At 40.2% G+C, this 57671-nt stretch carries 57 protein-coding genes (1 of these 57 running past the window's edge); 28 read left to right on the top strand and 29 right to left on the bottom strand.

Annotated features, from left to right (window positions below):
- The 4 genes from sstT to plsB form a co-directional block, all read right to left on the bottom strand.
- Positions 1-359: the 5' end (the start) of a serine/threonine transporter SstT gene (sstT, locus tag HHA41_RS07070; protein WP_168461141.1), read on the bottom strand. Its footprint begins 838 nt before the window's first position; only the first 359 of its 1197 coding nucleotides appear in the window; the start codon lies at positions 357-359; the stop codon falls past the left edge of the window.
- A gap of 175 nt (positions 360-534) precedes the next feature.
- Positions 535-2277: a sulfate permease gene (gene sulP, locus HHA41_RS07065; protein WP_168461139.1), complete on the bottom strand. Its 1743-nt coding sequence runs from the start codon at positions 2275-2277 to the stop codon at positions 535-537.
- 132 nt (positions 2278-2409) lie between these two features.
- The gene (locus HHA41_RS07060; RefSeq protein WP_168461138.1) at positions 2410-2718 is read right to left on the bottom strand and encodes a metalloregulator ArsR/SmtB family transcription factor; all 309 of its coding nucleotides are present in this window, start codon (positions 2716-2718) and stop codon (positions 2410-2412) included.
- A 191-nt stretch (positions 2719-2909) separates the two neighbouring features.
- Positions 2910-5420, bottom strand: coding sequence for a glycerol-3-phosphate 1-O-acyltransferase PlsB (gene plsB, locus HHA41_RS07055; RefSeq protein ID WP_168461137.1), 2511 nt, complete (start codon positions 5418-5420; stop codon positions 2910-2912).
- 298 nt (positions 5421-5718) lie between these two features.
- On the opposite strand from plsB, the gene cysK reads away from it, so the two are divergent.
- Positions 5719-6717, top strand: a complete 999-nt coding sequence (gene cysK / locus HHA41_RS07050; protein WP_168461135.1) for a cysteine synthase A — start codon at positions 5719-5721, stop codon at positions 6715-6717.
- A gap of 79 nt (positions 6718-6796) precedes the next feature.
- On the opposite strand, the gene HHA41_RS07045 is transcribed toward cysK, so the two are convergent.
- On the bottom strand, positions 6797-7405 hold the full coding sequence (locus tag HHA41_RS07045; protein ID WP_168418267.1) for a TetR/AcrR family transcriptional regulator: 609 nt from the start codon (positions 7403-7405) through the stop codon (positions 6797-6799).
- A gap of 434 nt (positions 7406-7839) precedes the next feature.
- Here HHA41_RS07045 and HHA41_RS07040 point away from each other — a divergent pair, with 434 nt between their 5' ends.
- On the top strand, positions 7840-9009 hold the full coding sequence (locus tag HHA41_RS07040; RefSeq protein ID WP_168461134.1) for a thiolase family protein: 1170 nt from the start codon (positions 7840-7842) through the stop codon (positions 9007-9009).
- A 93-nt stretch (positions 9010-9102) separates the two neighbouring features.
- On the opposite strand, the gene pcaD is transcribed toward HHA41_RS07040, so the two are convergent.
- The 12 genes from pcaD to HHA41_RS06980 form a co-directional block, all read right to left on the bottom strand.
- Entirely contained in the window at positions 9103-9879 is a 777-nt protein-coding gene (gene pcaD / locus HHA41_RS07035) for a 3-oxoadipate enol-lactonase (protein WP_168418269.1), read from the bottom strand.
- Positions 9880-9955: 76 nt separating this feature from the next.
- Positions 9956-11161, bottom strand: coding sequence for a 3-oxoadipyl-CoA thiolase (gene pcaF, locus HHA41_RS07030; RefSeq protein ID WP_168461133.1), 1206 nt, complete (start codon positions 11159-11161; stop codon positions 9956-9958).
- A 176-nt stretch (positions 11162-11337) separates the two neighbouring features.
- Entirely contained in the window at positions 11338-11988 is a 651-nt protein-coding gene (locus tag HHA41_RS07025) for a 3-oxoacid CoA-transferase subunit B (protein ID WP_168418271.1), read from the bottom strand.
- A 22-nt stretch (positions 11989-12010) separates the two neighbouring features.
- Positions 12011-12697 (bottom strand): 3-oxoacid CoA-transferase subunit A, encoded by a 687-nt coding sequence (locus tag HHA41_RS07020; protein ID WP_104851986.1) that lies wholly within the window; start codon positions 12695-12697, stop codon positions 12011-12013.
- 27 nt (positions 12698-12724) lie between these two features.
- Positions 12725-13945: a benzoate/H(+) symporter BenE gene (benE, locus tag HHA41_RS07015; protein ID WP_168418272.1), complete on the bottom strand. Its 1221-nt coding sequence runs from the start codon at positions 13943-13945 to the stop codon at positions 12725-12727.
- Between the two features lie 59 nt (positions 13946-14004).
- Entirely contained in the window at positions 14005-14790 is a 786-nt protein-coding gene (gene benD / locus HHA41_RS07010; protein WP_168418273.1) for a benzoate diol dehydrogenase BenD, read from the bottom strand.
- Between the two features lie 38 nt (positions 14791-14828).
- A complete protein-coding gene (gene benC, locus HHA41_RS07005; protein WP_168461132.1) occupies positions 14829-15845 on the bottom strand; it encodes a benzoate 1,2-dioxygenase electron transfer component BenC in 1017 nt (338 codons plus the stop codon).
- A gap of 93 nt (positions 15846-15938) precedes the next feature.
- On the bottom strand, positions 15939-16430 hold the full coding sequence (gene benB / locus HHA41_RS07000; RefSeq protein ID WP_131261937.1) for a benzoate 1,2-dioxygenase small subunit: 492 nt from the start codon (positions 16428-16430) through the stop codon (positions 15939-15941).
- Entirely contained in the window at positions 16427-17815 is a 1389-nt protein-coding gene (benA, locus tag HHA41_RS06995) for a benzoate 1,2-dioxygenase large subunit (protein WP_131261936.1), read from the bottom strand. The genes benB and benA overlap by 4 nt, the downstream gene beginning before the upstream one ends.
- Before the next feature lie 74 nt (positions 17816-17889).
- Positions 17890-18810, bottom strand: coding sequence for a catechol 1,2-dioxygenase (catA, locus tag HHA41_RS06990; protein ID WP_131261935.1), 921 nt, complete (start codon positions 18808-18810; stop codon positions 17890-17892).
- 154 nt (positions 18811-18964) lie between these two features.
- Positions 18965-19255, bottom strand: a complete 291-nt coding sequence (gene catC, locus HHA41_RS06985; RefSeq protein WP_168418274.1) for a muconolactone Delta-isomerase — start codon at positions 19253-19255, stop codon at positions 18965-18967.
- Between the two features lie 13 nt (positions 19256-19268).
- Complete coding sequence (locus tag HHA41_RS06980) at positions 19269-20378, bottom strand: muconate/chloromuconate family cycloisomerase (protein ID WP_168461131.1); 1110 nt, start codon at positions 20376-20378, stop codon at positions 19269-19271.
- A gap of 116 nt (positions 20379-20494) precedes the next feature.
- Here HHA41_RS06980 and HHA41_RS06975 point away from each other — a divergent pair, with 116 nt between their 5' ends.
- The 3 genes from HHA41_RS06975 to HHA41_RS06965 all read left to right on the top strand — a co-directional run bounded on the left by HHA41_RS06975 (position 20495) and on the right by HHA41_RS06965 (position 24533).
- On the top strand, positions 20495-21409 hold the full coding sequence (locus tag HHA41_RS06975; RefSeq protein WP_168461130.1) for a LysR family transcriptional regulator: 915 nt from the start codon (positions 20495-20497) through the stop codon (positions 21407-21409).
- Positions 21410-21701: 292 nt separating this feature from the next.
- Positions 21702-23075, top strand: coding sequence for an MFS transporter (locus tag HHA41_RS06970; protein ID WP_168461129.1), 1374 nt, complete (start codon positions 21702-21704; stop codon positions 23073-23075).
- 108 nt (positions 23076-23183) lie between these two features.
- Positions 23184-24533, top strand: coding sequence for a DcaP family trimeric outer membrane transporter (locus tag HHA41_RS06965; RefSeq protein ID WP_168461128.1), 1350 nt, complete (start codon positions 23184-23186; stop codon positions 24531-24533).
- An 83-nt stretch (positions 24534-24616) separates the two neighbouring features.
- Here the strand turns inward: HHA41_RS06965 and HHA41_RS06960 are convergent, their stop codons facing one another.
- The gene (locus HHA41_RS06960; protein WP_168461127.1) at positions 24617-26047 is read right to left on the bottom strand and encodes a PLP-dependent aminotransferase family protein; all 1431 of its coding nucleotides are present in this window, start codon (positions 26045-26047) and stop codon (positions 24617-24619) included.
- 213 nt (positions 26048-26260) lie between these two features.
- Here HHA41_RS06960 and HHA41_RS06955 point away from each other — a divergent pair, with 213 nt between their 5' ends.
- From HHA41_RS06955 to HHA41_RS06935, 5 genes are all read left to right on the top strand, one after another.
- Positions 26261-26413: a hypothetical protein gene (locus HHA41_RS06955; protein WP_168461126.1), complete on the top strand. Its 153-nt coding sequence runs from the start codon at positions 26261-26263 to the stop codon at positions 26411-26413.
- Between the two features lie 205 nt (positions 26414-26618).
- Entirely contained in the window at positions 26619-27506 is an 888-nt protein-coding gene (locus HHA41_RS06950) for a DMT family transporter (protein WP_168461159.1), read from the top strand.
- A 140-nt stretch (positions 27507-27646) separates the two neighbouring features.
- A complete protein-coding gene (locus HHA41_RS06945; protein WP_168461125.1) occupies positions 27647-28024 on the top strand; it encodes a hypothetical protein in 378 nt (125 codons plus the stop codon).
- Entirely contained in the window at positions 28014-28457 is a 444-nt protein-coding gene (locus tag HHA41_RS06940; protein ID WP_228284167.1) for a hypothetical protein, read from the top strand. The genes HHA41_RS06945 and HHA41_RS06940 overlap by 11 nt, the downstream gene beginning before the upstream one ends.
- Positions 28458-28715: 258 nt before the next feature.
- Positions 28716-29213, top strand: coding sequence for a helix-turn-helix domain-containing protein (locus tag HHA41_RS06935; protein WP_168461123.1), 498 nt, complete (start codon positions 28716-28718; stop codon positions 29211-29213).
- A gap of 54 nt (positions 29214-29267) precedes the next feature.
- Here HHA41_RS06935 and HHA41_RS06930 read toward each other — a convergent pair whose 3' ends face one another.
- Genes HHA41_RS06930 through tusD form a run of 4 tightly spaced genes read right to left on the bottom strand, consistent with a single transcriptional unit; the run spans position 29268 to position 30729 of the window.
- Positions 29268-29591 carry a TusE/DsrC/DsvC family sulfur relay protein gene (locus HHA41_RS06930; protein ID WP_168418282.1) on the bottom strand — a complete coding sequence of 108 codons (324 nt, stop codon included), beginning with the start codon at positions 29589-29591 and terminating at the stop codon, positions 29268-29270.
- A gap of 57 nt (positions 29592-29648) precedes the next feature.
- Entirely contained in the window at positions 29649-29933 is a 285-nt protein-coding gene (locus tag HHA41_RS06925) for a hypothetical protein (protein ID WP_168461122.1), read from the bottom strand.
- Between the two features lie 32 nt (positions 29934-29965).
- Positions 29966-30316, bottom strand: a complete 351-nt coding sequence (locus HHA41_RS06920; RefSeq protein ID WP_168418284.1) for a hypothetical protein — start codon at positions 30314-30316, stop codon at positions 29966-29968.
- Positions 30317-30360: 44 nt separating this feature from the next.
- Complete coding sequence (gene tusD, locus HHA41_RS06915) at positions 30361-30729, bottom strand: sulfurtransferase complex subunit TusD (protein ID WP_168461121.1); 369 nt, start codon at positions 30727-30729, stop codon at positions 30361-30363.
- 63 nt (positions 30730-30792) lie between these two features.
- Here tusD and HHA41_RS06910 point away from each other — a divergent pair, with 63 nt between their 5' ends.
- From HHA41_RS06910 to HHA41_RS06895, 4 genes are all read left to right on the top strand, one after another.
- Positions 30793-31797, top strand: a complete 1005-nt coding sequence (locus tag HHA41_RS06910) for an SDR family NAD(P)-dependent oxidoreductase (protein WP_168461119.1) — start codon at positions 30793-30795, stop codon at positions 31795-31797.
- A 162-nt stretch (positions 31798-31959) separates the two neighbouring features.
- Positions 31960-33354, top strand: a complete 1395-nt coding sequence (gene fumC, locus HHA41_RS06905; protein WP_168461118.1) for a class II fumarate hydratase — start codon at positions 31960-31962, stop codon at positions 33352-33354.
- A gap of 183 nt (positions 33355-33537) precedes the next feature.
- Complete coding sequence (locus tag HHA41_RS06900; RefSeq protein ID WP_168461117.1) at positions 33538-33684, top strand: hypothetical protein; 147 nt, start codon at positions 33538-33540, stop codon at positions 33682-33684.
- Positions 33685-33930: 246 nt separating this feature from the next.
- On the top strand, positions 33931-34422 hold the full coding sequence (locus HHA41_RS06895; protein ID WP_168461116.1) for a hypothetical protein: 492 nt from the start codon (positions 33931-33933) through the stop codon (positions 34420-34422).
- A gap of 83 nt (positions 34423-34505) precedes the next feature.
- On the opposite strand, the gene HHA41_RS06890 is transcribed toward HHA41_RS06895, so the two are convergent.
- Complete coding sequence (locus HHA41_RS06890; RefSeq protein WP_168461114.1) at positions 34506-36293, bottom strand: acyl-CoA dehydrogenase; 1788 nt, start codon at positions 36291-36293, stop codon at positions 34506-34508.
- Between the two features lie 111 nt (positions 36294-36404).
- On the opposite strand from HHA41_RS06890, the gene HHA41_RS06885 reads away from it, so the two are divergent.
- Entirely contained in the window at positions 36405-37385 is a 981-nt protein-coding gene (locus HHA41_RS06885; protein WP_168461113.1) for a helix-turn-helix domain-containing protein, read from the top strand.
- A 51-nt stretch (positions 37386-37436) separates the two neighbouring features.
- On the opposite strand, the gene HHA41_RS06880 is transcribed toward HHA41_RS06885, so the two are convergent.
- Positions 37437-38354, bottom strand: coding sequence for a LysR family transcriptional regulator (locus HHA41_RS06880; RefSeq protein WP_168418292.1), 918 nt, complete (start codon positions 38352-38354; stop codon positions 37437-37439).
- A 93-nt stretch (positions 38355-38447) separates the two neighbouring features.
- Between HHA41_RS06880 and HHA41_RS06875 the strand changes: the two genes are divergently transcribed.
- The 8 genes from HHA41_RS06875 to HHA41_RS06840 all read left to right on the top strand — a co-directional run bounded on the left by HHA41_RS06875 (position 38448) and on the right by HHA41_RS06840 (position 44641).
- On the top strand, positions 38448-39689 hold the full coding sequence (locus HHA41_RS06875; protein WP_168418293.1) for an acyl-CoA dehydrogenase family protein: 1242 nt from the start codon (positions 38448-38450) through the stop codon (positions 39687-39689).
- Between the two features lie 131 nt (positions 39690-39820).
- Positions 39821-40942: a phosphotransferase family protein gene (locus HHA41_RS06870; protein ID WP_168461112.1), complete on the top strand. Its 1122-nt coding sequence runs from the start codon at positions 39821-39823 to the stop codon at positions 40940-40942.
- The gene (locus tag HHA41_RS06865; RefSeq protein WP_168418295.1) at positions 40939-41637 is read left to right on the top strand and encodes a histidine phosphatase family protein; all 699 of its coding nucleotides are present in this window, start codon (positions 40939-40941) and stop codon (positions 41635-41637) included. The genes HHA41_RS06870 and HHA41_RS06865 overlap by 4 nt, the downstream gene beginning before the upstream one ends.
- 13 nt (positions 41638-41650) lie before the next feature.
- Positions 41651-42394 (top strand): SDR family oxidoreductase, encoded by a 744-nt coding sequence (locus HHA41_RS06860; protein WP_168461111.1) that lies wholly within the window; start codon positions 41651-41653, stop codon positions 42392-42394.
- A gap of 148 nt (positions 42395-42542) precedes the next feature.
- The gene (locus tag HHA41_RS06855) at positions 42543-43253 is read left to right on the top strand and encodes an SGNH/GDSL hydrolase family protein (protein WP_168418297.1); all 711 of its coding nucleotides are present in this window, start codon (positions 42543-42545) and stop codon (positions 43251-43253) included.
- A gap of 104 nt (positions 43254-43357) precedes the next feature.
- The gene (locus tag HHA41_RS06850; RefSeq protein WP_168461110.1) at positions 43358-43567 is read left to right on the top strand and encodes a hypothetical protein; all 210 of its coding nucleotides are present in this window, start codon (positions 43358-43360) and stop codon (positions 43565-43567) included.
- Complete coding sequence (locus HHA41_RS06845) at positions 43564-44016, top strand: XRE family transcriptional regulator (RefSeq protein ID WP_168418298.1); 453 nt, start codon at positions 43564-43566, stop codon at positions 44014-44016. The genes HHA41_RS06850 and HHA41_RS06845 overlap by 4 nt, the downstream gene beginning before the upstream one ends.
- Positions 44017-44050: 34 nt before the next feature.
- Complete coding sequence (locus HHA41_RS06840) at positions 44051-44641, top strand: uracil-DNA glycosylase family protein (RefSeq protein ID WP_168418299.1); 591 nt, start codon at positions 44051-44053, stop codon at positions 44639-44641.
- A gap of 93 nt (positions 44642-44734) precedes the next feature.
- On the opposite strand, the gene HHA41_RS06835 is transcribed toward HHA41_RS06840, so the two are convergent.
- The gene (locus tag HHA41_RS06835; RefSeq protein WP_168461109.1) at positions 44735-46213 is read right to left on the bottom strand and encodes a phospholipase D family protein; all 1479 of its coding nucleotides are present in this window, start codon (positions 46211-46213) and stop codon (positions 44735-44737) included.
- 206 nt (positions 46214-46419) lie between these two features.
- Here HHA41_RS06835 and HHA41_RS06830 point away from each other — a divergent pair, with 206 nt between their 5' ends.
- The 4 genes from HHA41_RS06830 to HHA41_RS06815 all read left to right on the top strand — a co-directional run bounded on the left by HHA41_RS06830 (position 46420) and on the right by HHA41_RS06815 (position 51537).
- Positions 46420-47535, top strand: a complete 1116-nt coding sequence (locus tag HHA41_RS06830; RefSeq protein ID WP_168461108.1) for an S-(hydroxymethyl)glutathione dehydrogenase/class III alcohol dehydrogenase — start codon at positions 46420-46422, stop codon at positions 47533-47535.
- A 243-nt stretch (positions 47536-47778) separates the two neighbouring features.
- Positions 47779-48804: an FAD-binding oxidoreductase gene (locus HHA41_RS06825; protein WP_227592003.1), complete on the top strand. Its 1026-nt coding sequence runs from the start codon at positions 47779-47781 to the stop codon at positions 48802-48804.
- A 17-nt stretch (positions 48805-48821) separates the two neighbouring features.
- Positions 48822-49997: an acyl-CoA desaturase gene (locus tag HHA41_RS06820; RefSeq protein ID WP_168461106.1), complete on the top strand. Its 1176-nt coding sequence runs from the start codon at positions 48822-48824 to the stop codon at positions 49995-49997.
- A gap of 481 nt (positions 49998-50478) precedes the next feature.
- Positions 50479-51537: a 3-deoxy-7-phosphoheptulonate synthase gene (locus tag HHA41_RS06815; protein WP_168418304.1), complete on the top strand. Its 1059-nt coding sequence runs from the start codon at positions 50479-50481 to the stop codon at positions 51535-51537.
- Between the two features lie 118 nt (positions 51538-51655).
- Here HHA41_RS06815 and HHA41_RS06810 read toward each other — a convergent pair whose 3' ends face one another.
- The 4 genes from HHA41_RS06810 to HHA41_RS06795 form a co-directional block, all read right to left on the bottom strand.
- Positions 51656-52849 carry an MFS transporter gene (locus tag HHA41_RS06810; RefSeq protein WP_168461104.1) on the bottom strand — a complete coding sequence of 398 codons (1194 nt, stop codon included), beginning with the start codon at positions 52847-52849 and terminating at the stop codon, positions 51656-51658.
- Positions 52850-53141: 292 nt separating this feature from the next.
- Positions 53142-53516 carry a glycine cleavage system protein GcvH gene (gene gcvH / locus HHA41_RS06805; protein ID WP_168418306.1) on the bottom strand — a complete coding sequence of 125 codons (375 nt, stop codon included), beginning with the start codon at positions 53514-53516 and terminating at the stop codon, positions 53142-53144.
- Between the two features lie 71 nt (positions 53517-53587).
- A complete protein-coding gene (locus HHA41_RS06800) occupies positions 53588-54616 on the bottom strand; it encodes an AraC family transcriptional regulator (protein ID WP_168461103.1) in 1029 nt (342 codons plus the stop codon).
- Between the two features lie 232 nt (positions 54617-54848).
- Positions 54849-56708 carry an ABC transporter ATP-binding protein gene (locus HHA41_RS06795; protein WP_168418308.1) on the bottom strand — a complete coding sequence of 620 codons (1860 nt, stop codon included), beginning with the start codon at positions 56706-56708 and terminating at the stop codon, positions 54849-54851.
- Between the two features lie 413 nt (positions 56709-57121).
- On the opposite strand from HHA41_RS06795, the gene HHA41_RS06790 reads away from it, so the two are divergent.
- Complete coding sequence (locus HHA41_RS06790; protein WP_228284166.1) at positions 57122-57583, top strand: DUF2147 domain-containing protein; 462 nt, start codon at positions 57122-57124, stop codon at positions 57581-57583.
- Positions 57584-57671: the final 88 nt, after the last annotated feature.

Genomic DNA, 57671 nt, shown 5'->3' with positions numbered 1-57671 from the left:
GCAAGACTACCAGGAGGAGTGAGGTCAGCTTGAGTGGCTACATCTAAAAATAAAGTGCTTGGAAATAAAACACTGGCTATTACTGCGCTGAGGGCGGCTAAAAACATGCCAATCGCATACATCAACATAATCGGTTTAATGTAGGCATTGCTGCTACCAATTTTAAAATTGGCAATAGATGCCATGACCAAAATAAACACTAAAATTGGTGCAACAGATTTAAGGGCTTTAATAAATAAGTCCCCTAACAGGCTTAAATAAGCGGCAGATTCAGGAAATATAATTGCAACGGCCACACCCAGCACAATAGCAATCATAATTCGGGAGACTAAGCTCAAACGCAGAAAAGCTGAAAACATAAGAACGCAAAGTAAAAGAAAAACGGCTATTTTATACTGAAACAATCACTCGCTTAAAAATAATTTTGATATAAAAATTAAGTACCTATTTTTGAAAATGATATTTAAGAAACCATTTTTTTTAATAGATGTTAAAGTTCATATAACAGTTAAATAAGCCCCAAAATTTGGCTTATCAACTTGATGATACGCTTTGTGTCAGCTCAGGTGCTAATTCCTGCATAGCCAAATAATGCGATAAATAAACTTTGCCACTGAGCTGTTGTAATAGTTTGGAATGCTGTAACTTGTCCATTACAGGGCCTTTGATTTCTGAAAAATGCAGACAGATATTTAATTTTTTCAGTTCTGCATTTAAATCTTCAAGCATCTCTAAAGCACTTAAATCAATGCTACTGATACTCGAGCAGTTGACGACCACATGCTTGAGTTGCGGGTTTTGACTGACTTGATTAATAAAAAAGCCTTTTAAGGTATTGGCGTTTAAAAAAGTCAGGTTTTCATCAATGCGCATAGACAATACATGCGCAGCAGTGCGGACTTGATGGCGCTGAATATTGCGAAAATGTTGTGTTCCTTCAAGTAAACCAATTTCTGCAATATGCGGACGGCTAATTCGCCACAACATTAAAATAAAAGTAGAGACTATCCCAATAATTAGGCCTGTAGAAATATCAATGAGTACGACGCCAAAGAAGGTGACCCACATAGCCAAACCATCTGCTTTTGAATAACGCCAGCTTTCACGGAAAGACTTAAACTCAACTAATTTCCAAATGGAAACCATAATGGTCGCTGCAAGGACTGCAAGCGGTAAATCACGAAAGAAACCTGTGAAGTACAAGCTTACAATTACAATCACGATGGAAGTAAATACGCCAGCCATTGGCGTTTTTGCGCCGGCATCTGCATTGACAACGGTACGTGACAAACTACCTGTAACCGGGAACGATGAACTAACACCCGCACCAAAATTAGCTAAACCTAAGGCAATTAACTCCTGATTGCTGTTTAAATGACTACGTTGTTGTAAGGCTGTGGCTTGTGCAATAGACAGCGACTCTACAAAGCTAATCATGGCAATCATGGCTGCGCCTGGCAGTAGCTGCATGATCAGATTTAGATTCCACTCAGGCAGTTGAATGGGTGGAAATCCTGAAGGAATTTCCCCAACTGTTTTAATGCCGACCTGTTGCAGATTAAAGGAAAATACCAAAACAATAGAGCCGATAACCAATACCAAAGGCAAGGCTTTTAAAATAAAGCCGCTACCCCGAATGCGTTCACGAATGGCATTGCTGTTGATGATTTTAGGGGCATAAATAAGAAATAAAATTGCTGCAATGCCTGAAATCACACTATATAAATGTGTCTGTCCGATATATTGCCAAAGGCTATATAAAAACTGGGGTAAATTACTGGCTTGTAGTGGAATATTTAATACGAATTTCAGCTGACCAATTGCAATCATAAGGGCAGAAGCAATAATGAAGCTTTTAATCACGGGGTGGCTGATCAGCTGAATTAAAAAACCAAAGCGTAAAACCCCAAGTAACAGAGAGATTAAACCCACCATAACGGCCAATAAACAAGCAGCTTGAATATATTCGGCTGAACCAACTTCAAATAATGGGTTTAAAGTGGCAAAGGTCATCATTGAAATAATGGCGACTGGGCCAATGGAGAGGGTTGGACTACCACCGACTAAGGCATACATCAGCATAGGGATTACACTGGCATATAGCCCCATGACTGGTGGCAAACCTGCCAGCATGGCATAAGCCATACCTTGTGGCACAAGCATCGCAATAACAATAAATGCAGACAGCAAGTCAGATTTCAATGTGTCTGCATTATATTTACGCAACCAGCGCCAAGCAGGCAGTACACGAGCCAAACGTGAATTGAAATCTGACATATTAAAATCTAAATCATAAATTTAGATATATTATGAACAAAAAATGCAAAGAAGTCTTTGTATTCAAATGAAGGAAAAGGTGCTTTTAGATAAATAAATTTGAGAAATATATTTTCAAGTAGGAATTACAAGTTATTGCGGGCAATACAGGGCATACAGTGTGTTGAGCACTGTGACCATTTTTTCATCTTTAATAGAATAAAAAATTTGTTTGCCTTCTCGGCGTGTATTTACCACATCACTTTTACGTAACATCATCAACTGTTGTGAAAGTGTAGGTTGATGAATTTGAGTAATTTCTTCAATTTGAGACACATTTAACTCTTGTTGAGACAAATGGCACAGAATTAAAAGACGGTCGCTATTTGCTAAGGATTTTAAAATTCCAACAACGGTATCCGCAGATTCACGCATTGAGGTGATTTCAAGACCATCGTTCATTGCATTTTTCTCTTAATTGGCTGTAAACCCAATGCGGACATTAGGCGGGAGTGGAAGAAAATTATATAACATTCATTATAACTTATTTTATGAGAACAAATATCATTTGAGATAAAATATCAGCCACCATAAATAAGGGGCTGACATTTTAATCAGAATAAAAGTAAAAAACTTGAGCAGTTACAATAAACTTACTTTTTCAATTGTTCAAAGCTCTTTAATTCTTTTTCGGTAAATTCGCTAGATGCTTCAAGAAGCTGATGCACAGCAGGGTTATACCATGAGAAATAATCTGCCATTTTGGAACCAAAACTCGGATCGAGCGTGATTTGTGTAGCCGTTTGCTGGAGCAGCGCTTGTTGATCCAAACTGCCAATAAAGCTTCTTAATGTCGCATTGTCAAAATAATAGCCCGATTTAAATTGTTGTGTATGTGCTGCACGCTGTAACACAGTTTTAGCCATTTTCTCTAACACTTTCAGGTTTAAAGGTAAATGTGGACTATAACGCTGTAATAAACTTTGAATGAGCACAAAATTATTCAAACTTGGTTTTGCTAGTTCTGCCAAAGCTAAAAGCGCTTGCTGTTTTTCAGGTGATTCAGATGGCATAATCTGTTCATCTAGCATTTGAATCCAATCTTGCTGATTAAAATAAGCCAGAATTTTTTCAACTTCCTGAGTTAATTCTTGTTGTGTCCACGCCAAGAAAAACTCTTGATTTAAATAAGGATAAAGATGCTGCATTTTTTGCATTAAATCTGCAGCAGTCAAATTATGTTTTTGTTCTGCCATTTGCTCAATAATTAATGCCACACATGCAGGCACAATAAAGCAATGCAAAATATTATTACTAAAATAACTCAGTAAGATTTTTTGGCTTTCTGCAACCCGAATTTGCTCTACGCCATCTTGGTTATAGCGCTCAACTTGTTTAAGCTTTAAAGCATATTCAATAATTTCTTGTGAATTAAGATGAGTAATAATCATGCGTGGGTCATAGCATAATTGTTTGAGTAATTGACGGTATGACTCGATACGATGCAGTAAGGCTTGCTCAGTGAGCGCATGTTGATCTGCATTGAGTAAAATGAGAGAAATTAGTGCAATTGGATTAATCACCACCGCTTTATTAATATTTTCTAAAATGGCATGTGCGGTATGATCTACCGTGTGAATTACGGAAGTTGGCAATTCATCATTAATATTTAATTTGAGGTCTTTTGCCTGATTTTCTGCCAGTACATCATCTAAAAATACAGGTTCACCAAAGTTCACATAAACTTGCCCAAAGACTTTTTCAATTTTACGGGCAGAATTTAAAATACCCCATAAAGATTCAGCTTCTTTGGGTTTACCATTCAGCTCATTTAAATATGATGTGCCTTCAAGCAGCTTTTCATAGCCAAAATAGGTCGGAATAAAGGCAATTGGTTTAGTCGCACCACGTAAATGACTTTGGATAGTCATCGACAACATGCCTTTTTTGGGTGGCAATAACAAACCTGTACGTGAACGTCCACCTTCAATGAAGTATTCGAGTGGGGTATTACGTGACAACAAGCTATGCAAATATTCTTTAAATACAGAAGTGTATAGTTCATTGCCGCTAAAGGTACGGCGTATAAAATATGCGCCTGCACCGCGCATCAATTGACCAACAATAGGTAAGTTTAAATTGATACCCGCTGCAATGTGCGGCACCATTAAGCCACGATTAAAAATGACATAAGACAACAACAAATAGTCTATGTGACTACGATGGCAAGGGGTATAGACAATTTCATAATCTTTGGCCAGTTCTCGTACCGTGTCAAAATTATGCACTTCAATACCGTCATAAAGTTGCGTCCATAACTTAGTTAGCGCCAGTTCTGCAAAGCGTAAGGTCGAATAAGAAAAGTCAGATACAATTTCAGTTAAATAGCTTTTGGCTCGGTTTTCAGCCTCAAACATACTTACTTTTTGTTCGATACTTTCTTTACGAATGGCTTGTTGTACCGCTGCACTTTTCATTAAAGCATTAATTAAATTACGGCGGTCAGACAAGTCGGGGCCCAAAATAGCGGCTTTGTGCTGATTAAAATTATGCTCAAGCCGCTGTTCAATAAAGTGTGCTGGTGATAAATGTGGTTGTTCTTGCGTCGCTTGTGCAATTAATTGGCGTAAGGAAATTGCTTTATGAAATTCAATGTAGTTATCACGTGAATACAGTGAAATATTAATGGTTTGTTTAAGTGTGTTGGGCGTAGACCACGCATCGGCAAATAGGGCTTTCAGCCAAGAATCTTCATATTCGGGTGAACGTCCCCAAAGCACGGTGACAGGTACGAACATCACATCTTGTTCAGGATGTTGCTGTAGGGTTTCAATCAATCGAATTAATTTTGCAGAATAACGATAAGCATATTGCTGAGGCTTTTTCTCATTCAGTACCAAAATTGAGTTTTCTTCTTTATGCTCGGCTATTTGTAGAGGCGCATAGACAGAAGGTAAACCACGGGATTGTGCTTGTTGATCTATTAATACGGTATTGCTTAACGAAGCATCTTGTAGGACGTAACAAAACTGGGTTTGATCGGAACGCTGTGCATAGTGATGTTCTAATTCAGCGGTGGAGCCTAATACTTGTGGCGTCACAATCTTATCTAGGATTTTTTGTGTGAAATTACGATAGAAACGACTGTAACTTTTATTAGACATTGCATTCCCTACATTGGCATATATGCGGCTATTGTCAAAAAATAAATAGTGAATTTCAAACAATACTGCCGATAAAATCGGCATTTAGTCAAAGAATCATTCAGACTTGGAATTTTAACTGAAAATTTAACGACTAGACGAACTAACAAGAAACTCTGAGCACATTCTAATTCGCATTATTTTGAAAGCTAATCATTTTTTTGTATAAAACATTTTTGGCTAAACTTCACCAAAAATTTAGATAAAAATGTATGATAAATTGAATCTTATCTTGTATATAACGAATTTAGGGAACAACATGACCACAGATGCAGCTTTTCCAATACCAGAAAATTTAGGCATTGCAGTATATAGCAACAACGCAGAAGCCATTGGTAATACACCATTGGTACGTATTAACCGTTTAATTTCAGGCGGTGCAACAGTTTTGGCGAAAGTTGAAAGCCGTAACCCAGCATTTTCAGTGAAATGCCGTATTGGTGCTGCTTTAATTGCCGATGCAGAAAAACGTGGTGTGTTAAAAGCGGGGATGCATATTGTAGAGCCAACCAGCGGTAATACAGGTATTGCATTGGCTTTTGTGGCAGCAGCTAAAGGTTATGACATTACCCTGACTATGCCTGCAAGTATGAGTATCGAGCGCCGTAAAGTATTGAAAGCTTTGGGGGCAAATTTGGTACTGACAGAACCTGCTAAAGGCATGAAAGGTGCAGTAGAAGAAGCAGAGCGTTTGGCGACTGAACAGCCTGAAACGTATTATTTGCCACAGCAGTTCAATAACCCTGCCAATCCACAAATCCATGAAGAAACCACAGGCCCAGAAATTTGGGCAGCAACAGGCGGTAAGGTCGATATTCTGGTGGCAGGTGTGGGTACAGGTGGAACTATTTCAGGTATTTCTCGCTATTTTGAGAAAGTGAAAGGTCAGGCATTGCATACGGTTGCGGTTGAACCAGCCGAATCTCCAATTATTGGGCAAACGAAACGTGGTGAGGCAATTACACCTGCACCACATAAAATTCAGGGCATTGGTGCAAACTTTATTCCAAAGAACCTAGATTTAGACTTGGTTGATGAAGTCATTGCCATTGAAAGTGCTGAAGCCATTGACTGGGCACGTAAAACAGCAACGCATGAAGGCATTTTAGTGGGTATTTCAAGTGGTGCCGCTATGGCAGCAGCAGCAAAACTGGCAGCACGCCCTGAAAATGCAGGGAAAAATATTGTGGTGATTTTACCTGATAGCGGTGAGCGTTATTTATCTTCAGTTTTATTTGAAGATATTAGTGCAGAATGATGTGTCTTCAGACAGTCAGAATCCTATAAAAAAATCCCAAAGTTTTGACTTTGGGATTTTTTTTGTTCCTAGAGTATGGCTAAGCAATAGAAGATACTTTATCTGGCGTCATTAGCGCTTGATTGATATACAACTTAATTAAACGCTCACGTGAACCGATCGCTTTTTGATAATGCGTAGAATTGAGTAATAACGAAGCACCATAAGTCACTGTCCAAATATAAGACAGATAATCACGAATAGACATGGCACTGTTAAATGATTCCAGATAAGCTTGTGTAATATCTTTAATTTCTAGAATCCGTTGCTCACGTACATCATACAGTTGTTCAAACAACTCATTCAGTTTACGCTCGTTATTGGTCAGTCGCTCTTCAATGGAATGCAGTAAAATCGTGCGATTGGAATTGAGCATGTTATACAGCATGTATTGCGATACATAAGTTTTAAAATGGTCACGATATTTTTTGGAAATTTCCAGCAAGCGCTGTTCATTTAAAATAATCAGTTCCAAATACAGCTGGTTTTTGCTCTTAAAATATTTATAAATTGTGCCTTTGGCGATGTCTAATTCTGCAGCCAGTTCACTTAGCGTAATCTCATTATGATTTTCAAGTAATAAAATTTCAGCCATTGCCAAAATTTTCTCTTTGCGACGTCGGAAATTTTCTTGGCGTAGGGTCGTCATTGAATAGTCCAAATACAACAAATCTAACAAAGTTGCAGTCTAAAACAGTTTTGTATGCTTGCAAATAGCACCAAGGTCTTGAAACCCGATACAAATGATTGGTTAAAAATACCTATGTATTTACGGATGACGGATTACGTGAAAAATAGCACAATCCATAACTGAAATTTGTTGTCAATAAAACTGAACCAAAGAGGTCATTTTGGTGAAATAAAATTGGATTCTATAACGTTTTATTCTATTTTTCTGGGAGTAGCAGTAAAAGCTAAACGCTAATCAAGCTCATAATTCAGCCATTTGCCTGAATATCAGTTGATCTTTTGATTTACATTTAACGTGATTTACTTTGAAACCCACAGGGATGTTATTAAAAGCGAATTAAAGTGTGGCTTTTACGCGAAGAACTTAAAAAGACGGTAATAAGGGAATAAAAAATGATTGTCATTGTAGATGCTGTACGTACCGCAATGGGCGGATTTCAAGGTTCATTGGCCAGTTGTACTGCACCCGATTTAGGCGCTGTCGCGATTCAGCAAGCGGTTGCCCGTTCAGGCTTATGTGCAACAGATATTGATGAAGTAATTTTTGGTTGTGTACTGCCAGCAGGTTTAAAACAAGGGCCTGCGCGTCAGGCGATGCGTCAGGCAGGTTTACCCGACAGCACAGGTGCAACCACCATCAATAAAATTTGTGGTTCTGGGATGAAAGCGGTGATGCAGGCTGCAGATGCAATTCAGGCGGGTTCAGCGCAAATTGTGGTTGCAGGTGGTATGGAGTCTATGTCAAATGCGCCGTATTTGTTAGATAAAGCACGTGCGGGCTTTCGCATGGGGCATGGCAAAGTCACAGACCACATGTTTCAGGAAGGTTTAGAAGATGCTGAAACAGGCTTGTCGATGGGTGTATTGGCGCAAGAAATGGCAGACAAGAAAAATTACACCCGTGAACAACAAGATGAATATGCCATTCGCTCTTTAAATCGTGCGGTAGATGCGATTCAAAACGGTTATTTTAAAAATGAAATTGTACCTGTGACCGTAACAAGCCGTAAGGGTGAGGTAGTAATTGATCAGGATGAGCAGCCTTTAAATGCTAAGGTCGATAAAATTGCCAGTTTACGTCCTGCATTTAAAAAAGATGGCACGATTACAGCCGCCAATGCCAGTTCAATTTCAGACGGTGCATCCGCGTTAGTCATTACCTCAGATACAGTTGCAGCAGAACGTGGATTGCAGCCATTGGCGAAGGTTGTGGCATACGCGACTAATTCACAGCATCCCTCTGAGTTTACCATTGCTCCTGTAGGCGCGATTCAAAAAGTGCTAGATAAAGCAGGTTGGTCTGTTGCAGATGTAGACTTATGGGAAATTAACGAAGCCTTTGCCATGGTGACGATGTTGGCAATAGATGCCTTCGATTTAGACCCTGCTAAAGTGAATATTCAGGGCGGAGCGTGTGCTTTAGGGCATCCTTTGGGTTCTTCAGGCTCACGTATTATTGTGACGCTCATTCATGCACTTAAACGAATTGGTGCGAAAAAAGGCATTGCGTCATTGTGTATTGGTGGCGGTGAAGCAACAGCAATTGCTGTGGAGCTAGTTTAAGCCCAGTCTGTCTAATTTGCGTATTCCTCTATAAAAAAATAGAGCTCTCGAAAGAGCTCTATTTTGAATAATCTATATTTTTTAAAGTGGCAATTATTGGATAAATTGCTTCACCGCTTGGTTAAATTCATTTGGCAATTCCACATTAGAAATGTGCGATGCATTGATTTCAAACAATTGGCTGTTGGTAATACGTTCAACCATAAACTGACCATCTGCAACTGTAGTGACAGGGTCTTGCTGACCAGCAACCACTAAAACAGGCACAGTAATGTCTTTGAGTTGTTCGCGTACATCCGCTTTAGCCAAAGCTTCGCAACAGCTCGCATAACCTTCGGCGCTGCCAGCTGCCAAGTCGTTTTGAAGATTGTTGACCACTGTCGCGTTGCTTTGGATAAAGGGTTCAGTAAACCAGCGTGATGCTGCAGTAGATGCAATCGGTTGCAGACCTTGTTCACGTACCAATGCAGCACGGTCATTCCAAGCCTGTTCCTGACCAATTTTTGCTGCAGTATTACACACCACCACCTGATTAAAGCGCTCTGGACGATGAATCGCTAACCATTGACCTGTCAAACCACCCATGGAAATACCACAGAAAGCCGCTTTTTCAATATTCAAGTGGTCAAGTAGATTTACAACGTCTTGACCCAATTGATCAATGCTATATGGCCCTTGTGGCGCAGATGAAGCACCATGACCACGGGTGTCATAACAAATCACAAAGAAATCTTGCTGGAAAAAATCAATCTGTGCTTGCCACATTTTGAAGTTGGTTCCGAGCGAGTTTGAAAAAATCAGTGCAGGTTTTGCAGCATCACCAAAAGTTTGGTAATTGATTTGTGCATCATTTGATGTAAATGTTGGCATTTTTTATATCCTAGGCTTTTTTAATCCTCTCTCGATCCCTCCTTGAATCAAGGAGGGAGGAAAGAGCATTCAGCGATTAAACACGTTCAATGATCAAAGCAATACCTTGACCGACACCAATACACATTGAACATAGACCGTATTTACCGCCTGTTTGTTCAAGTTGGTTCAGTGCAGTCGTCACCAGACGCGCACCTGATGCACCTAATGGGTGACCTAGAGCAATTGCGCCACCGTTTGGATTGACTTTTTCTGAACCATCTTCAATACCTAAATCACGGGTACAAGCCAACGCCTGAGCAGCAAAGGCTTCGTTCAGTTCAATCACGTCCATCTGTTCAATGGTCAAACCTGTTTGTGCCAATAATTTTTTAATGGCAGGCGCAGGACCAAAGCCCATAATGCGTGGTTCAACACCCACAACAGTCGAACCAATAATTTTGGCACGTGGTTTTAAACCGTGTTGTGCTACCGCTTCTTCAGATGCAATCAGTAGGGCAGCGGCACCATCGTTAATGCCTGAAGCATTACCCGCAGTAACAGTACCTTCAGCTTTTACTACAGGCTTCAATTTTGCCAAAGCTTCTGCTGTGGTTGATGCACGTGGGTGCTCGTCTGCAGACACAACTACAGGTTCACCTTTACGTTGTGGAATTTCCACTGCAATAATTTCTTTATCAAAGAAACCACGTGCTTGTGCAGCTGCTGTACGTTGTTGACTGGTTAAAGCAAACAAGTCTTGATCGGCACGGTTAATATTGAACTGTTCCGCTACATTTTCAGCGGTTTGCGGCATAGTTTCTACGCCGTACATTTCTTTAAGTTTTGGGTTAATGAAACGCCAGCCCATAGTGGTGTCTTCAATTTTTTGACTACGACCATAAGCAGATTCTGATTTGCCCATTACAAATGGTGCACGGCTCATTGATTCAACACCACCTGCAATAATTAAGTTGGCTTCACCTGCTTTAATTGCACGTGCAGCCATCGCAATTGCGTCTAGCGATGAGCCACATAAACGGTTCACTGTGGTTGCAGGCACTTGGTACGGTAAACCTGCCAAAAGTGCAGACATACGACCTACGTTACGGTTATCTTCACCAGCTTGGTTGGCACAGCCGTAAATCACGTCATCAACCAGTTCCCAATTTACAGATGGGTTGCGTTGCATGAGGGCTTTGATTGGGAGAGCGCCTAAGTCATCTGCACGTACAGGTGCTAAACCACCTGCATAACGTCCAAATGGGGTACGGATGGCATCAACGATATATGCGTTTTTCATGGAGTATTCTCTTCTTTATAAAGTTCCCTCTCCTTTGAAGGAGAGGGTTAGGGAGAGGATGTTTGGAAATTCCCTTCATCCTAACCTTCGCCCTGAGCCATATATGGCGCAAGAGAAGGAACGTTCAATCTCTATTCAATGCGTCGTTTAAAATAGCGATGTCTGTCTATTTATACTCATTGAGTCGCATCAATCAGTTTAGCGCCAGTTAAAGATTGCAGCTCTTCAAAGCTTAAGCCTTCAACTTTCTCAATCACTTTCATGCCTTCATCTGTCACGTCAATCACACACAAGTCTGTGTAAATGCGGTCTACACATTTTAAACCTGTAGCAGGATAAGTCAGTTCAGCCACAATTTTAGCTTCGCCTTTTTTGGTCACGTGGTCAGTCGTAATAAAGACTTTTTTCGCACCAACGGCCAAGTCCATTGCACCACCTACGGCAGGAATGGCATCTGGCGCGCCAGTGTGCCAGTTTGCTAAGTCGCCATTTTCAGCGACTTGGAATGCACCTAGTACTGCGATGTCTAAGTGACCACCACGCATCATGGCAAATGAGTCACCATGATGGAAGAATGAACCGCCTGTGAGCATGGTGACGAACTCTTTACCCGCGTTGATCAGTTCAGGGTCTTCTTCGCCTGCAGGTGGTGGTGGACCAAATGCCAATAAACCATTTTCAGAATGTAAGAATACGTCTTTGTCTGAAGGCAGGTAGTTAGAAATTTTAGTTGGTAAGCCAATGCCAAGGTTGACATAAGCACCGTCTGGAATGTCTTGCGCCACACGTTCAGCAATTTGATCACGTGTTAATTTGGTATAGCTCATGATGTTCTCCTTCACGTGACAGTTATGCAGATTGTTCAGGTTGTTTTGCGCCAACGGCAACAACGTGCTGAACAAAAATACCTGGGGTGATAATGTGTTCAGGGTCTAACGCACCCAACTCTACCACTTCAGAAACTTGCGCAATGGTCACATCTGCCGCCATAGCCATGATTGGGCCAAAGTTACGTGCAGATTTGCGGTACACCAAGTTGCCCCAACGGTCGCCTTGCTGTGCTTTAATTAAAGCAAAGTCCGCACGAATTGGGTTTTCAAGAACGTAATCTTTACCTTCATAATTTAGGGTTGGTTTGCCTTCTGCAAGCAACGTACCAAAACCTGTAGGGGTGTAGATTGGCCCTAAGCCCATACCAGCAGCCTGAATACGGCATGCCAAGTTACCTTGTGGCACAAGTTCAAGTTCGATTTTGCCTGCACGATACAACTCATCAAACACCCAAGAGTCAGACTGACGTGGGAATGAACAGATGATTTTACGTACTGCACCCGCTTTCAGTAATTTAGCTAAACCGTAGTCGCCATTACCTGCGTTGTTGTTCACAATAATTAAATCTTTGATGCCAAGTTCAATCAAACCATCAATGAGTTCCGCTGGTTGACCTGCGGTACCAAAACCACCAATCATGATGGTTGAACCATCTTTAATTTGCGAAAGAACTTCTGTTAAAGAAGTTTGACTTTTATCAATCATAATGTGTCCTAGACAATTGCCTGTCCATTAACTTTTGGAACTTTGAGTTGAAGGTAGGGGCGCTGCTGAGTTGTCACGTTTGGTTAAAACCAAATGAGCGATCAAACCAATACAGATCCCCCAAAATACAGAACTTAGCCCTAAAAACTGCATGCCAGAGGCGGTTGCTAAAAAGGTGATGAGGGCTGCATCACGTTGTGATTCCTGACCCATTGCAACGGAAATATTGGTGGCAATAGCACCTAACAGTGCCAGACCCGCCAAAGCTGCAATCAGTTCTTTGGGCAATAAGCTGAATAGCATGACGATGCTGCCTGCAAATAACCCACCTAAAATATAGAAAATACCGTTTGCCACACCTGCGATATAGCGCTTTTCTTTCAGTTCATGTGCATCTTTACCTAAGCATAATGCTGCAGTAATTGAGGCAAGTACAATGGTAATTCCTCCCACACACGCCACCGCAAGCGAAGCAATACTGGTCGCGCTGATGATCGGTTTGGCTGGCATGTCATAACCGCTGATTTTCATAATTGCCATACCTGGTAAAAACTGTCCAGACAGGCTGACTAAAATCAAAGGTAATGCAAGGTTAAGCGTAGAATTCCATGTCCATTCAGGCGCAATAAACTGTGGAATTGCCAAACTAAAATTGGTATTGACTGGGTTGATTTGACCAAACATTAAGCTCAGTACAATTCCTGCTGCCAATACCCAAATCATTGCATAGCGAGGACTGAAACGTTTCGCCAGTAAAAATACTGCCAACATGCCAAATACAATATAGGGCATGCTGTCGCTTGCAGTAAATAAACCTAAACCAAACTGCACCAAAATTCCCGCCATCATGCCTGCGGCAACTTCTTTGGGAATCCATGACAAAAGTTTGTCAAAATAACCTGTAATTCCAATCAAAAAAATCACCACGGCAGAGGTGATGTAAGCAGCAACGGCTTCATTTAAAGAAATATCTGGAAACAGCGTTACCAGTAAGGCTGTACCCGGTGCAGACCAAGCGGTCACCACAGGTACTTTATACTTAATTGATAAAAAGATACCTGCGACTGCAGCACCAATAGAAATTCCCCAAATCCATGAGATCATCATGTCTGGGGAAACTTGGGCTTGCTGTGCTGCCTGAAAAAAGATGATCAATGGCCCCGAATAGGAGATCAGCACTGCTAAGAATCCTGCAACAGTGGCTGAAATTGACCAGTCATTTTTTAAAGTTTGGAACAGGTGACTCATTGAATATTTGCCTCCTTGCATCAAGCAATGATCCTGTTAAAGTTGGTCATGATCTTGGCTTAACCCTGATCACCACCACCTACAGGTACAACCGTACCTGTCATGTACGATGATTCATCAGAAGCAAGGAATAAAATAGCATTCACTTGTTCCTGAATAGTGCCGTAACGACCCAAGAAAGTACGATCAATTGTTTGATCTACCACTTCTTGCATCCACGCTTGTTCTGATTCAGAAAGCGGGTTGGCATTACGTGGTACTTTGCGTGGTGGTGCTTCAGTGCCGCCTGTGGCAATTGCATTGACGCGAATACCGTCTTTGGCGTGTTCAAAGGCAAGAGAAGCTGTTAAGCCATTCACACCACCTTTTGAAGCCGAATACGGCACACGGTTAATACCACGTGTTGCAATAGAAGATACGTTTACAATCGTACCTTTTTGACTCTTAATCATTTCTGGCAACACGGCACGGCAGCACCATAGGGTTGGGAACAATGAACGATTCACTTCCTTGATAATTTCTTCTTCAGAAAATTCTTGGAAAGGTTTCATCCAGATTGCACCACCGACGTTGTTGATGAGTACATCGACACGGCCATAGGTATCGAGTGCTTTTGCAACAACAGATTCTGCGCCTGCAAAAGTTTCAAGATTGGCTTTTACAGTAACAGCATCGCCACCAAGCTCTTCAATTTCAGCCAACACTTCTTCTACATAAGGAGAAAGGTCAGCCATGACTACTTGTGCGCCTTCGCTAGCCACTTGTAAAGCCACACCGCGACCAATGCCTTGAGCGGCACCAGTCACGATTACAACTTTGTTTTCAAATCTTTTTGAGCGATTCATTGTATTCTCCGACTATGTTTCTAGACTGTCTAACAAACTTAGTTGGCAGAGAATTTTTCAAATAGGAAGCTTGCAGGTTTAACACCTTCTGCATCTAACCAGCCACGTACCGCTTCTACCATTGGCACTGGACCACATAGGTAGATGTCTACATTACCACCGTTGAGCCATTCGTTTTCGATATGGCCAGTCACGTAACCTTTACGCTCATGTGCAGATTCTGGATTTGCCACTACAGTGCGATACTCGAACCAAGAGAATTTTTCTTGTAGTTCGTTTAATTTTTCAATTGCGACTAAGTCAAAGTCATTGGTCACACCAAAGACTAAACGTACAGGGTGCTCAGAACCTTTTTCTTCAAGCACTTGCAGCATAGACATAAATGGCGCAATACCTGTACCACCCGCTAACATCACCACAGGGCGTGCTACATTACGTAGGTAGAAGCTACCAAATGGACCAGTAAAGGTCATTTTGTCGCCAGCTTTAGCGTTTTGGCTTAAGAATTCGCTCATTTTTCCGTTTGGTACGTTACGTACCACAAAGCCAGTTAAGCGGTTACCAGGCTTAGAGCTGAAAGAATACGAACGAGTTTCTGTTGTACCAGGAATACCCACATTCACATATTGACCTGCAAGGAAGTGAATGTCTGGTTGACCTTCATCTAACTGAATATCAAAGGTAATAGTCGAGTCAGATAAGTTTTCAACACGTGCCAATGTACCTTCAAATGCATGAATTTCAGTTTTACATACATCAGAAGTGGCTTGAATTTGGAATACTGCGTCTGAAGTTGGTTTACATTGGCATGCAAGAATATAGCCTTGTTCAGCTTCTTCTGGTGTCAATGCATCTTCAATATAAGTTTCTTCAGGCATGTCATACGAACCTGATTCACAAAACGCACGGCACGTTCCACATGCACCGTCACGGCAGTCCAAAGGAATATTGATCTTTTGACGGTAAGCTGCGTCTGACAGTGTTTCACCATCTGTAACAGAAATAAAACGTGTAACGCCATCTTCAAATTGAAGTGCAACATTGTGGTTTGACATGGCTGAATATCCTATAGAAATCTTTAAAACTTGACCTTTCAGCCAAAATTCCATCTGGCTGAAAGGTTTACCTAGCTGTAAATCAATACAGTCTTAGAGGTGATAAATGTCGATTACTTGGTTGATGTAATCGTTTTTCAGCACCACGTACTTGCTTAAAATTTGTGGTTTGTCGCCAGAAAAGTCGATTTCGTAGCGTGACATACCAAAGTAGCTGTAGTTTGTTTTGTAACGGAAACTCAAGGTGTTCCAGTTAAAACGTACAGTCACTTTATCGCCATCACGTTCAACAATTTCAATGTTGTTGATGTTGTGGCTCGTACGTGTGTCTGGCATGGTTGCAGACGAACGTTCAGTTTTGATACGGAACACACGGTCTTCCAAACCTTGACGGTCTGGGTAGTAAATCAAAGAGATTTCAGACTGTGGATCTGTAGTTAATTGGTCATCGTCATCCCAAGCTGGCATCCAGAAAGAAGCAGTAGGAGCGTAGCACTGTAACCACTCATCCCATTGCTCATCATCTAAAAAGCGAGCTTCTTGATAAAGGAACTGTGCAACTTTTTCTAAAGTGATGTCGCTCATGCGTTTTCTCCTTCAGTAGATGCCGCAATTTCTTTTTCAGTTGCGATGCCTTGTTTGATGAGTTCTAACCAGTGTTGGTGCTGAGCAAGGTATAAACCTTCGTCTTCAGTTTTAATACCAGAAAGTTTTGGTTTTAAACCAATTTCGTTGGCTGCATCGTCTGGACCTTGGATCCAGTGCTTAGAGCCACGGCACATATCGTTCCACTCAAGTGCGATACCTGCGTAACCTGCTTGACATGCACGGAATTCTTCAAGATCGTCTGGGGTTGCCATACCTGATGCGTTAAAGAAATCTTCGTATTGACGGATACGGCGTGCGCGTGCTTCTGGCTCTTCACCCACAGGTGCGATACAGTAAATAGTCACTTCAGTCTTATCTACAGACAGCGGACGTAACACACGAATTTGTGAACCGAACTGATCCATGAAGTACACGTTTGGATATAGACACAAGTTACGTGAACGTTCGATCATCCATTTCGCCATCGCTTCACCGTATTGCTCGGTGTATTCATCTTTCTTGGCAAAGTTAGGACGGTCTTCTGGGTTAGCCCATTGTGTCCAAAGTAGCATGTGACCATTTTCAAAGCCGTAAGAACCACCGCCTTGTTTGCCCCATGAACCTGCGCTCATAGCACGAATGTTGTCACCAGCTTCTTTTTCTTTACGTTGCTGAGTTGTTGCAGCGTAGTTCCAGTGTACTGCTGACACGTGGTAACCATCGGCACCGTTTTCAGCAGTTAACTTCCAGTTACCTTCATAGGTGTAAGTTGAAGAACCACGTAAAACTTCAAGACCTTGTTGTGATTGACCTACAATCATGTCAATGATTTTAGTTGCTTCACCTAGGTATTCTTCTAAAGAAGGAACATCTGGGTTTAAGCTACCAAACAAGAAACCTTTATAGCTTTCAAAACGGGCAACTTTTTTCAAGTCGTGTGAACCGTCTTTGTTGAAGCAATCTGAATAACCCGCATCGGCAGGGTCTTTCACTTTTAACAACTTACCAGAGTTGTTGAAAGTCCAACCGTGGAATGGGCAAGTATAAGTTGCTTTGTTACCACGCTTGTAACGACATAACTGTGCACCACGGTGTGAACACGCATTGATCATGGCATTTAATTCGCCATTGCGGTTACGTGCAATGATGATTGGCTGACGGCCAATGTAAGTGGTGTAGTAGTCATTGTTGTTTGGAATTTGGCTTTCGTGTGCCAAATAAACCCAGTTGCCTTCAAAAATGTATTTCATTTCTAGGTCAAACAGGGCTTGGTCTGTGAATACTGAACGGTGTAGTTTAAATTCACCAGATTCAAAATCATCAACCAATAGCTCATCAATGCGGTCTAAGTGGCTGGTGTTAATTACAGGAATACGAGGCATGTCCTTTCTCCGACTTTCCAAGGAGGGGAAGTCATCGGGATGAATCTAATGATTGCATCCCGATTCCATTCAAATTATGCGCTTGCGCGGCGACGTTCAACTTCAGTAGAAGGAGCGCCTTCTTTATCTTTCTGAAGAACAACGTTGAATTGGATGTATTTGAAAGGACCTTTCAAACCACGACGTGCGATTTCAGCTTCGTCAGTTACGTCTACAGCTTCAGCAACTAGACCTTCACGAGTACCGAATGCGAAGTCGTCCCAAAGGTATTTATCACCTTCGATGTTGAACTGAGTCGTAAGCTTACGGTAGCCAGGTGCAGAGATGAAGTAGTGCACGTGTGCTGGACGTTGACCGTGACGAGAGATTTGGTTCAATACACCTTGAAGTGGACCTTCAGGGTTTAAGCCATAACCTACAGGCATAGTTGTTTGAGCAACATATTGACCTTTTTCATCAGCTAAGATTGAGCGACGTAGGTTGAAGTGGCTTTGTGACTTATCAAAGAATGAATAGTTACCGTGGCTGTTTGCATGCCATACTTCAACTTTAGCACCAGGAATGATGTTGCCGTCAGTGTCAGTTACTGTACCGTCAATGATTAAAGTAGGGATTTTGCCTTCTTCAGAACCATCGTCCATACGAGCAAAACCAGTAGATTCAGGCGCACCAGCAACATACAGTGGACCTTCAATTGTACGTGGCGTACCACCAGTCAAGCCTGCTTTCGCGTCAGCTTCGTCAGCACGTAAGTCTAGGAAGTGTTCAAGACCTACAGCAGAACCCATCAATGCAAACTCATCAGCTTTTGCAATATCAATGATAGTTTCAATACCTTTCCAAACTTCTGATTGGCTTAAATCTAAGTCTTCAATCGCTTGGAATAAATCTGTAACTAAACGAACAAGTACCTGTTGTACACGTGCATTTACTGGACCTTCTGAAGTGTCCACGTTACAAGCTTTAACTACATTTTCAATGGTTTGACGATCCATTTTGTTACTCCTTAGAGGTGTGCGCTGTGGTGGCGAATATCTCTGGACTTAAATAAAGAGATATTTAGCTGCCACATTCCTTGTTTACTTGGTGTTAAATATGTGTATTTCTTTGGTGCTGGAATAAATGACTTATTCCAGTACTTGTGTTGTATCAGGTGTCATCTTCACGAATTGAAGATGGGTGGCGGTTCAATGCCATCACTTCAATATTCATGTAAGGGTAGAGTGGAAGACCTTGTAAAATGTTGTGCAGTTCTTCGTTGCTCTCTACATCAAAAATACTGATGTTTGAATATTGGCCAGTAATACGCCAAATATGACGCCACTTGCCTTGATGCTGTAATTCCTGTGAATAGGCTTTTTCAACGGCTTTGATTTCGTTGGCTGTTTCAGCTGGCATATCCAATGGAATGTTTACATCCATACGTACGTGGAAAAGCATGGGTTTCTCCTAATTACTGACGACGCAAGTTGTCAATTTTGTCTTCATCCAGTTCAATGCCTAGACCTGCACCTGTTGGAAGGTGTAATTCAAAGTCTTGGTACTGAAGCGGAGTTTTTAAAATTTCTTCTGTTAGCAGCAATGGGCCAAATAATTCAGTGCCATAAGCTAAATTTTGGAAGGTAGAGAACACGTGTGCAGATGCAATTGTGCCTACAGGGCCTTCAAGCATGGTGCCGCCATATAGGTCGATACCTGCCAACTGTGCAATCGTTGCCACTTCACAGCCTTCAATCAGACCAGCAGACTGTGCAACTTTTACTGCAAAAACAGATGCCGCATTGCGTTTCGCTAATTGATAAGCACTTTGTGGGCCCATCAATGATTCGTCTGCCATGATGGCAATATCAAATTTGCGAGTTAAACGCTCCATGGCATCAATGTTGTCAATTGCACATGGCTGTTCAATCAGGTCTACACCACCATCTTGTAGAAGTTGGATACCTTTAATGGCTTCAAGTTCTGACCAAGCACGGTTAACGTCTACACGAATAGAAACGTCTTTACCTAAAGCTTGTTTAATGGCTAATACGTGTTCAACGTCTTGCTCTACAGGGCGTGAACCGATTTTGAGTTTGAAAGTGTTGTGGCGTTTTGCCGAAATCATTTTTTGCGCTTCAGCAATGTCTTTTTCTGTATCGCCAGATGCAAGCACCCATAACACAGGAACAGAGTTGCGTAGACGACCACCTAAAATTTCACTTAAAGGTTGGTTTAAGCGTTGTGCTTGAATATCTAATAAAGCAGTTTGAATGGCACATTTCGCAAAACGGTTACCATTGATATTCTTTTTAATGATCTGTAAAGTTTGCGCAACGTTCAAGCCAGCTAAAGTTTTTAGCAATGGTGCGAAATATGTTTCAATATTGGTTTTCACACTTTCTGGGCTTTCTTCACCATAGCCCAAGCCACCGATTGTGGTCGCTTCGCCCCAGCCAACAAAACCATCTTCAGTGGTGATTTTGACTAATACCAGGGTTTGGGTTTGCATGGTTGCAACCGCCATCTTATGTGGACGGATGGTTGGTATTTCCACCAGCAAAGTTTCTACTGACTTATACATGGTTTGCCCTTCATATCATTGCTTTATTACAGTTATGTGATATACCTTAAAAGAATAAATTGCATTGGTCGAAGATCAAATTTGCATTTTTTTATACTTAAAAGGTATTTTGAGCTATGGAACTCAGACATTTACGTTATTTTGTTGCAGTTGTAGAAGAGCAAAGTTTCACCAAGGCAGCAGAAAAACTCTTTATTGCTCAACCACCTTTGAGCAGACAGATCCAAAATTTAGAACAAGAGCTTGGAATTCAACTATTTGAGCGCGGTAGCAGACCGCTTAAGACCACGGAAGCAGGCCAATTTTTTTACCAGCATGCTGTTAAACTTTTGTCTAATGCTGAAGAAATTAAGTCGATGACTAAACGGGTAGGTATTGCTGATCGTACCGTGACTATTGGCTTTGTTGGTTCTTTATTGTTCGGTTTATTGTCAAGAATTGTATATTTGTTTAAACAGCAGCATCCGCATTTAAAAATAGAAATGGTGGAAATGACCACCAATGACCAAATTCAGGCACTGAAAGAAGGGCGTATAGATGTTGGGTTTGGACGTTTAAGAATTTCTGATCCTGCAGTTAAACGTATCTTGTTACGTGAAGAACGCTTGATGGTTGCAGTGCATTCTAGCCACCCATTTTCGGCACAAAAAGAAGGTGTATATTTGGCGGATGTTGTTGATCAACAACTATTTTTATATCCAAACCACAATAAACCAAACTTCTCTACCCAAATTCGTGGCGTGTTTTCTGAGTATGGTTTAGAGCCTCGAAAAATTCGTGAAGTGCGTGAATTACAATTAGCATTGGGTTTTGTCGCTGCAGGTGAGGGCGTGTGTATCGTGCCAGAAAGCGCACAAAATATTCATTTGGCACATTTGCACTTTATACCTTTATTAGATGACTCGGCTGTAAGTCCTGTATTTATGGCAATTCGTAATATGGATGAAAGTGAAGATATTCGTTCTTTATTTGACTGCATCTATCAAGTCTATGACTTGGAAGCTGTGACCTATGACCGTAGTGTATTCTAATAAATTTAATTTAAATCAATGGATTGAGAATTAAATCACACATTAATTTATTGTGCTTTTTATTTGTATTTGCCGTCATCTGAATTAGAGAGAAAAACTTTTTCACTATTTCTGATGACGGCATTTTTTATACACTTTCTATTTTATTCTTATAAATATCAATATCTTATATTTTCTTAGACTTTTTAGGTATGCATCCATGCCTATTCAGTTTTGGACAAATTTTAACTTCTTATTCATTGTGTGCATCTGAGTTGGAGTAACGGACTTCACAATTAGGAGGTGAAGCAAGATGCAAAGCAATAAAATTAATATCAATACCTTGATTGATGATGCCAAGTTCACGCCATTCCATTGGGGCGTATTGTTTTGGTGTCTGATGATCATTATTTTTGACGGTTATGATTTAGTCATTTATGGGGTTGCATTGCCGCTGCTCATGCAAGAGTGGGCTTTAAGTGCAGTTCAAGCTGGCTTACTGGCCAGTACCGCATTATTTGGCATGATGTTTGGTGCCATGACCTTCGGTACGCTTTCTGACAAATTGGGGCGTAAAAAAACCATCATGATTTGTGTGGCTATTTTCAGTGGCTTTACATTCTTAGGTGCGTTTGCAAGCAATCCAGTCGAATTTGGTATTTTACGTTTCCTTGCTGGGCTTGGTATTGGCGGGGTAATGCCAAACGTTGTGGCCCTTATGACAGAATATGCGCCTAAGCGTATTCGTAGTACTTTGGTTGCGCTGATGTTTAGTGGTTATGCCATTGGCGGTATGACTTCAGCATTGTTGGGTGCATGGTTAGTGCCAGAGTTTGGCTGGAAAATCATGTTCTACATCGCAATTATTCCATTGGTGGCTTTACCGTTAATTTGGAAATTCTTGCCTGAGTCACTTATGTATTTGACCAACAAGAAAGAAATTGAGCAAACCCGCAGTATTGTGCAAAAAATTTCGCCAAGCCAACAATTAAATGGTGACACTGAGTTTGTACTGAATGAAGTGACTAAAGGCGATGAAGCACCTGTAAAAGCATTGTTCCAGCAAGGTCGTATGTTCAGTACCTTCATGTTCTGGATCGCATTCTTCATGTGCTTGTTAATGGTTTATGCTTTGGGCAGCTGGTTACCAAAATTAATGATCCAAGCGGGTTATTCATTGGGCGCAAGTATGATCTTCCTATTCGCACTGAATATTGGTGGCATGATTGGCGCAATTGGTGGTGGTGCATTGGCTGACCGCTTCCATATCAAAAAAGTACTGACCATTATGTTTATCTGTGGTGCAGCAGCATTAATTCTACTTGGCTTTAACAGTCCACAAATTGTGTTGTACACCTTGATTGCAGTTGCTGGGGCAGCAACCATTGGTTCACAAATCTTGCTTTATACTTTCGTCGCACAATATTACCCATCTACTGTACGTTCTACAGGTATGGGCTGGGCATCAGGTATTGGTCGTATCGGTGCGATCGTTGGACCAGTCTTAACTGGTGCATTATTGACCATGAATTTACCGCACCAAATGAACTTCTTTGCTATTGCGATTCCAGGTGTAATTGCTGCTTTAGCGATCTTCATGGTGAATTTAAAAGCTTCAGTAGATGCCAAAGCCCTTGCAGAGCCTGCGGTAGAAAGCAATCCAATTGCACAAAAAGCAACCCAATAATTTCTATACCTTTCAATTAATCTTTCGTCATCAATGATATAGATCGCCATCGTAAGCGATGGTGATCTGTTGCTAGAATTTGATGGCACAATAACAAGCGAGTTTAGGATGAACGCGAAAACATTAACCCAATCTTTTAATTTTCAATCTACAACGGTTCGACCAACAATGCAGCGCACGCTCATGATGAGCATGATTGCATTGAGTATGGGCGGTATGAGTGTTGCAGCTCAGGCGCAGACCCAACAGCAAACGGAAATTGAGCAACTTAGACAGGAAGTTCAAGCTTTACGTGGTCTGATAGAACAGCAAAAAGTACAAAATACGCAAACAGCAAATGCAATTGCCAATGTACAACGCAGTTCAGCAAGCCCAAGTCCGATTCTGAAAACAGCCAAAGGTGCTGAGTTTAACTTATATGGTAATGTGCGTTTAGATGCGTCTTATCAGGTTGAGGGCAGTAGCCGAGATTTGCCATATAACCACATTAATGCAGTGGCGTTAGAAGGCAATAATGAAAGTAGTGATCGTTTAAGATCAACGCTTTCTGCTACACGTTTAGGTTTGGATTTCAAAAGCCCTGTAGGTGATCAAGACGTAAACGGTAAAATTGAAGTCGACTTCTTGGGCGGTTCTAATTTTGATAATTTACGTATTCGTCATGCTTACTTAAATTATGGCAACTGGTTAATTGGTCAAACTTGGTCAAACTTTGCCATTCCTGACTATATGCCAGAAACCATTGATGCATTGGCATTTGTAGGTGGTGCGGTAAAACGTACACCTCAGGTTCGTCATACTACAAAATTTAGTCCACAAACTAATTTGGTTGTAGCAGCTGAAGACCCTAAAGATGCCACAATTAGCCAGCGTTTACCTGCATTGACAGCACGTTTAAATCATCAATTTGCAGATAATTTAAATGTTAGTGTTCGTGCTATGGGCCATGAAAAACGTGTTAATTCTGAAGAAGAAATGGCATGGGGTGTGGGCGTAGGTGCAAAATATGAAGTTGTCCCTGGCACAACCCTTAAAGCAGATTATTACCATGTTAAAGGTGATAGCAGCTTTGTATCATTTGCCAATAAAGGCGTTGCTGTAACCGCTTTAAATGATAAAGGTGCCATTACTGCAGATAGTCGTATAGCTGCACAAAGCGAATTTGATTCAATTATGGTGGGTATTACCCAAAAATTTACAGATCAAATTCACGGTACACTCGGCTATGGCTATATGAGTTTTGATAAAGACCCTAACTATATAGCTGCAACATCAGATAAAACAAGCATTAACAAAGATTTATGGCAAGGGTGGGCAAATATTTTCTATAGCCCGCGTAAACCATTAAGCTTTGGTCTTGAGTATGTCTATGGTGAACGTACTGCTTTAGAAGCTGTTAATGGCAGTAAAACAGGTGAAGACAACCGAATTAATGCAGTTGCCATTTATAACTTCTAAGTTTGAACTAAATACAAACTTTCAAAAGAGCTGAGTGAAAAACTCGGCTCTTTTTTGTTGCGAAATATGGCATATAGATCACGTTATATTTCTAGTTGTTCGTGTGCCGTAATATGTTGCTGAATCACCTCTGCAAGTACAGTAACCGCATGTTCAATTTCTGCTGTCCAAGCAAAAGAGCAATTTAAACGGATAAAGTTTTGTTTAACGTGCTCAGAACGAAATAACTGACTTGGTGCAATACCAATCTGTTGTTGAATTAAGGCTTGATAAACTGCGTAACCATCTAAATTTATGGGCAACTCAACCCATAAAAAATAACCACTAGAATAGTAGTGAATCTTGCATGCAGGATTTAAACGTTGTTTCAGTTGTTGATAAAACACTTTTTTATGCTTTTCCAACTGACTACGTAACAGACGTACATGCTTTTCATAGTGGTGATGCGATAGAAAATCGACCAAACTATTTTGTAGTAAAGGACTTGCTGAAACTGTACTCATTAATTGCAAATGTTGAATTGCATTGGAAAATTGCCCTGCATAGACCCAGCCCACGCGTACCGCAGCACCGAGCGTTTTAGAAAAAGAAGAGCAGTGCAATACACGCTGTGTTTTATCAAAATATTTCATAGGTAGAGGTTTTTGCGCACCGTAATACAGCTCTTGATAGACATCATCTTCAATTAAATAGACTTGATATTCTTCTAATAGTTCAGCAATACGCTGTTTAATTTCATGACGCACACTAAAGCCAATCGGGTTATGACTATTTAGCATGAGCCAGCACACTTTAATTGGATATTGCTTCAATGCTTGTTCAAAGGACGCTATATCCAAACCTGAAACAGGATGTTCAGGAATGGTAATCACCTGTAAGCCTAAGCGCTCTGCAGCTTGCCAAGCACCATAAAAAATTGTTTCTTGTAATAAAATAAAATCGCCTGGTTTGGTTAAGGCTTGTAATGACAAATTTAAAGCATCTAAAGCACCTGATGTAATGACAATGTCATCTGCATGTGTGGGTATGCCTTGTAAACAGTACCGATTAGCAATAATCTTTCTTAATTCGTTATGTCCAGGTGGCATGTGGTCATGACTAAAATAGCTACTTTTTCGCTTGGCATGCTGTGCCAAAATTTGTATTAATTTGGCATTAAACAGTAATTCTGCATTGGGAAAAGCAGAACCTAAAGGACATACGGCTTCAGACTGAATGGATTTCAAATAACGAAATACCAAAGAGTTCATTTGAATGTTGGAATTTAGACTTAAGCTACTAGCTGTATGTACCGGCTGAGAGTTAAAACGCTCTGCGACATAAAAACCGGACTTTTGTTTGGCATATACCAGACCTTGTGCTTCAAGTTCCTGATAAGCATTCAAAACCGTCATTAAACTATAGCCACTCATGTGTGACTGTTCTCGCAATGAAGGCAATTTACTATGTGGTTTCCATGCACCATTTTCGATCAGTTGCCTAATATTCAAAGCCAGTTGTTCTGATTTATACATTGCAACATTCCGCATGCTAGGTGTTATTGCTTCAAGTGTATTTTGCTCTAATTTTAATATTAAAGCATGTAATAAATCAGTATTTATATAACAGATGGGCTGGGTAGATCACTTAACTGTTATAGTTTTAAATGAATTATTTGTATCTACAGCAGTGTGCATTAGTTTTAGATAATACAAATATTCCACTTGTCTGGTCAGATCGGAGTCGATATGCAAGAAGATAATTCACCACGCAAACCGCAGAAATATGCCGATAGCAGTATTTCAGACAAAGCTTTTAAACACATGATTATTTGGTTTACCGTATATGTGGCCTTGTTCTGTATTGGGGTGGCTCTAGTGGTCAATGCCGATAAGTTTTAATGACTGCGTATTGAACATTTAATTCAGTCATTATTTCTATTCTAAGCTAAAGACATTCATTGATTGATGAATGTCTTTTTGTTTATTGCTCAAAAAATATCAGAATTAATCCTTGTAATCGGCTATTACAAAGTTAATCCGCCATCGCAAAATGAACTGAATAGGCGTAAATTATAGCGCTGCGGATCTAAGTTAGTGGTAGATGATGATTTCTAGTTGGGTGCTATTTACCTTAATGGCTGCTTTTATGCAGGCATGGCGTAATGCTTTTCAAAAACAACTCAGCACCACGGTTGATGTCTACGGCGTTACGCTCGCACGTTTTATTTTTGCTTTACCTTTTGCTGTGCTTTATTTAAATCTGTTGCAATGGCAACAACCTGCGCAAGTCGAGCTACAGTTCAGTTCAAAGTTTTGGCTATATATAGTTATTGCTGCTATTTGCCAAATATTGGCAACCGCTTTAATGGTCAAACTTTTCCAACAGAAAAATTATGCAGTCGGTGTTGGCCTTGCCAAAAGTGAAGCGGTACTGGCCGCAATCGTCGGTGTGATTTTCTTACAGGAACATTTAAGTGCTTTGGCTTGGCTCGGTGTTGCTATTGGTGGTATCGCAGTTTTTTTACTCAGTAAAGGCAATCAGCGCAGCGACTTTTCTTTGACTACTTTGGCTATTGGAATTGGCAGTGGGCTGAGTTTTGCCGTCACCTCACTTTTAGTACGCGAAGCCAGTTTAGAACTTGATTTTTTGCCTTTTATCCACCGCGCTGCATGGGTATTGGTTTGGGTGATTGGTTTTCAATGCTGTATTTTATTGGCATATTTAGGCATTTTTAAACGACACACTTTATATGCGATGTGGCAACGTGTAGGGCTGACCTTTAAAGTCAGTATCTGTAGCTTTTTAGCGTCACTGGGTTGGTTTAGTGCGATGAGTATGCAAACAGTGGCAATTGTCAAAACACTTGGTCAAATTGAAATATTATTCAGCTTACTAATTTCTGCCTATTTCTTTAAAGAAAAACTCGCCCGAACCGACCATTGGGGGTTGGGATTAGTTGTGCTTGCAGCAATGTTGGTGATTTGGGCCTAATGCACAATCATTCAACAGATCAAATCAATGTCTAAAACCTAAAATAAAAGTTTTCTCTATGCGCAATCTCGCTAGAATAACCTAAGTTTATTTATAAATACGTATGACTTCACTTCAGCATATCAGATCAGGAAAGCCCTATGTCTAAACCACAACAAAAGCAAAAAAATACTGCATTGGCAGCATTGATTGAAGAGCAACAATTACTTTGCGAAGAATTTGGTTCAGCTTATGTCGAAGTTAGTGGTGATGACGTGGTGGCTGTGGCTGTACAAACCTTAAATAAAGACCCGATAGTCGGCTTGCGTAAAAAGGCAGAGGGTGATGAGCAAGTGGCTTGGTATATCTATGGTGGTGAACTCGGTGAAGAAGATGCTAACTTTGAAACCATGACCGTGCGTGAATTGCAGGACATTTTACCCGATGTACTCCCATATTTAGCTTTGGAAGAAGGCTATCGTTTTATGATAGATGCAGATGACTATGAAGACGTATGGAAAGAAGGCGATGCATCTTAATTTTAGCGTACGGCATATCATGCAACTGAATAAAATTGGTGTTGCACTATTGCTAAGCTTTTCCAGTCTGAGTTTTAGTCTTCAGGCAGCGGAAACAGCTACTGCAAAGCCTGCGAGTGATGCAATACAGCATCACAGCCATTTATCACAGCAAGAATATCAAGTCTTATTGAATCAATACACTCAAGTGGTGAATGACAGTAAAAGGGTATTGGATGATCCTGCTAGTCAAGCGACTGCCAGTGAGCAAAAGCGTGCATTTTGTGCACGTTACCAAGCCTATAAAAATATTGCAGATATTTCAGAACGCAATCTAGATTTATATCCTGCCAGTGTCATGCTGATGGTGGCCAATCGTTACTTGGAACAACAGCATAATAGTTTGACTGCCTCTGGTATGACCGAACAGGTTTTTTGTGCAGAAGCGAAGTAAGGTTTATTAATCTGCCCAAAAGTCTTATTTCGCATTGCTTTATAGCTGCATCTGCTGTTGTAGAATAGATCAATCAGTAAGCTTAGTGCTGAAATAACGCTGAATCCCCTAAATTGGGGATTTTTTTATGATGTGTTTAATTTATGCTGTATTGTGAAGTAAAACTTAAATTTATATCTGTATATGAACAAAAGTTGCTTTGCAAAATTTATAGAATCCTTTAATTTGAAAGTATTGAGTCAGAACGGACGGCTATAGATGAAGTGGGATGAAATTGGTGATCAACCGTGTTCAATTGCACGTACTTTATCGGTTATTGGTGACCGTTGGACATTGCTAATCATACGTAACGCCTTTATGGGAATGCGTCGCTTTGATGACTTTCAGCAGCATTTAGGGGTTACGCGGCATATTTTATCTGATCGTCTAAAGCGTTTGGTGGAGCATGGCGTTTTAGTCAAAGTCCCTTATGTAGAGCGGCAAGAGCGTTTTGAATATAAACTGACTGAAAAAGGTTTAGAGTTATATCCCTTAATGCTGTCTATGGTGAAATGGGCAGATAAATGGATGGATCAAGGCTTAGGCAAACCTGTGGAATATATTCATAAAACCTGTGCCCAAAAGTTTGAGCCTATTCTAGTCTGTTCAGCATGTGGTGAAGCGTTACATGCCAAACAGGTAAAACCATTTCTGACGCCTGTGTATTATCATGCCATTCAGGCACAGCAAAACCTAAAAGATGCGCAAGAAGCCTAGAACATTAAAGGCAAAAAGCGATCAATTATTTCGATTTAACAATCATAAAAAATGCTATAAGCAGTTGGCAGGTTTGGGAATACCCGCTAAGCGACTCAAATGACGTGCAACCAAACCAGTGTTAAATTTTTCCTGTAAAACGGCATTGTTAATTTCTGGGCCAACCGTTTTCATTAAAAACTTAATTAAAGGTCGAGTCGCAGGCGAGTGCCCAAACTGCTGATAAAACTGACGTACCGCTTGCAGTACCTGAAAATGCCATGCAGTTAACTCAAGGTCTAAACTATTTGCCAGTTGTTGTGCGACATGTTCATCCCAAATGGTGTAATCCAATAAATGTCCATCTTGGTCTAGTTCGAGAGTCGTGTTTTGGTTCATAAATGCGAAAACTCTATATCTTCGTTTTTTAGGTCTTTGGTAAAATATTACAAACAGTTATTTTAAACTGATACAGCGTTGCTGTGCCAAACACAGGTCTGCAAAAGCGACATAATCTAAAACTTGTATATTGGCAGCCAAGTGACCATTCAGCATTTGTGCATCATGCTCTAACATATAAATTTTGTCTAAACCTGCACATATAGCATGAGTTTGATGCAGCACTGCACCACCCATTAAAACTACAGAATCTTGTGGGGCATAGAGCGCTTGGAGTTGTTCCAAAACTGCAGGTGTACTCGAAAAACTAGACTGGACTAAATATAACTGTGCTTCAGACATACGATGCTCGATTCATTTTAAGTTAAGGCAAATTACCAATATAAAACCCGATCAAAACTTTGAATCAATGCGCGATTCAGCTCAACCAACTCAATTTCATGTGGTGTATTTTGTACAAAAGCCGATTGAGCATGCTTACTTTCTATCAAAATAGGACTCAGATCGTAAAATTCAAAGCTATCGACCAAGTTGGACGCAAGCTTAAAGGCGTGTTGTAGCGAGTCAAAAGCAAGGTCAGATTGCAACAAACTCAAGGCAGCGTCTTGCAATAAGACTTTGACTTCACAACCAAAAGTGGCCAAAACCATCGTTGCTGACAAGCTTTCATGGACTTGCAGACTGCTTAAATTGGCCTGACGTAAAATAACGAGTACAGTTTTCACACAATTTACCTTTTAAATGCAACACATGGTTAATAACAGATTGCTTAGAATTGAATCAGGCGTTCTGTACTTTGCACAGCATCGGCCAATTCGCCCAAGCCTACTAATTCAAAGCCTTTGGCTAAATTGTGTTGGCTGAGTTGGTGGCGTTTGGCATTCTCTGCATCGCAGATTCCTCGTGCTAGGGCAGCACTGACACATACTGGTAAACGAATGCCCAATTTTTGCCATTCAGTTTTCAGGTTGCGTTGATCGTCAGGTACCCATTGCAATTCGTTCGCCACAGCAACGCCATCTTGATAGAAAAACACACGAAATGCTTCATTTTTGTGTTGTAAAGCTTGGGCAAGCCCCAGTGCATGCCACGCATGAATGGAGGTTGGTGCAGAGGTTATTAGTAATAAGGTACTCATCAAAATTCACTAATGAAATGTGCCTAAGCGCATTTGGACTTCATAAAGACAAAGGTAGTATAAATGATTTTAGTGACTGGTGGTTTAGGCTTTATAGGCTCACACATTGCATTAAGCCTGATGGCTCAAGGGCAAGAGGTCATTATTGTAGATAATTTATCTAATTCAAGCATGCAAACTTTAGAGCGACTTGAATATATTGCAGGGCGTTATGTGCCTTTTGCCAAAGTGGATATACGCAATACGCCTGCTTTAAACAAAGTTTTTGAACAATATTCAATTGCTGCAGTGGTGCATTGTGCGGGCTTTAAATCTTTAGAAGAATCGGTGTTAAAGCCGCTGGAATATTATAACGATAATGTCAGTTGCATTATGAGTTTATTGCGCTCTATGCAGCGTACAGGTGTGCGACGTTTGGTGCATTTGTCGAGTTTGGCAGTCTATGGCAAATCAGGACTGGATTTAGAAGAAACTCAGCCTTTTAATTATGCCTATGCCAACCCTTATGTAAAATCACAGCAAATGGTTGAAGAAATCATTAGAGATACCTTTAGAACCGATAATGAATGGAATATTGCCATTTTGCGCTTGAGTAATGTTGCTGGTGCATTTGAACATGGAGTATTGGGCGAAGTTGTTGCGCCACTACCCAAAAATATTATTCCTTTGGCGATGCAAGTCGCGGTACAGCAGCGGGAAGCAATTGAACTGCGTCAACAAGCCAATACAGACGATCAAACGGTAGAACGTAGTTTTGTGCATGTATTAGATGCCTGTGAAGCAGTTATTGCGACATTGCACTGGTTATTTCAGCAAACGCATGCGTGTGAGGCATTTAATATTGCAGGCGAGGTCATTTCAATTAAACAGTTGTTGGCGCAAATTGCCCAAGTCACTGAGGCTGAAATCCATACTATGCCTGCAATTCATTATGAGCACCCTGAACTGGATCAATTAGGGGCAAGTTTGGACAAGGCAGAGCAATATCTAAACTGGCAACCTAAACGTAGTCTGGAAAAAATGCTGGAAGATGAATGGCGGTTTTATCAAAATACCTTGAAGCATTAGAGAGAATTTAGAACGAGGTAGATAGGTCACATATACGTTAGCATCGTGAAAGCAAATATTCTCAAAAGCTATTATTGATAATAATTATCATTTACTGGGTGGCGGACTTTTTGTAAGATCAAATTAATATCATCTAACAATCATTAGGGAAAGAGGCGGAACATGCAAACACGTATTGAACATGACACTATGGGTGAAGTTGAAGTTCCCAATGATGCGATGTGGGGAGCACAAACCCAACGCAGCTTACAAAATTTTAAAATTGGTCATGAGCGTTTGCCACGTCCCATGATTCGAGCCATGGGCTTGGTTAAAAAAGCCGCTGCAATCACGAATGCAGAGTTAGGACAAATTCCTCAGGAGTTGGCGCAGTATATTGTGGGGGCTGCAGACGAAGTAATTGCAGGTCAGTGGGACAGCCAATTTCCATTGGTGGTTTGGCAAACGGGTTCAGGCACACAGAGCAATATGAACTGCAATGAAGTCATTGCCAATATTGCCAATCAAAAACTGGGGAATCCACTGGGTGCACAAAAGCCAGTACATCCAAATGATCATGTTAACCGTGCACAATCGACCAATGATTCGTTTCCAACAGCCATTCATGTGGCTGCAAGCTTGCAAATGAATGAGCTTCTTATTCCTGCGGTAACAGCCTTACGGCATACACTACATGCCAAAAGTGAAGCGTTTTCAGATATTGTCAAAATTGGTCGTACACATTTACAAGATGCCACACCTTTAACCTTAGGGCAGGAGTTTAGTGGTTATGTGTCTCAGCTTGATCATGGCTTAAAGCGCTTACAACAGGCCTTAACAGGATTATATGAATTACCACTTGGTGGAACTGCGGTAGGTACGGGGTTGAATGCTCACCCAGATTACGCAGTAAAAGCAGCAGCACAATTAGCCGAACTTACAGGTTTGCCGTTTATCACTGCACCCAATAAATTTGAAGCTTTGGCTGGGCGCGATGCTGCAGTGTTTGCATCTGGCACATTAAAAACACTGGCGGTAAGCTTAAATAAAATAGCCAATGACATTCGCTGGTTGGCCAGTGGCCCACGTTGTGGTTTTGGTGAGTTGCGTATTCCTGAAAATGAACCTGGCTCAAGTATTATGCCAGGCAAGGTTAATCCAACTCAGAGTGAAGCCATGACCATGGTAGTCGCACAAGTCTTGGGTAATGACACCACAATTAATGTTGCAGGCGCATCGGGTAATTTTGAATTGAATGTGTTCATGCCCGTGATTGCTTATAACTTGTTGCAATCGATTCAATTACTTGGTGATGCTTGTAACAGCTTTAATGAACATTGTGCTATTGGAATTGAAGCCAATCGTGAAAAAATAGATCATTTTTTACATGACTCACTCATGTTGGTCACAGCATTAAATCCTGTGATTGGTTATGAAAATGCAGCCAAGGTCGCTAAAACTGCCTACAAGGAAAATAAAACCTTAAAACAAGTTGCGGTAGAAATGAATTTGGTCACGGCAGAACAGTTTGATGAGGTGGTGCGTCCTGAGCAGATGATTGCGCCAAATGCTAAATAGTCGGGGCTGAGTGTATTTAAAAAGTCTGTATGTGCCTTGCTTAAATTAGGTCAATACAGACTTTTTTATAATCATTTTGTTGCTCTGTTGCAGATTGGTAAGGGGTAACATAAGCATTATTGATGTTGCTCCCGATTCATTTTATTAATTTCTTAACGTAGACAGAAATAAGGGACTAACCACATGAGCAATAACAATCCATCACAGCAGGAGTCAAATCCGCATCAAGAGTCGAATGAAGATAAAGGTAAGCACGATCTTTATAAAAACACTGAGCCACAGAAAAAGCCCAATGCTGAACCAGATCATCCGTTAAGGGAACAGAAATAATTTACCTTGCTGAATGATCAGTACGCATTTTGCGTACCTAATATTTTTTAAATGAAAGCCGCCTAGAGGCGGTTTTCTTATTCAATTTAGACTTTGTTGTGAGCTGTCAAAAAATACGACATTGAATTAAATGCTATAGTTGCTAAAATGCATCTCCCTTGTTGTTTATGCTTTTATAAGTATGCTGTTGTTTCACATACTTAAGATAAAATGATAAACAACGGTGTCTTATTTAAGGTTTTTTCAATGTTCGATATTTATTTAACTGATGTTCAGCAACATGTGCAATTTCAAGATTATCCAGGTGAGCATCCTGTTAAATTTATTCTGAATTTTAAAAAGATTTTCCCAAGCGTAATGGAACTGATGCTTCCTGTATTGCCTGAAAATGAAAACCTAGAAGAAATGACTTGGGAATCTACCACTGCAGACCTTGCATTATTTAAATTGTTGCTTAGTGGTTGGGGCGTAATTGAATTGCGTTTAAATGCAATTAGTCAATTTAAGAGCAAAACTTTCGCAGATCAGTTAGTCAAACAAGCCCAACAAAAACGCAAAGCATTTGCCAAGGCGCAACCACAACTAGAAACAGTGGAACTGGATTATTTATTCATGCATGAAACGCATGCCTTGATTGATGCAGAATTAGTTGAAGTCGGTGAAAAATTCTATTTACCTATTTTGCGTGATTTATGGAAAGGCAAAGTCTCGGCAAAAGTGCTCGAAGCGAAATTTTAAATATTCATTCAATATCAATTTCAATATAAACGTGAAGGAAGCAGGGATTGTGTCTATAAATAGCACAATCCCTTTTTAATTAATTAAAACCAGTCTGCTTGCATCGTGGAGCAGCTATCATCAAAACTACACAGCAGTTTGGCTTGATGCTCTATTTCAGGCAACTCCCAACGTATAAAATAACGAGCGGCTTGTAATTTCCCTAACCAAAAGTGTTGGTCTTGCTCGTGTGTAGATGCTGCATAATGCAAATGTGCTTTGTTAGCCATCTCTAACCAGAGCCAAGCAATCATAGTCTTACCCATCATATCTAAATATAAGGCCGAATTTGCCAGTCCTTCCTGAATTTTGCCTTGTTGTAAGGCAGTACCAAGAGTTTGCGTGGTCTTTTGGACAGTGTCCAAATGATTACGGAAAATTGTGGCCAGGGTTTGTATTTCAGGATGGGAGACTTCAGTAAGCGTTTGCTGTATACGCTGCATGAGTAAGCTCAAGCCTTTACCCTGATGCTGCCATAATTTACGTCCCAGTAAATCTAATGACTGAATACCAAAAGTACCTTCATGAATTGGGTTGAGTCGGTTATCTCTATAATATTGCTCTATAGGATAATCACGGGTATAGCCCGCACCACCTAGAACCTGAATAGCCAAATCATTCGCTTTAGGTCCATAAGCAGAAGGGAAGGACTTTACAATAGGGGTAATTAAATCCAGTAAAATTTCACTGTCAGTATCATGATTTGCTTGGTGTTCATCTATTAAACGTGCAGCAAATAAACATAAGGCCAAACTACCTTCAACATAAGACTTTTGTGCCAACAACATACGTTTTACATCTGCATGTTCAATAATATTAACACGCTTGCTGTTAGGATTTTTCTCAGTCGCTAAACGACCCTGTGGACGCTGCTTGGCATACTCCAAAGATTCCAAATAGCCACGGTAACCAATCATAGCTGCACCTAAACCCACACCAACACGAGCCTCATTCATCATCTTAAACATATATTTAAGACCAGAACCCGCTTCACCAATTAAATAGCCTAAGCAAGCATCTTGCTCACCAAAATTCAGTACGGTAGATGTTGTGCCACGATAGCCCATTTTGTGTAATAAGCCGGCAAGTTGTACGTCATTGGCTTCTGCTAATGTACCATCTAAATGCGTTCTGAATTTAGGCACAATAAATAGGGATATGCCTTTTACCCCTTGGGGTGCATCTTGAATACGTGCCAAAACCAAATGCACAATATTTTCGGTAATGTCTTGATCACCACCAGAAATAAACATTTTTTGGCCTTTAATCAGGTATTGGCCATCTGCCTGCGGAATGGCTTTAGTGATCAAATCCCCTAAAGATGAGCCAACGTTTGGTTCTGTCAGTGCCATCGTGCCAGAAAAACGGCCACTGAACATGTGTGGAAGAAAGCGCTGTTTTTGTTCTGTTGTGCCAAACGCTTGAATTACGTTGGCTGCGGCAGCAGTCAGGAATGAATAGGCCACTGTAGATGGATTGGCTGACATAAAATAGGCATTTGCAGCCATATTGATGAGCGTAGGTAATTGCATGCCGCCGTCTGCATAATCATGCTGTGCACTGAGCAAACCTGCGTTGGCAAACTGTTGCCATGCAGTTTTCACTTCGGCAATGGTTTCTACCTTTTTTCCATCAAAACTTGGTTCTTGCTGATCAGCTTTGCTGTTATGCGCTGCAAAATAATCGCAGGCGATGCCTTTGGCTGTATGCAGGATACTGTCAAAAGTGACTTTGTCATGTTCCTGATAACGCTCAAACGAGTTCAATTGCTCAGCATTAAATACCTGATACAACATAAATTCTAAATTTTGATCGTTGATGAGCTGTGTCATGGTTTACCCGAATATTTTTATATTGGGGTTAAAAATAACAGTTGCTAGATTAGCTGACGATTGTCAATAATGACATCAAAGCAGCTAAAAGTGACAAATTGAATTAGAACAATGAAGCAAGTGGTAATTCTAGCCTTTGATGGTGCTTTGGCATCGGCCATTACAGGTATTGTTGATTTATTTTCTCTGGCAGGTGCCAGTTGGAACCGTATTCAAAACCAGCAGATTGAACGTCTGTTTGAAGTGAAAATTGCCAGTCCCAAAGGGCAAAGTATTCAATGCATTAACGGCATTAAAATGTATGCAGAATTTAGCTATCAGGAAATTCAACATGCAGACCTTGTGGTTGTACCAACCATTGGTGCCGCTTTATTGTCTGTGCTGCAACGAACACCAGAATTGATAAATTTTTTACAGTACGCACAGCAGCAGCATTTCATGATTGCGGCAAATTGCACTGGTAATTTCTTCTTGGCTGAAGCGGGAATTCTAAACGGCAAGCAGGCTACGACGCATTGGGGTTTTGAAGCTATTTTTAAGCAGCGCTATCCGCTAGTTGAATTAAAAGTAGAGCGAATGATTACCCATGCAGATCATATCTACTGTGCAGGAGGGGGCTTAGCATGGTTTGATTTAGGTTTGCACTTAATTGAGCGTTTTTATGGCTTTGAAGTTGCGATTCAGACTGCAAAATCTTTTGTCATTGATTATCGCCGTGACAGCCAGTTGTCATACTCCTTAATGAAAATTGCCAAACCACATCAAGATGCGTTAGTGCAGGAAGTTCAAAATTGGATAGAACAGCATTATTCGCAAAACTTTAATTTAGATGAGGTCGCTCAGCATTTCAATCTAAGCACTCGCAGCCTCATTCGCCGTTTTAAAGCAGCATTGGACTTAGCACCGAATCAATATTTACAGGCTATGCGTATAGAAGCTGCACGTAAACAATTAGAACAAACCGACTATACCGTTGAGCAGATTATGCTAGCAGTTGGATACAATGACAGCAGCTCGTTTCGCCGTTTATTTTTAAAGAAAACAGGGCTGACACCTTTAGATTATCGCCGTCGTTTTAGCCGACATTTTTAAGTTGGTTAAAAAAAGAGGAAAGCACTAATAGTACCAATTGACCAAAATAGCCTAAGCAAAAATTTTAGAAATTTCCTGTCTTAAAAAATGATGTCTTGAATTTTCCTGTAAGTCTTTATGCCAATACATCCCCATATTGATCAAAGGCAGGTCTACAGGAACGGTAAAAATCTTTAGTTTTTGGCTGATGCTTAAATGTTTTAAGATCATTTCCGGTATGGTCAAAATCGCTTGGGGATGCTGCTGCAAAATTTGTAAGGCTGTTGAATAGTGCTGACAACGTAAAAAAACCTGTCGCGATAATTGTTTTTGATGCAAATAAATATCTTCAAGCAACATACCAGTACGGCGCGATGAAACCCCAATGTGCGCAGATGATAAATACAGTTCCGTCGTCATTTCATTTAATTGGCTACACACTACAAATTGATCTTGTACTAAAGATTGAAACTGGATTTTATCGCCAAAGTTTTGTTCTAAATCAATGACAAAATCAATTTGCTGGGCAGCCAAATCTGCCAAAACCGTTTTACGCTCTAATTTGTGGCTAAAAAATTGAATATCTAGATTCAGGTTTTGGAAATGCGCCACCAGTTTAGGAAAAATAATCGGTTCAATTTCATCATGTACAGCAATTTTAAGTGATTGCAGCATATTGGGTTCAAACTGCTGTTTTTGTACCGCAATACTTTGAATGGCCAACAAGGCATTTTTTATGGTGGGATAAATTTGCTCGGCAAAAGGAGTAGGTAACATTTTATTGCCATTACGCACCAGTAAATCATCCTGTAAATGCTGTCTTAAACGTTGCAAAGCATGACTGGCAGCAGATTGGCTGATACACAAAATTTGTGCTGCTTTGGAAATACTGCGCTGTTCATAAATTGCAACAAACATTGGGTATAAATTGATGTCTAAACGATGAAAAGCAGCAAGATCAATTTTTGCATTATTATGAATATGATTCATAGTGTTTTATTGAATTAAATCATTTTGTTCATATTAGTTTTCAAGTTAAGGTGTTGTAAAGCAATGAATACAATATTTTAAGGGATTTGAACCATGTTTGAGCTATCTGCACGTGCCAAAGACTATATAGAACGTACCAAAGCCTTTATTGCCCAAGAAATTGAGCCAATTGAAGCCGAATTTTGGGCAGAAGTCCATGAGCTGAATCAGGGTGGTGATTGGACCAAATGGCAATGGCCATCACAATTAGAACAACTAAAAGCCAAAGCCAAAGCTGCTGGCTTATGCAATATGTTTTTACCTTGTCCAGAATTGGGGCAGGGCTTGTCGGTACAAGAATATGCACACATTGCAGAACTCAGTGGTCGCAGTTTAATTGCGCCAACGGTTTTTAACTGTAATGCACCAGACAGCGGCAATATGGAAGTTTTGTGGCGTTATGGTTCTGAAGCACAGAAACAAGAATGGCTCACACCGCTGCTAGAAGGCAAAATTCGTTCAGTATTTTGTATGACTGAACCTGCAGTGGCTTCAAGTGATGCCACCAATATGCAGGCGACAGCTGTGGTAGATGGTGATGAAATTGTCTTAAATGGTCGTAAATGGTGGTCTTCGGGTTTAGGCGATCCAAATGCCAAAATTATTATTTTTATGGCGCATACCCCTGATGAAAGCAAAGACCGACATCACCAACACTCTATGGTTTTAGTGCCTGTAGATACTGCGGGCGTTAAAATTGAGCGCATGTTACCTGTATTTGGCGATTATGACGCACCTCATGGTCATGGTGAAGTTAGTTTTGATAATGTGCGTGTGCCTGTCGCAAACTTTATTGGCGGTGCAGGGCAAGGTTTTGAAATTGCACAAGGTCGTTTAGGGCCAGGCCGTATTCACCACTGCATGCGTTGCATCGGGGCAGCCGAAAAATCTTTAGAATTGATGATCGATCGCGGCATGAGCCGTACCGCATTTGGTAAGGAAATTTTAAAACTTGGTGGTAATTTGGAACGTGTGGCAGAAGCGCGTGTTGCCATTGATCAGGCGCGTTTATTAACCCTATATGCAGCCTATAAAATGGATACTTTAGGTAATATGGCGGCATTGACTGAAATTTCCGCAATTAAAGTTGTTGCACCAAGTGTCTTGGAAAAAGTGGTAGATATGGCCATGCAAATTCATGGTGGTGCAGGCGTGTCTAGAGATACGCCGCTCACAGGTTTCTTTGCCCAAGCCCGTAGTTTACGTCTTGCCGATGGGCCTGATGAAGTACATAAAGGCATGATTGCTAAACTCGAGTTGGCAAAACGTGGCTACCGTAGCAGTCGTAAAAAATAAGGCATTAGCGCACACTTTTTCCTGTTTCTCTTGCATGGTATTTGGCAATATTGTTGATATTGCCAATACATCTTAAGAGAACGCAGAAAATTTATGCTAGATTTAAAAAGATAGAAAATTAGGGAAAAATAATGTCAGTTATTGATGTAGGCGGCACAGTACGCGATGGCGAAGAGCTCGATATTCAGGCGGTCACGGCATGGTTAAAACAACAAAATGTAGAAGTCGTTGAACCCGTAGAAGTCACACAATATTCAGGTGGTGCATCAAACTGGACCTATCGCCTCAAGTATAGTAATACCGATTTAATTTTACGTCGTCCACCTAAAGGTACTAAGGCCAAATCTGCCCACGACATGGCACGTGAATATCATGTGCAAAAGAATTTAGCACCATTTTATCCTGTATTACCCGAAATGGTGGCTTTGTGTCAGGATGAATCTGTAATTGGCTGTGATTTTTACGTGATGCAACGCATTGAAGGTATTATTCCACGAGCTAAATTGCCGCCTGAACTTGAGTTTAACGAAACGCAAGTGCATGAACTTTGTGTGAATGTCATTGATAAACTCATTGAATTGCATCAAGTGCCTTATCGGGGGACAGAGCTTGAAAAATTAGGCAAGGGCGATGGCTATTGTCGTCGTCAGGTAGAAGGTTGGGATGCTCGCTATGCAAAAGCACACACCATTAACGTGCCATCTTTTAAGTATGTGCGTAAATGGTTGTTAGACCATATTCCTGCCGATTCAAAAACTTGTATTATTCATAATGACTGGCGTTTTGATAATGTCATTTTAGACCCCAAAAATCCGACGCAAGTTATTGGCGTGCTGGACTGGGAAATGGCGACATTGGGTGATCCACTTATGGATTTAGGCTCGGCTTTGGCGTATTGGGTAGAAGGTACGGACAACCAAATTTTTAAAGCCACTCGTCGTCAACCAACGCATTTAAAAGGCATGTTCACGCGTCAGCAAGTGGTGGACTACTATTTGCAAAAAACTGGATTAAGCACTGACAACTGGACTTTCTATGAAGTATTTGGAATTTTCCGTTTAGCCGTGATTGCTCAGCAAATTTATTATCGCTATTACCACAAACAAACCAATAATCCTGCGTTTAAAGACTTCTGGATTGTGATTCATGCCTTGCATATTCGTGCGTTGAAGCTTATTGGTTTACAAAAGATTGAAGCCAATGAACTGGCGCAAAAATACATCGCTAAATTTAAGGAACTCATGCCGAAATGACCACTATTTATTTAATTCGTCATGGGCAAGCTTCGTTTGGTGCAGAAAGTTATGACCAACTTTCGCCTAATGGTGAGTTACAGGCCAAATTACTCGGCCGCTACTTTGAACGTATTTTAAAAGAAGCGCCTTATGTCGTTGCTGGTTCAATGCAGCGTCATCAGCAAACGGCGCAATTGGCTTTAGCAGAGTGTTTTCCTGAAGTTGAAATTCAAACTGACAGTGCTTGGAATGAGTTTAATCATCAACAAGTCTTTGCGCAGTATGAGCCGCGTTTTAATCACCCTGAACTAATGAAGCAGGATGTGGCTAAAGAGGTGAATCCTCGTGCGTATTTGGCAAAGATTTTTGAAGGTGCAATTGAGCGCTGGACAGGTGGTGAGTATCACCATGAATATGAAGAATCTTGGCCGCATTTCAAACAACGTGTGGAAGATGCCTTACAAAATTTATGTACCGACTTGGCACAAAAGCAGCCACGTTATGCAGTTGTGTTTACTTCGGGTGGTGTCATTTCTGTAGCGGCAGGTAAAATTTTGGGCTTAACGCCTAATAAAACCTTTGCATTGAACTGGGCAATTACCAACTCAAGCATCACCACTTTACGCTTGGTGGGCAGCGAGCCACAACTCTTAAGCTTAAATGAACATCATTTTATTAAAGCTGAAAACTCAAATTTATTGACTTGGATTTAACAAGGATCGAACCATGACAAAAACAATTCTAATTACAGGTGCAAGTTCTGGAATTGGCGCAGGTATGGCGCGTGAATTCGCTCAAAAGGGCTATAACCTTGCCATTTGTGCACGACGTTTAGAGCGTTTAGAAACATTGAAACAGGAACTTGAGCAGCAATATGGTATTCGTGTGATTGCTAAAAGTTTGGACGTTACCAATTACGATCAAGTATTTCAGGTATTTCGTGAATTTAAACAAAACTTTGGACAGTTGGATCGAATTATTGTCAATGCAGGTGTGGGCGAAGGACGTCGCATTGGTAAAGGCAACTTTGCCATCAACAAAGCTACGGTAGAAACCAACTTTATTTCGGCTTTGGCACAGTGTGAAGCAGCAGTTGAAATTTTCCGTGAGCAAAATTCAGGGCATTTGGTGATGATTTCATCTATGAGTGCCATTCGTGGTATGCCAAAACATCTGACTGCTTACGGCGCAAGTAAAGCTGCAGTGGCACATTTAGCAGAAGGTATTCGTGCAGAACTAATTGATACGCCTATTCAAGTCACCACAATTTTCCCAGGTTATATACGTACCGAGATTAACGAAGGTGCAAAAAAATTACCGTTTGAGGTGGATGAAAAAACAGGTTCACGTTTACTTGCCGCAGAAATTGAAAAAGCACCTATTAAGGCTTATGTACCTAAATGGCCATGGTTGCCACTTGGTTTAGCCATGAAAGTCTTACCATTAAAACTGGTGAATAAACTGGGCTAAACAGTGATGTTTTGATTTTCAGATTAGCATCCTAAAATTTAAAGATGATGAGTTATACATGACTCACTTTAAATGATGGGGTGCTATTTTTATATTTGAGCGTTTACTTTTTAGTTTTACTGCCTTTGTCTTTTAGAGTGAAAGTTGTATGTGGTTAAAAACGGCAACCCTTGCCTTAATTCCAGCCTTAGTAATACAGGGCAGTAGAGTGAAGAAAAATACTATAAGGCTGCCCGAACCCTCAGGTGAGCGTAAGGGTATTACAGGGCAAGGCCGACCACTGTCATTATTAATTTTAGGCGACTCCGCTGCTGCGGGTGTAGGCGTAGAACATCAGCAAGATGCCTTACTCGGTGCAATGATTGCTGAGTTAAAACATCAATATCAGCTGCATTGGTGTTTGGAAGCACAATCGGGTAACAATACAGCACAAGTTATTCATCAAACACAAAAACTTAGCAATCAAAAATATGACGTCGTTGTGACATCAGTTGGTGTGAATGATGTTACTAAACTCATGTCTGCACAAAAATGGATAAAGCAACAACAGCAGTTTTATCAGTTAATTCAGGATAAATTTCAACCTGAATTGATTATTGCAACAGGCGTACCACCAATGCATTTATTTCCAGCATTGCCCAACCCTTTGGCATGGTTATTTGGTCAATATGCACAGCAAATGAATCAAAAATTAGCCCAATTTGTTGCACAACACGATGCTATGCAGTGGATCGAATACGATATTCAGAAATATCAGTCCATGAATCTAGAAATGGCAAAAGATGGTTTTCATCCGAGTAAAGAAATTTATAAAATTTGGGGGAAAGACGTTGCGGATAGGGTTTTAGCGTGGTTTTAAAATAGATGTAATACTAAGTATAAATTCAGGTAATTTTTTGATAATTCTTTTGTTGACATTGGTCAACATGATACTATAGTTAAAAAATAGATAAAGGTGGAAAAATGAAGAAACATCCCAATAAGCATATTCGCGAAGCGATTGACTATGCTGTTGAAGTTGGGATGTTGTCGACTCTGGCAAGTCAGGACATGCATTTTATCCTAGGTCATACGGAACATCAAATGAGTGTGTGGAGCACACCTAAAGATCCTGAAACACATGCAAAGCAAATCCTGCGTAAGCTAAAGCAATGTAATGGAGATGAGCTATGAATAACTATCACTTTACCGTTGTGGTACGTGATGCACGTGCTAATCTATCCGAACTAGAAGATAAATTTTTTGAAGCGGGTTGTGATGATGCATTACTTTGTAGCTATAACGATACAATTTATCTTGAATTTGATCGTGAAGCTGACAATGCAGAACAAGCTGTTAGCTCTGCTTTAAACGATATTCGCTCATTAGGATTTCATGATTTGATTGTGGAAGAGCAAGGATATTCTACTTTGGCCGAAATGGCTGAACGTGCGGGTATGACTCGTCAAGCATTATCTCTATATGCTCAAAATAAACGTGGAGATGGTAATTTTCCACGTCCTATGTATGGGCTTGCATCTAAATCTGCCATGTACTTCTGGCCAGAAGTTGCGACCTGGTTATTCAATCAAGGGAAATTACATAAAAACCATTATGAAGTTGCCCGCACAGTAATGTCTTAGCTGAATTTGAAAATATAAAACACTTTATCTATAAATGACTGATTCCAAAATAGAAACCCATCCGCTTAAACCCTTTTTACCCGCCAATGCTAAGCTGTTAATGTTGGGTAGTTTTCCTCCGCCAAAAAGCCGCTGGAAAATGGATTTTTACTATCCGAATTATCAAAACGATATGTGGCGAATTTTTGGTTTATGCTTTTTTCAAGATAAAAACTATTTTTTAGATTTAGAACATAAAAACTTTCATTTAAATAAAATTATTGAGTTCTTAAATGCAACAGGAATCGCTATTTCTGATACGGCGCAACAGGTGATTCGACTCAAGGGCAATGCTTCCGATAAGTTTTTGCAGATTCATCAAAATATGGATATTGCAGCACTTTTAAAGCAGATGCCTGAATGCCGCAGTATTATGACTACAGGTGATAAAGCTACAGATACCCTCATGCAGTCAATGCCAGTAGAAACAGAAAAACCTCAGATTGGGCAGTCGACACAAAGTTACTTGGCTAATCGTGAGATACGTTTATACCGCATGCCATCTTCATCACGCGCTTATCCTTTGGCTTTAGAGAAAAAGGCAGAAGCCTATTTAAGCTTATTTAAAGAAATCGGCTTACTATAAGTAACTTTTGATATTAATATTAACTAATCTTGTGATTGGTATCCACAATCAATACGTATTTTATTAGACTCTATAAAAGACACTACAATGTCATTACATCATCCATTCAATGGGTAAATAAGAGATTGCATGCATCATAAAACGTTGGAACTTTGTGGTTTCGGGGTCATGGGTATAGGTTTTAACACTGCCGTCGGCTTGGTGATCTAACCAAATCAGTTCATCATCTTCATTTAATTTGAGTTGATAGGCAATTTGCGGTAAGTATTGGTCTAAAGATTGAGAAACATCATTTTGAAGCTGTTCTGACTCTAGAACTAAACCGACCTCAGTATTTAAATTGGCAGAGCGTGGATCAAAATTAAAAGAACCTACAAATACCATACCATCTATATCAAAGAATTTAGCATGTAAACTTGAAGCATTTTTACCTTTGGCGGGAATTACATTGCCCGTTGCAACTTCATACCAAGTTCTTCTTTTGCGCTCTATATAGGGTTTAAATTCGTATAATTGCACACCTGACTTGAGTAAATCTACCCGATATTTCTGGTAAAACGCATGTACCAAGGGCACATCATTAGCTAGAAAAGAATTGGTAAGCACCCGAATTTGTATATCATTTTTCGCTAAATTGGTCAGGGCATGCATGCCTTTTTCGGTTGGAACAAAGTAGGCAGAAACTAATTCCAAATGCTGTTTGGGTTCGCCCATAATATTGAGCATTTGCTGATAAATAAGTTGCTCAGTTTCAGCATTGCCACGAATTTTATTCGGAGAGTCCGCCACAAAATGTGCATTCACCCACTGTACAGGGTGCTGTTCCAATTTAATGCTGACTTCTTCTTGCGCACTGGCAACCCGTTCACGAATCTTATCTTTATATTTTGCATTTTGTTCATAAAGATTACGCAATTCTCTAAGTTGAACTGCGCTGCCTGCACCGAGTAGCTGATGCACTGAATAACTTAATTCATCATTCCAAAAGTCTAAAAATACAGCATTGGCCTGTGGGACTGCACTGCCATAAAACAGAATATCCATATCGGTAAATTGGAAGTTTTCACTGGCATCAAAATATTCACGACTAATATTACGGCCACCTGTAACGGCAATCGCGCCATCGGCAATAATCAGTTTATTGTGCATCCGGTGGTTAATCTGCTTAAATCGAAACAGGTAATCCAAGACGCGAATATTACGAAACTTGTAGGGATTAAAGATTTTAATTTCAAAATTAGGATGCTGAACCAGTCTTTTTAAGGTCGAATCAAGTTGCGTACCGTTTTGATCATCAATCAATAAACGTACTTTTACCCCGCGATCTGCAGCTTTTAAAAGTTCAGCCAGCATTAGCTGACCAATTAAGTCATCTTCCCAAATATAATATTGTAAATCTAAATGATGCTGTGCTTTTTGAATCAAGTATAAACGCGAGGCGATACTACTGAACGCATCGTTCAGTGCCAAATAAGCAGTGAGATTTTTGGCCAAATGTGCATCAATTTCATTGCCATTTAGCCAATGATCTACATAGTGTTCTACAGGACTATCTTTACTTGCTTGATTCATAGGCAAACTGCATCCTGTCAGTAAAATAGCTGCAAAAGCCAATATCCCAAGCCTGTACTGTGTTGGGGTTTGCGTCATTATTCTTAAGTCTTCTCTAGCATATTGTTATACGTTGATATTCTATTCATGTTAATGCTTGAAACGCGCAATAGAAAGAGGATACTGTTAGTCATCTGTTAATCAAATTTTTTAGGGATAATGTGCTCATGAAATCACGTGCAGCCGTCGCTTTTGGCCCTGGTCAACCACTCGAAATTGTTGAAATTGATGTTGCTCCGCCTAAAGTAGGTGAGGTCTTGGTCAAAATTACCCATACAGGGGTGTGTCATACCGATGCATTCACTTTATCGGGTGATGATCCTGAAGGTGTTTTTCCTGCAGTTTTAGGCCATGAGGGTGCAGGAATTGTTGTTGAAGTAGGCGAAGGTGTGACCAGTGTACAACCTGGCGATCACGTGATTCCACTATACACCGCAGAATGTGGTGAGTGTTTATTCTGTAAGTCAGGTAAAACTAACTTATGTGTTTCAGTCCGTGCTACACAGGGTAAAGGTGTCATGCCCGATGGAACAACACGTTTTTCATATAACGGGCAGCCAATTTATCACTACATGGGCTGTTCAACTTTTAGTGAATATACTGTGGTTGCAGAAGTTTCTTTGGCTAAAATTAACCCTGAAGCCAATCACGAACAGGTCTGTTTATTGGGTTGTGGTGTAACGACAGGTTTGGGGGCAGTTAAAAACACAGCCAAAGTCCAAGAAGGCGATACCGTTGCAGTGTTTGGTTTAGGTGGAATTGGCTTAGCTGTCGTGCAAGGTGCACGTAAAGCCAAAGCCAGCCGTATTATTGCGATTGATACTAACCCTGAGAAATTCAAACTGGCAGAACAATTTGGTGCAACTGAATTTTTAAACCCTAAAGATTATGACCGCCCAATTCAGGAAGTTATTGTTGAAAAAACAGGTTGGGGGGTAGACCACTCATTTGAATGTATTGGCAATACCAATGTCATGCGTTCGGCTTTGGAGTGTGCACACCGTGGTTGGGGGCAGTCAATTATTATTGGAGTTGCAGGTGCGGGTCAGGAAATTTCAACCCGTCCATTCCAGTTGGTTACAGGCCGTACTTGGAAAGGTACAGCATTTGGTGGCGTGAAAGGTCGTTCACAACTTCCTGAAATGGTAAATGAAGCCATGCGTGGTGATATTCAATTGGCACCTTTTGTGACCCATACCATGAAACTTGAACAAATCAATGAAGCCTTTGATTTGATGCATGAAGGTAAATCAATTCGTAGTGTAATTCATTTTGATGAATAACATTTTGATTCAATAAATAAAAACATCAAAACCAAGCTTAGGCTCGGTTTTTTTATTAAGTTTTTAAGTTCAGCTAACGTCCCCACCACCTTAAATTGTTAGACAAAAACACATAATAAAATTCTAAAGACACGGCTTTGTCCTGTAATGACATGGTGCAGCCAAACCTCAAGTTTTATCTTCAATCAAGAAATAAAGAACATTTGTATTTTAATTAAAAACATTATCGCAAGGGGAATGAACATGAGCATTACAGCCTATCAACCCGAATGGATTCGTGAAGATTTTATCGATTTTATAGCAGAAAAAGTTCATCCCACTTGGGCATGGAAAAAAGTCAAAGCAGAACTCATCTCACAACGTAATTTAAGTGATGATTTTGTTGAGCTTAAACTTCGGCCTAATCAGAACTTTAAGCAAAACAATGTACGTGCAGGTCAAAGTATTTTAGTTACGCTGACTTTGCAAGGTGTCCGCCAGCAACGCAGCTATTCTGTGGTAGAAATTACAGCGCAGGGTAATGTCGTCATTGCAGTAAAAAAGCAAGGTCGAGTTTCACATGCACTATGTAATTTAAAACGTGGTGATGTGCTGGAAATTTCACAAGCGCAAGGTGACTTTATACTAGATGTATCTGCACACAAACAGGCAACTTTATTGCTTGCTTCGGGCAGCGGCATTACCGCAATTTATGCACTCGCAGTCGAGCACTTAAAGAAAAGCACTCAAAGTTTAGATTTGATTTATTTCAGTCGCGATGATGCTTATCTTCCAGAGTTGCACTCACTGCTTCAGCAGTATCCTCAATTTAAATTGCATTATTTTAATACGACTCAGCAACAGCAACACTTACAGCTTGAACTGATTCAGCAGTATATTCCAGATTTTCAGCAGCGGATGTGCTATGCCTGCGGTGCCGCAGCTTTGATGAAAAGTGCGCAGCAAATCTATCAAGACTTAGATATATTCGCTCAATTAAAAACTGAATTTTTTCAGTTCAGAGCAAATGAAAACATTACAGCACAACCCGTACAGTTTTTACGTGCTCAACAAAGTTTTATGGCTCAAGGTAGTTTATTGGACAGTGCAGAACATGCAGGATTAAAACCTGCAAGTGGCTGTCGTATGGGTGTTTGCAATACCTGTTCCTGTACCAAACTCAATGGAAGCGTGCAAAACATGCTCACGGGTGAAGTGAGCCATGAGCCCAATACTCAAATCAAATTATGCATTTCGCAGGCTTTAACTCCTGTCACCATCAATTTATAAAAATGTGAGGCATAACAATGAATAAGCCCGTATATTTTAATGAAAATAGTAAATCCCGATTTTTAAATGCTGCACAAGTTGAAGAATTTGGTGCCAAAGTTGAAGAAATTCGACGAGAGATAATGCAAAGTCTCAATGAAAAAGACGCAGCTTATATTTATAAAATTCGTAATTTTGTGCGATATAGTGAAATCACTTCACGTGGTTTGCTCATGTTTGCAGGCTGGATTCCACCTGTGTGGTTGCTTGGGACGGCATTGCTGGGCGTATCCAAAATTGTTGAAAATATGGAGTTGGGACACAATGTCATGCATGGTCAGTTTGATTGGTTGAACGATCCTCATTTGAATGGTGCCAATTATGACTGGGATACCATTGCCACGGGCGATGACTGGAAATATACCCACAATTATATTCATCACACCTACACCAATATTGTCGGAAAAGACCATGATGTCGGCTATGGCTTACTACGTGTGAGTGAATCCCAGGCTTGGGAACCACGCTTTTTGTTCAATATTCCGCTGGCGATTCAACTGATGCTGTTTTTTGAATGGTATGTGGGTATTCAGCGACTACATTTAGAAGATGTTTTAGTCTATAAAACAAAAACATGGCGTGAGGTTTGGCATGAAGCACGTGATGTTCGTAAAAAAATAAAACGTCAGGTTGTGAAAGATTATGTATTTTTCCCGCTTATTGCAGGGCCAAATGCACTGCCAGTTTTTGCGGGTAATGTGGTCGCCAATATCATACGCAGTGTATGGGCATCGGCGGTGATTTTTAATGGACATTTCACTGAAGATGCCGAGAATTTTGAAGCAGATGACACTGCAAATGAAACTAAAGCTGAATGGTATTTACGCCAAATTCGAGGTTCTAGTAATTTCAGTGGCACAGCGTGGTTACACATTTTAAGTGGTAATTTAAGCCATCAAATTGAGCACCATTTATTTCCAGATATGCCTGCAAACCGCTATGCAGAAGCTGCACCTAAGGTAAAAGCACTTTGTGCAGAATACGGTATTCACTACAACGAAGCCAGTTTTACTCAGCAATTTGCCAGTGTCTGGATACGCTTAGCAAAATGCTCTTTACCCAATGCAGAAGATTTATCTGAGCAGTTGCGTTTTGCTAAAGCAGCAATACAACAAACGGCCCGACAAAAAATAGGGCAGTGGTTTAAAAAATAACAGCATAGATACACTGAAAAGACTTAGGAGGAGTCTTATCAGTTGGCAAATTTGGATTAAAAATATAGGTTAAATATTTTTGAAAAAGCATTGCCAAACTGAACAATACAGCGTATTTTAATTTTAACAGTTCATTTTTTGATGAAATCAAGATGTTGAAGCAACCTTTAATCGTAAACGCATACTATTACTTTTGGCAGTTTAAATGATTGCCTGAGATGCGTTCGGGCAAAAAAGGTTGCCCACCAGTTGATACCTGATCGGCAACCCTGATCAGGTTTTTTTATGCCTGCGATTTCATTTTGATTTTTATGAGTTTTTTGGAGAAAAATATGTATAACCTTAATTATTCATACTTTGGCAACTTTTATTGGTTTTACTTTAGTCAATTTATGACTCAAACCTTACAAACGATTAGACCCATAACGCTGAAATAAATGATCGGACTGTAAACAGAAACACAGTCCAAAGGAACAAACCAATGAATGCTTTAAATACTGCTTTACAACAACAGCACAACAGTTCAGAAATTAGTTTAAGCTTACCGCAACAACTCAAAGCAAAGTTTCCACTTTCGATTGAGTTAAAACAGCAAGTCGCACAACACCGCCAAACCATTCTAGATATTTTAGCGGGTACAGACTCCCGTTTATTGGTCATTACTGGACCTTGTTCAATTCACGATCCACAAGCTGCACTTGAATACGCAAAAAAATTAAAACAATTACAAAGCCAGATTTCAGATCATGTATTTTTGGTCATGCGTGCTTATATCGAAAAACCACGTACTACAGTTGGCTGGAAAGGCTTTATGTATGACCCAGACTTAGATGGCTCTGCCAATATGCAGCTAGGTTTAGAAAAGTCACGTGAACTCTACTTACAAATTATAGAAATGGGTTTACCAATTGCTTCTGAAATTCTAAGTCCAATGGCAACCGCTTATTTTGATGATTTACTGGCGTGGGGTGCAATTGGTGCACGTACCAGCGAATCTCAAATTCACAGAGAAATTTCTAGCCTAATGCCATATAGCATTGGCTTTAAAAATGGTACAGATGGCTCTATTCAAATTGCTTTAGATGCAATTCAGTCTGCAAGCCATCCACATCAATTCATGGGCATGAGCCAATCTGGTTTACCGTCAATTTTAGCGTCACAAGGTAATCCGCACGCACATTTAATTTTGCGTGGTTCAAATTCAGGTCCAAATTACCAATTGGCAGAAATTGAGAAAATTAAAGCAAAAAGCAAAGGGCAGTTGCCTGCTTTAATTATTGATTGTAGCCACGGCAATAGTCACAAAGACCCACAATTACAACCACAGGTATTACGTACAATTGTGGCAGAGCGTGAGCAAACTCAAGTACGTGGCATCATGCTAGAAAGCCATTTGGTCGATGGTAATCAAAAAATTTCCTGTGATATGACTTATGGTCAGTCGGTCACAGATGGTTGCCTAGGCTGGGATAAAACAGAGCAACTCTTACTTGAAGTTGCAGAAAACTTAAGCTGTCAAAATCTAGCCAAGACAGCTTAAAATTATATGACACAAACATTAAACCCCTGAATTATTCAGGGGTTTTGTTTTACACGTGTATTAAAAATACTGCAACAACATCATGCAATACACTAATGTTTTGATTCAGCAAAAAACATTAAGAATGAGCATCCACAGATTTATTTGGTTTTTCAACCACAAATTTATAGAAAATTAAACTTAAAAAGGTCAATACAGCACATAGCAAATAGGCAACCGTATAGTCATAGCATGCAATCACAAAGCCTAGAACTAAAGCACCAATGGCAATACCAATATCATAACAACAGAAATAAGTTGAAGTCGCATGTCCAATACGGTCTTTAGGTGAGCGCTGAATTGAAATAGTTTGCAAACAAGGCTGAGCTGAACCAAATCCTACACCAATTAGAACAGCTGCAAACATAAAACCGATGACACTTTGCACTTGGCTCAACACAATTAAACCCAAAGCAAAAAGGGTAATGGCAGGATAAATCACATAACTTGGCCCTTTGCGATCATAAATTTTGCCGGTAATGGGGCGTAAACTCATCATTGAAATTGCAAACACCACAAAGAATAAACTGGCATAAGACAGCATGTGGCGTGATTCTGCAAATGTTGAAATAAACGACATAATACTGGCGTATGAAAATGCCACCATCATTGCCATTAGTGAAACAGGGATTGCTTTTGTCTCGACAAAATCATTTAAGCCTAATTTACGTTTAGGTACGGGTGCTACATCAGTTTTTTTATTCGCTATTGGAATCATTAAACAAAATGCAAAGCCAACCCAGACACTAAGTGATAATAAGGTTGAAATACTGGCATAAGAAATGGATTGAATTAGGCTTAAACCAATTAATGGCCCAAGGACAATACCCAAATTCACTGAAACCAAGAAATAGCCCATACCTTCACCTTTACGGCTGTCAGGAATAAAATTATTGGCAATAGGTACTGTTACCGTAGTGACAATGCTGAACCAAATTCCATGTAAGAAGCGTAAAAGTAAAAGAAATTGTAGATTATCTGCAAAAATATAGGCCACGCTGCATAAACAGAACAGGATTTCAGACACATATAAGGTCTTTTTATAGCCAAATTTTTCAATAATCAGTCCACTAAATGGACGTACCGCAATGGCTGAGAGCATGAACAGGGTCATTGCAAGACCAGCTTGTGACAGACTGCCCCCCAACTCATTCACAATATAAATAGGCAGAATTGTCGTTTGCGCAAAATAAAATATGAATAAGAACAAGTTATTGAATAAGCAGAGAATAAACGACTTATTCCATAAATGTTCGGCATTTACGGAGGACATGGGAATAACCTATAGCTTGTGAATGGGAGCGATCACGCTGTGCGTACATTGTTATGCAGATGATTTGTTATTGAAGACAGAGTACAGCGCTATCATGCAAAATAGAATAAAACAACTTATGTGAAAAGTACAGTTATTTAATAATACGATTGAAAAACTTTAATTTTATTGAATTTTATATAGGCAAATTATCACAATAAGATAAATATATGATAATTAAGATTGTGTGAATAAAAAAATCAGCCCTAAGGCTGATTTTTCAATTATGTATCCGTTACGAGTAACTGAAATTTTATAAACCAGCTTCGTATTCAGCGCTAGAAAGTAGTTTTTCAACATCTGCAATGTTGTCTGGTTTGATTTTATAAATCCAGCCTTTGCCATAGGGTTCATCATTCACAAAATCAGGATCATCTTCCAAATTGCTATTCACTTCAACCACTTCACCAGAAACAGGCGCATGAATATCTGAAGCTGTTTTAACAGATTCTACTACGCCAGCTTGATCACCCGCAGTAACGTGTTGGCCAACTTCTGGGGCTTCTACATAAACTAAATCGCCCAAAGCATCTTGTGCATGGTCTGAAATTCCTGTGACGACCAAATCACCTTCAATACGTACCCATTCGTGGGTGCTTGCATATTTTAAGTCTGCAGGGTGATTCATTTGATAACTCCTTAAATTGTATCGAATCTTTTTGCCATGTTTTATACATGCTTTTTGCTAAAAACAAAAGTTTATAAATATGGATCTTTACGCCAATTGCTCGGACTGCGTCCACTCCAGCGTTTAAAGGCACGACTAAAATTTGCCACGTCGCTATAGCCTAACTCATCGGCAATTTGCTCTAGGGTATAGTCTGTACGTGACAAGAGCGAAGTCGCATGCCGATAGCGCACTTCATCCACCAAATTTGAAAAAGAGGTGCCTTCGGCAGCCAGTTGTCGCTTTAGGGTGCGATCTGACATGTGTAGATGGTCAGCCACATGCTCAATACTTAAATAATGTTGTTCCGCATGAGTCAAAATATCACGTACACGCATGGAAATACGCCGACGTTCGCCCAAGGCAGAAAGTTCTGCTTCACATTGATTAATGGCAATTTGACTGGCAATTGGATCTGCATTAATCATTTTTAAGCCAAGATATTGCTTATCAAAACTGAGTGCTAAATAAGGTTGATCAAAACGAAATTGATGATAGGGAAATTTAGCCATGTATTGGTCAAAGCCTTCTGGCTTTGGAAAGTCAAAATCGACTTCACCTGTAAAATCTTGCATGCCTGTCATGGCTTTGGTCATGGTGATCATGCCAATCATTAAGGCAATTGCAATTTCTGTGCGCAAAGGCTCCATGTGAATATCACACTGTAACTGCAGGCTGGCTTTTTCTCCAAAGGTCGAAAAAAATAGCTGTAAAAAGGGCATACGCAGCTGAATGAAACGGTTCGCCAATACCAGTGCATCACTTATTTCATGTGCAGTCATAATGGCATAACCAATAAAACCATGAATGGAAATACGCATTTGTGTGCCCAAATGATAGCCCAGCGTATTTTCACCAGTCAGTTTTAAGGCATGTTTGACTAATTCGTTGGCAACAGGTGTTGGAATTCGAAATTCAGGGGCTGCCAACATTTCACTGTTTAGCTGAAATGGTGCAAATAGGGTATCTGCGTTATATCCCCAGCGGGATACAACATCTAAAACCAATAAGCCATATACTCCAGGAACACCTTGTTCCTGACGTGTTGATATTGTTTTCATGCATATTCCATTGCATTTGCAAGTTTTATTTTAATTTGCGTTCGTCATCATCATCTATTTTTCAGCATTCTTTTTTAGGAGTTAGCTCCGAAAATATAATCAGATGACTTTTGCATCTTGGCATGAAATTTAAAGAAATTCTATGAAAATTGTTAGACAAAGCAGGCTTTGACTTCATGCTATTCATCTGCATTTAATCAAAGCCCGAATAAGATAAATAATGCTTTAGATGCTAATTTTTATCAGCTGATGGTTTTAGAATTTTATCTTGTTCAATCAAGAAACCACCTGTTTGACGTTGCCATAATTGCGCATAAATACCATTCATAGCAACTAACTCATCATGTGTGCCTTGTTCTGCAATACGTCCTTGATCGAGCACAATTAAGCGATCCATCTGCGCAATAGTGGAAAGTCGGTGCGCAATGGCAATCACCGTTTTGTCTTGCATTAGCTCATCTAGACTAGATTGAATTGCCGCTTCCACTTCAGAATCTAGCGCACTGGTGGCTTCATCTAAAATTAAAATAGGTGCATCTTTTAAGAAAACACGAGCAATTGCAATACGCTGGCGCTGTCCGCCTGAAAGTTTTACTCCACGTTCACCCACGTAGGCTTCATAACCTTTTTTGCCCCGTAAATCAGTCAATTGTGGGATAAATTCTTCAGCTTTGGCTTTACGTACAGCCTCATACATTTCTTCATCTGTCGCTTCTGGACGACCGTATTTAATATTCTCTGCAACGGTACGATGAAGCAATGAAGTATCTTGGGTAACTAAGGCGATGTTTTTACGCAGGCTATCTTGAGTGACATCTTCAATATTCTGCCCATCAATGCTAATCGTGCCTTGTTTCAGCTGATAGAAATGTAGCAATAATTGAATTAAGGTCGATTTTCCTGCACCCGAACGCCCAACAATTCCTATTTTTTCGCCTGCGCGAATGTTTAAATTAAACTGGTCAATCACATTTTTGCTGTTATAGGCAAAACTTACATCTTTAAACTGAATTTCACCTTGAGCAACTTGTAATGGTTTTGCATCGGCTTTGTCCTGAATCGCGATTGGACGTCCAAGGGTTTTCATACCATCTTGGATGGTTCCGACATTTTCAAACAGGGCAGAGGTCTGCCACATCATAAACTCAGCAATACTATTCAGTTTAAGAATCATGGCTGTAGTTGCAGCAATAATACCTAACTCAGCACGACCATTGAGCCAGAGCCAAATTGCAGTACCCAAAACTCCTACATATAGCACCACACTCAGTAAATTGATGCTGATTTCATATTGAGCGCCTAAACGCATTTGTTTGTACACGGTCACCATAAATTCTTGCATCGACGCTTTGGCGTATTGGCTTTCACGGCCTGCATGTGCAAACAGTTTTACCGTTTGAATATTGGTATAGGCATCGGTTACACGTCCTGTCATGACTGCACGTGCATCGGCTTGTTCGTTCGAGACTTTACTTAAACGTGGAATAAAATAAGTCGCTGCAAGAATAAATAAGGCTAACCAAACCAGTAACGGTAGAATTAGTATGGGTGAAATTGCACCAAGTACAATGCTGATTGTAATAAAGTAAATAAAGACATAGGCGAGCATATCGCCCAAAATCACCCAAAACTCACGTACTGCCAAAGCTGTTTGCATGACTTTGGCAGATAATCGTCCGGCAAAATCGTTATGGAAAAAATCCAGACTTTGTTGCAGCATTAAATTATGAAAGCGCCAACGTAAACGCATTGGAAAGCCGCTATACAATATTTGGTGTTTAACGATAGATTGTGCGCTGGCAAAGAAAATATTGGCCAATAAAATAAAAAACAATAAAGTTAAGTTCTGCTGATGTTGTGCAAGAAATGTATCTGGCTGGCTTTGGCTAAGCCATGTCACTAAATCGCCAATTTTTGCATACAATAAGGCTTCAAAACTAGCAGCCCCAGCTGTACACAATACCAGTATCAGCAAATATGGACGCACGCCTGAAGCAGCTTGCCAAACAAAAGGAAAAAACTTGGTTGGCAAGGGTTCGGTCAAACCTTTATTTGGATAAGGATCTATAAGTTTCTCGAACCACTTAAGCATGCGACTTTACCTTGTTAACAATACTGAGATTTAAGCTAAAACGTGCAGATGAATAGACTAAATTGAATAAAACAAAAGTTTGATTTGTATTTGTAAAGCCAAATTTTAATTTTTGACTTTCAAATCAAAAGAAAGCCTAGTTTACGCCATAATGCGCTAAATGTTGAAAGCTAAAATGAGCTTGCTTAAAAGTACTGCAAGGCAATAAGCCTATAAGTATTCAAATATCCTTTAACCAGTAAAAATAAAATGTTTAAAAAGAGTCATACATCACAATTTTAGTAAAATAAAACCAACCACATAACAAATAAATATTTAATTTTTATGAAAAATTTATTTTAAATTTGAATAAATTGCTATAATCGCGCCCATTTTGCACAAGCGTGCTGTTTATACTCCTTAATTTGATATTTATGATGATGCGTAACTTTTTAGGTGCAATTGCACTATGTTTCGGGCTTATTTTTCCAGTTAATGCCATGCCATTTGATCCATTAATTGGTACATGGAAAGTCATTGATGACCGTACAGGCTACTATGTTGCAGAAATTGTGATTCGTAAAAACTCCAAATCTTTGCAATATAGTGCCGTAATTACTCAGAATTTATCATCGGCAAGTGTAAGTAACGCAGGGTTATGTACAAAATGCCAAGGTGCTTTAAAGAATCAGCCAATTAAAGGTATGCAGGCTTTAGAGGGATTAATTGCAAATTCAGCGCCAAAACAATTTACTCAAGGGCAATGGCTTGATCCAAATGATGGACTAGTTTACAAAGTTGAGGCGCGTTTAAATACGGCGAATAACCAAATGAAAGTATTTGGTAAAGCCAAACATGCAAATGTCACCACAGCGATGACGTGGAAAAAACTTTAATATAGTTCAGTGGTAATCCTCCCATAAATAACCGAAGTTAAAAGTAGAGGTTAAGCAGCCATTAGAGGTGGCTTTCCTTTGTTAGCTT

Source organism: Acinetobacter sp. A1 (genome assembly GCF_012371315.1).
Classification (GTDB): domain Bacteria; phylum Pseudomonadota; class Gammaproteobacteria; order Pseudomonadales; family Moraxellaceae; genus Acinetobacter.
This window is presented reverse-complemented; position numbering and strand designations above follow the sequence as displayed.

Excerpts from the sequence above, each read along its gene's own strand:
- tusD (WP_168461121.1), bottom strand. The coding sequence starts at position 30,729 with ATGAGTACCTTATTACTAATAACCTCTGCACCAACCTCCATTCATGCG.
- HHA41_RS06870 (WP_168461112.1), top strand. The coding sequence starts at position 39,821 with ATGTCAGTTATTGATGTAGGCGGCACAGTACGCGATGGCGAAGAGCTC.
- HHA41_RS07040 (WP_168461134.1), top strand. The coding sequence starts at position 7,840 with ATGATTGTCATTGTAGATGCTGTACGTACCGCAATGGGCGGATTTCAA.
- benA (WP_131261936.1), bottom strand. The coding sequence starts at position 17,815 with ATGCCTCGTATTCCTGTAATTAACACCAGCCACTTAGACCGCATTGAT.
- gcvH (WP_168418306.1), bottom strand. The coding sequence starts at position 53,516 with ATGAATCACCCTGCAGACTTAAAATATGCAAGCACCCACGAATGGGTA.
- HHA41_RS06840 (WP_168418299.1), top strand. The coding sequence starts at position 44,051 with ATGACTGATTCCAAAATAGAAACCCATCCGCTTAAACCCTTTTTACCC.
- HHA41_RS06810 (WP_168461104.1), bottom strand. The coding sequence starts at position 52,849 with ATGTCCTCCGTAAATGCCGAACATTTATGGAATAAGTCGTTTATTCTC.
- HHA41_RS07020 (WP_104851986.1), bottom strand. The coding sequence starts at position 12,697 with ATGATTGATAAAAGTCAAACTTCTTTAACAGAAGTTCTTTCGCAAATT.
- HHA41_RS06845 (WP_168418298.1), top strand. The coding sequence starts at position 43,564 with ATGAATAACTATCACTTTACCGTTGTGGTACGTGATGCACGTGCTAAT.
- sulP (WP_168461139.1), bottom strand. The coding sequence starts at position 2,277 with ATGTCAGATTTCAATTCACGTTTGGCTCGTGTACTGCCTGCTTGGCGC.
- cysK (WP_168461135.1), top strand. The coding sequence starts at position 5,719 with ATGACCACAGATGCAGCTTTTCCAATACCAGAAAATTTAGGCATTGCA.
- plsB (WP_168461137.1), bottom strand. The coding sequence starts at position 5,420 with ATGTCTAATAAAAGTTACAGTCGTTTCTATCGTAATTTCACACAAAAA.
- HHA41_RS06835 (WP_168461109.1), bottom strand. The coding sequence starts at position 46,213 with ATGAATCAAGCAAGTAAAGATAGTCCTGTAGAACACTATGTAGATCAT.
- benE (WP_168418272.1), bottom strand. The coding sequence starts at position 13,945 with ATGAGTCACCTGTTCCAAACTTTAAAAAATGACTGGTCAATTTCAGCC.
- HHA41_RS06850 (WP_168461110.1), top strand. The coding sequence starts at position 43,358 with ATGAAGAAACATCCCAATAAGCATATTCGCGAAGCGATTGACTATGCT.
- HHA41_RS06980 (WP_168461131.1), bottom strand. The coding sequence starts at position 20,378 with ATGTATAAGTCAGTAGAAACTTTGCTGGTGGAAATACCAACCATCCGT.
- pcaD (WP_168418269.1), bottom strand. The coding sequence starts at position 9,879 with ATGCCAACATTTACATCAAATGATGCACAAATCAATTACCAAACTTTT.
- HHA41_RS06930 (WP_168418282.1), bottom strand. The coding sequence starts at position 29,591 with ATGAACCAAAACACGACTCTCGAACTAGACCAAGATGGACATTTATTG.
- HHA41_RS06935 (WP_168461123.1), top strand. The coding sequence starts at position 28,716 with ATGAAGTGGGATGAAATTGGTGATCAACCGTGTTCAATTGCACGTACT.
- HHA41_RS06800 (WP_168461103.1), bottom strand. The coding sequence starts at position 54,616 with ATGAAAACAATATCAACACGTCAGGAACAAGGTGTTCCTGGAGTATAT.
- HHA41_RS06815 (WP_168418304.1), top strand. The coding sequence starts at position 50,479 with ATGAATGCTTTAAATACTGCTTTACAACAACAGCACAACAGTTCAGAA.
- HHA41_RS07060 (WP_168461138.1), bottom strand. The coding sequence starts at position 2,718 with ATGAACGATGGTCTTGAAATCACCTCAATGCGTGAATCTGCGGATACC.
- HHA41_RS06855 (WP_168418297.1), top strand. The coding sequence starts at position 42,543 with ATGTGGTTAAAAACGGCAACCCTTGCCTTAATTCCAGCCTTAGTAATA.
- HHA41_RS06885 (WP_168461113.1), top strand. The coding sequence starts at position 36,405 with ATGAAGCAAGTGGTAATTCTAGCCTTTGATGGTGCTTTGGCATCGGCC.
- HHA41_RS06795 (WP_168418308.1), bottom strand. The coding sequence starts at position 56,708 with ATGCTTAAGTGGTTCGAGAAACTTATAGATCCTTATCCAAATAAAGGT.
- HHA41_RS06900 (WP_168461117.1), top strand. The coding sequence starts at position 33,538 with ATGAGCAATAACAATCCATCACAGCAGGAGTCAAATCCGCATCAAGAG.
- HHA41_RS06975 (WP_168461130.1), top strand. The coding sequence starts at position 20,495 with ATGGAACTCAGACATTTACGTTATTTTGTTGCAGTTGTAGAAGAGCAA.
- HHA41_RS06825 (WP_227592003.1), top strand. The coding sequence starts at position 47,779 with ATGAGCATTACAGCCTATCAACCCGAATGGATTCGTGAAGATTTTATC.
- HHA41_RS06895 (WP_168461116.1), top strand. The coding sequence starts at position 33,931 with ATGTTCGATATTTATTTAACTGATGTTCAGCAACATGTGCAATTTCAA.
- HHA41_RS06790 (WP_228284166.1), top strand. The coding sequence starts at position 57,122 with ATGATGATGCGTAACTTTTTAGGTGCAATTGCACTATGTTTCGGGCTT.
- HHA41_RS06945 (WP_168461125.1), top strand. The coding sequence starts at position 27,647 with ATGTCTAAACCACAACAAAAGCAAAAAAATACTGCATTGGCAGCATTG.
- HHA41_RS06865 (WP_168418295.1), top strand. The coding sequence starts at position 40,939 with ATGACCACTATTTATTTAATTCGTCATGGGCAAGCTTCGTTTGGTGCA.
- catA (WP_131261935.1), bottom strand. The coding sequence starts at position 18,810 with ATGGATCGTCAAACCATTGAAAATGTAGTTAAAGCTTGTAACGTGGAC.
- benB (WP_131261937.1), bottom strand. The coding sequence starts at position 16,430 with ATGAGCGACATCACTTTAGAAAAAGTTGCACAGTTCCTTTATCAAGAA.
- pcaF (WP_168461133.1), bottom strand. The coding sequence starts at position 11,161 with ATGAAAAACGCATATATCGTTGATGCCATCCGTACCCCATTTGGACGT.
- HHA41_RS06830 (WP_168461108.1), top strand. The coding sequence starts at position 46,420 with ATGAAATCACGTGCAGCCGTCGCTTTTGGCCCTGGTCAACCACTCGAA.
- HHA41_RS06965 (WP_168461128.1), top strand. The coding sequence starts at position 23,184 with ATGAACGCGAAAACATTAACCCAATCTTTTAATTTTCAATCTACAACG.
- benC (WP_168461132.1), bottom strand. The coding sequence starts at position 15,845 with ATGTCAAACCACAATGTTGCACTTCAATTTGAAGATGGCGTTACACGT.
- HHA41_RS07045 (WP_168418267.1), bottom strand. The coding sequence starts at position 7,405 with ATGACGACCCTACGCCAAGAAAATTTCCGACGTCGCAAAGAGAAAATT.
- HHA41_RS06950 (WP_168461159.1), top strand. The coding sequence starts at position 26,619 with ATGATTTCTAGTTGGGTGCTATTTACCTTAATGGCTGCTTTTATGCAG.
- HHA41_RS07025 (WP_168418271.1), bottom strand. The coding sequence starts at position 11,988 with ATGAGCTATACCAAATTAACACGTGATCAAATTGCTGAACGTGTGGCG.
- HHA41_RS06880 (WP_168418292.1), bottom strand. The coding sequence starts at position 38,354 with ATGAATCATATTCATAATAATGCAAAAATTGATCTTGCTGCTTTTCAT.
- HHA41_RS06860 (WP_168461111.1), top strand. The coding sequence starts at position 41,651 with ATGACAAAAACAATTCTAATTACAGGTGCAAGTTCTGGAATTGGCGCA.
- benD (WP_168418273.1), bottom strand. The coding sequence starts at position 14,790 with ATGAATCGCTCAAAAAGATTTGAAAACAAAGTTGTAATCGTGACTGGT.
- HHA41_RS06910 (WP_168461119.1), top strand. The coding sequence starts at position 30,793 with ATGATTTTAGTGACTGGTGGTTTAGGCTTTATAGGCTCACACATTGCA.
- HHA41_RS06940 (WP_228284167.1), top strand. The coding sequence starts at position 28,014 with ATGCATCTTAATTTTAGCGTACGGCATATCATGCAACTGAATAAAATT.
- HHA41_RS06820 (WP_168461106.1), top strand. The coding sequence starts at position 48,822 with ATGAATAAGCCCGTATATTTTAATGAAAATAGTAAATCCCGATTTTTA.
- fumC (WP_168461118.1), top strand. The coding sequence starts at position 31,960 with ATGCAAACACGTATTGAACATGACACTATGGGTGAAGTTGAAGTTCCC.
- HHA41_RS06875 (WP_168418293.1), top strand. The coding sequence starts at position 38,448 with ATGTTTGAGCTATCTGCACGTGCCAAAGACTATATAGAACGTACCAAA.
- HHA41_RS06970 (WP_168461129.1), top strand. The coding sequence starts at position 21,702 with ATGCAAAGCAATAAAATTAATATCAATACCTTGATTGATGATGCCAAG.
- catC (WP_168418274.1), bottom strand. The coding sequence starts at position 19,255 with ATGCTTTTCCACGTACGTATGGATGTAAACATTCCATTGGATATGCCA.
- HHA41_RS06890 (WP_168461114.1), bottom strand. The coding sequence starts at position 36,293 with ATGACACAGCTCATCAACGATCAAAATTTAGAATTTATGTTGTATCAG.
- HHA41_RS06960 (WP_168461127.1), bottom strand. The coding sequence starts at position 26,047 with ATGTATAAATCAGAACAACTGGCTTTGAATATTAGGCAACTGATCGAA.
- HHA41_RS06955 (WP_168461126.1), top strand. The coding sequence starts at position 26,261 with ATGCAAGAAGATAATTCACCACGCAAACCGCAGAAATATGCCGATAGC.
- HHA41_RS06925 (WP_168461122.1), bottom strand. The coding sequence starts at position 29,933 with ATGTCTGAAGCACAGTTATATTTAGTCCAGTCTAGTTTTTCGAGTACA.